This is a genomic window from Stenotrophomonas sp. SY1 (assembly GCF_021202945.1).
Lineage (GTDB): Bacteria > Pseudomonadota > Gammaproteobacteria > Xanthomonadales > Xanthomonadaceae > Stenotrophomonas.
Genome location: NZ_JAJOYR010000001.1, coordinates 1655543 through 1713213 on the forward strand (window position 1 = coordinate 1655543; position 57671 = coordinate 1713213).

Below are 57671 nucleotides of genomic sequence, written 5' to 3' on the forward strand. Positions count from 1 at the left end.
TTTGGCGCAGCCAAGGGGAGGGAGGCAAGAACGGGTTTCGCTGCAATCTGACCGGCCGTGCAATTCCACTCCCTCCCTTTGGCGCAGCCAAGGGGAGGGCCGGGGAGGGGTAGCTTCAACCAAACGGTTGATCGATCGACGGGCTCTGTGGCGTCATCAACGCCGCGCCATCCTCGGTGACGTACAGGATGTCTTCCAGCCGCACGCCGAACTTATCCGGAATGTAGATGCCCGGCTCGTCGCTGAAGGTCATGCCCGGTTCCAGGACGTGCTTGTTGCCACGGACCAGGTAATCCCATTCGTGCATGTCGATGCCGATGCCATGGCCCAGTCGATGACTGAAGTAGCGGTAGTCCGGACCGTAGCCGGCATCGCTGATCACCTTGCGCGCAGCAGCGTCCACCGACTCCATGGTCACTCCCGGACGCGCGGTCTTCAGCGCTGCGGTCTGCGCCTGCAGCACGATGTCGAAGATGCGGCGGATGTCGTCGCTGGGCTGGCCCAGCACCACGGTGCGGGTGATGTCGCTGGTGTAGCCACCGGCGCGGCAACCGCCGTCGAAGATGATCGGTGTGCCTTCGACCAGGTGCTGCGGCTGGTCCGAGCCATGCGGTGAAGCGGTGTACTTGCCGATGTTGACGCTGGCATCACCGGGCAGGCCGGTGCGTGCGTAGGCCATTGCGATCAGGCCGCTGATGTCCTGCTCGGTCATGCCGGGCTTGAGCGCCTTCCACACCGCTTCGTACACCGCCAGGGTGTTGGCGTTGGCCAGTTTCATCAACGCCAGTTCGGCGGCGCTCTTCACCCGACGGCAGCCGGCGGTGACCGGCCGGGCATCAACCACGCGCGCCTGAGGCAGTGCATCCATGATGCCCTTGGCTCGGAAGAACGGAACCGTTTCCTCCATGCCGATGGTGCCGGTGGCGTGGCCCATGTCGCGGATGACCTTGGCCACCAGCGCGTACGGGTCTTCATCCTCCTGCCAGCCGCGCACATCGTTGCCGAGCTTGATCTGCTCCAGCGTGCGGCCGCGCTCGAACTCGGGCGTGACGTAGACCGGGTCGCCGCTACGCGGCAGCAGTACGCCGGTAAGGCGTTCGCTGTTCCACCAGTGCATGCCGGTGAAGTAGGTAAGCGAGCTGCCGGCGCCGATGAACACCACGTCGATGCCGTGCGTGCCCATCAGCTGCTGCGCACGGGCGACACGACTGGCGCGCTCCTGGTTGCTGATCGGCACCACCTGCGAGGCCACCGGCTTCAATGCGCGGATGGATTCGGGCAGTGCGTCGTCGGCGCGTGCCGGCGTGGCAGCCTGGGTCAGCGACGACAGCGGCAGTGCGATGGCACCGACCGCCAGCGAGTTGCGCAGGAAATGGCGACGCGTGCCGCCGAGAACGGAATTGCTTCCCATGGAGTCCCCTCGAAATCCAGGATGGATGAAACGGTAGCCGGCGGCGTTACAGCCAGTCCGAACGCTTGAACAGCCGGTACAGCACCACGCATACCGTGCCGACGCCGAGCATCAGCAGCGGGTAGGCAAAGCGCCCGCCCAGCTCCGGCATATGCGCGAAGTTCATGCCGTACCAGCTGGTGATCAGGGTAGGCGCGGCCAGCAAGGCCGCCCACGCACCGAGCTGCTTGACCGTCTCGCCCTGCGCCAGCGTCACCAGTGACAGGTTCACGCTCAAGGCGGTTCCCAGCATTTCGCGCAGCGTGTCAATGGCATCGTTGACGCGCGCGGCGTGGTCCTGCACATCGCGCAGGTACAGCCGCACTTCTTCGTTGACGAATTGCGCCTGGCTGCGTTGCAGCTGTGCAAGTGCGTCCTGCAATGGCGCCACCGCAAGCCGCATCTTGTTGAGTTCGCGCTTGAGTTCGTACAGGCGGATGACGGTGCGGCGTTTGTAGCTGTCGGAGAAGATGTCCTTCTCCAGCGAGTCCAGCGTGTCACGGAAGCTGTCGGTGATCGGCAGGTAGTTGTCCACCACCGCATCGAGCACCGAGTACAGGCAGAACGAGGGGCCCATCGCCAGCAGCTCGGGCTCGCGCTCCAGGCGCGCACGTACCGGTGCATACGACAACGAGGCGCCGTGGCGCACGGTCACCAGAAAGCGCGGCCCGAGGAAGGCGTGGGTTTCACCGTAGCGGATGCGTTCGTCCACCACCTGCGCGGTGTGAACCACCGCGAACAGCGAGTTGCCGTAGGTCTCGATCTTGGGCCGCTGGTGTGCCTTGCGGGTGTCCTCGATGGCCAGCGGATGCAGGTTGAATTCTTCTTCCAGCTTGTCGAGCACCGCATCGCTGGGTTCGTAAAGTCCCACCCAGACGAAGCCCTTGGCTTCGCTCTGCAGTACGTCGCTGATGCTGTCCAGGTCGAGCGGACGCGAGCTGCCATCCTCGGCGTACCAGGTGCAGTTGATGACGCAGGCCGGGTTGGCGGGCGCTGCGGTTGAGATGGCCGGTTCCATGCCGGCCATCGTGCCTCAACGCAACACAGGCGCCAAGCTCCGCTTGCCCAGTGTCAGCGCCAGAGCAAGGTGGATCGGCAGCAGCAGCACGATCCACTGCGTGTTGAACTGTGCCTGCAAGGACAGCCACTGCACCGGCAGTGCCACCGCAGCGATGCCTGCCACCAGCCACAACAGCCAGCTGAACCAGCGTCCGGGCTGACGTCCGCGCAGCAGCGTCCAGGCGCCGGGAACGAGCAGTAGTGACAGTGGGCTGAGCAGGAGCAGGTTGCGGTTGGCCCATGCGGCGTGATGCGCGCTGAAGCCCCACAGGTAGGCCAGCAGGGCGCCGGCGACGCCGCACAGCAGCCAGAACGGCAGGGCGAAACCCGCGATCAGCCGCACGCGCCGGCGTCCGGCAATGATCAGGCCTGCAATCGCCAGACCGACCAGCAGCCACGGCCACCAGCGGCGGATCTTTTCCTTGGGTTCGGCTGCCAGGCGCTGCGGCAGCAGTTCCTGTTCGGCCTGGACCAGCGGGCGGCCTTCACTGTTGCGGGCTTCGCGCAGGCTGTCGGCCAGGCGCATCGGCACGAAGGCTTCTTCCCAGCGTGACAGTGGCTGGTCGGCGCTGGGACCCATGCCGATGTCGAAGCCCAGCCACATCCACAACGAAGGCGAGGCCAGTCGCACCGATTCGCTGCGGAAGGTGTTGCCACGCGAACGACCGGCCAGCTGCGACTGCAGCCCGCCGTCCATTGCCTGATTCAGTGCGTCGCGCACCATCGTCGAGCAGTTGGCCAGGAAGTAGTCGTAGTGGTAACGGGCGTTTTCGGGCTTGGCGCGTTCGGCCAGCCCATCGGCAAGGGCGCGTGCCTGTGCCGGCGGCAGGTCCAGCCACTGGATGCTGGCGCCGCGCCCGGCGTCGCTGTACTGGGCAAGGTCTTCTTCAAGCGGCAGCGCCACCAGGTAGTACATCATCCGGCCACGCACGAAGTTGCCGATGAAATCCGGCTCGGACGGATCGAAGTAGCCGAAGTTGTACGACGTGGCCTGGCCACTGACCGGATCGACCACGACCAGTGCGTCGTGGCCGAACCGCTCGAAGAAGATCTCACCGGGCTGCATCGTCACCACCCCGACGCGTGGTGCGGGGCGGGCATCGTCAGCGGCAGCCGTCTGCGCGGCGGCAATGCCGGTGCTCAGCAGCAGGAACAGCAAGGCGAATGCAGGCAGCAACAGCCGCGGCAGGCGGAACGTGATCAATCTTCGTCCTGGTCTTCGGGGGGCAGCACGGTGACGTGGAAGGCCTGCACGCGGCGCGCGTCGGCACGGGCCACGCGGAACACGAAGCGGCCCAGGGTCAGTTCGTCGCCGGTTTCGGGCAGGTGGCCGATGGCTTCGGTCGCCAGGCCGCCGATGGTGTCGTAATCGTCATCGGAGAAGTCGGCACCGAAGCGCTCGTTGAAATCACCGATGGTGGTCAGCGCGTCCACCACGTAGCGGCCATCGGCGAGGATGGCGATCTGCGCGGTGTGGTCTTCGGTCTCGTCATGCTCGTCATCGATGTCGCCGACGATCTGTTCCAGCACGTCCTCGATGGTGACCAGACCGGCAACGCCGCCGTACTCATCGACCACGATGGCCATGTGGTTGCGCGAGAGCCGGAACTCCTTGAGCAGTACATTGAGCTTCTTGGACTCGGGGATCAGCACCGCCGGGCGCAGCAGCTCGCGGATGGTGGAGTGGCTGTTGTCGGCGACCACGCCGCGCAGCAGGTCCTTGGCCAGCAGGATGCCGAGCACGTCGTCCTTGTTCTCACCATGCACCGGGAAGCGCGAATGGCCGGATTCGACCACCTGCTTCATCAGTTCAAGGAAGGGCGAATCGACCGCCAGGGACACCATGTGCGAGCGCGGGATCATCACGTCGCCGACGGTCAGCTCGGCCACCGAAATGGCGCCTTCCATCATCCGCAGGGTGTCTGCGGCGATCAGGCCGTCCTGCTGTGCGGTCTGCAGGATCGTCACCAGCTCGTCGCGGGTGTGGGGCTCGCTGGAGAAGGCCGAACTCAGGCGCTCCAGCCAGCTGCGTTTCTTTTCGGCCGGTTCGGGGCCGGTACTACTGTCGTCTTCAGACATCTCTTGGTTTGACTGCACCCGGCTTGCCGGGCGGTGCCGGCAAGTCTAACAGCATGCCTGCTGTCGTCCGATCAACCGGCGGGCTTGAGCGCATCGGCTGCGGGTGCGGCCGGGGCCTCGCCTTCGGCCGGTTGGTCCAGGCTGTAGGTACAGCCGGCCAGGGTCTTGCCGGGGTGCGACTTGACGTTGGAGACACTCAGGATCACCGACTCGATCAGCGCTTCGCCGCTCTTGGCGTCGATGACGTCGCGGCTGACCAGTTCGCGCCCGGCCATGAACTTGTCCGGTGCGTCGTAGCCGACCTCCAGGTCCAGCTCCTTGGCCAACGGCCGCGGGTCGGGCATGTCGAACAGGGCCACGATGGTTCCGCCGGCCATGGCGATGTGCTCGGCGCTGCGGCCGAACACGGTGATCGGCGTGTTCAGGATGTACTCGTTCATGAACAGGTTGCCCTGCGGCAACGGCCGCCAGCCCAGTGCGACGGCCTTGAGCGGATCGGCGGCGATGGGCGCCAGCGCGGCGAACTCGCTCACGCTCTGGCGGCATTCCATCAGGGCGGGCAGGTCGATGTTCTGGGCCTGGGCGGTGCCGGCAACGGTGAGCAGCAGCGGGAGTAGGCGGATCAGGCGCACGCGGCGCACTCCGTGGAATTCAACGGGAGCCGATGATAAGCCGATGTGGCGCGGAAAGAGGAGGGGGCAAACGCCACAGAGCCGAAGAACGTGACGCACTCCGGATGTAGCGGCGGTCTGAGCTCTTGTAGGAGCGGCGTAAGCCGCGAAGCCAGTGGTGTTGGCCGGCGCCCACGTTCCCGCAATCAGACCATCTGCAATTGCGTTGTTGCTGGCGGCGGATATGGCGGTGACTTCGCGGCGAACGCCGCTCCTACCGTGAAGCCGCTTTGTTCTTTAGGAGCGGCTTCAGCCGCGAAGCCGTTGGCGCTGGTCGGCGTCCACGTTCCCGCAATCAGGCTGTCTGCAACTGCGTGGTTTCCGACGGCGGATGCCGCAATCGCTTCGCGGCTGAAACCGCTCCTACGCGGCAGCTGAGGCAAGGCTCACTGCTCGCCGGCGTAGGGATCGGCGATGCCCAGGTCGGCCAGGATTTCGCGCTCAAGCTGCTCCATGGCGTCGGCTTCCTTGTCGTCCTCGTGGTCCCAGCCCAGCAGATGCAGCACGCCGTGGACGGTGAGGTGGGCGTAATGCGCGTTGAGCGCCTTGCCCTGTTCTTCGGCTTCGCGCTCCACCACCGGCGCACAGATCACCAGGTCGCCCAGCAGCGGGAACTTCACGCCCTTGGGCAGGCCTTCGGGGATTTCGGCCGGGAAGCTGAGCACGTTGGTGGCGTAATCCTTGCCACGGTAATGGCGGTTCAGCGACTGGCCTTCCTTGGCATCGACCACGCGGATTGCCAGGTCGGCTTCGCGGATGCGGCCGTTCAATGCGGCGGCAACCCACTTGCGGAAGCTCACGGCCGCCGGCAGTCCAGCGCGGGGGAGGGCGTAGCTGACAGCTACATCGAGGCGGATAGGGCCCTTGGTCATGGCAGGTTCCAGCAATTGAGGCAGTTCAGATGGGTGCAGTATCGCGCGCCGGGGGTTTCACTGCGACTTCCACTCGTCGGCCGTGAAGGAAATCTCAACGATCTCGTTGTCGGCGCGCCGGGCTGCAATGCCAGCCTTCTCGACGGAACCATGGCAGTTGTAGCCTTCGTGCACGCTGGCCTGGCTGACCAGCGCCAGCGCGTTCTGTTCCGGCGTTGCATCTGGCGAGAGATAGATGGTCGAGCTCGCGCAGTCGCCGACGTTGGCGACCAGCAATGCCGGGATCAGCGTGTGTGCGGCGAGGTCGGTCACGGCATTGAACTGCTCGGTGGTGATGCGCTCCTGCGCTGCCGAGGCGCGAAGCTTGAAGTAATACAACTGCTTGTAGAACAGGTAACCGTTGGAATACATCGGCCAGTTCCGGGGCATCAGATTCAGGCTCATCTGCAGCTTCTGACCGGTGATCTGTTCGGCATCGGCAATGGCCTTGATCACCTGCGCATCGACGTCGTTGGCCGGCGTCTTGCTGGCCGAATCGGGCGGAGCGAGCGGAAAGGGAGCCTGATGCAGCTCCCGCAACTGCGAGTAGGTGCCTTGTTCAACCGCCAGCGCCAGCCCATCGCGGAAGCCTTTCACCCCGCTCTCCATGGCCGCGTTCTGGCTCATGCGGCCTGCCGGATAGACATAAATGTCGATCCGGATTTCCTGATGGCCTTTCACCGCGTAGCGAAAGCCTGCACCGGAAAACTTCTGCTTGGGATCAAAGGAGCTGCCTTCAAGCTCGAACTCGCCGACTTGCCTGGGCGCAACCAGATAGCTGGTTTCAACGTAAGGACGCGCCGCCGCAGCGGCTTGCTTGTCCTTGTTCCCGGCGGTGGCCGGGACGTTCATTGCCGAGATCAACACGCAGACGGACAGCAGCAGATACGGGCGGGACATGGCACCTCCTGTGCAGGGCGGGTGCCGGGAGTGTAAGCCTTACTCGGCGCCGGGCTTTACCTGCTGCAGATCGCGCCGGTCGTAAGCGTTGACGATGCGTGCCACCAGCGGGTGACGCACCACGTCGCGCGATTCAAAGAAGGTGAAACTCACCCCGTCCACGTCGCGCAGCACTTCAATGGCGTCACGCAGGCCGGACTTCATGTGCTTGGGCAGATCAGTCTGGGTCAGGTCGCCAGTGACCACCGCAGTGGAGCCGAAACCCAGGCGGGTGAGGAACATCTTCATCTGTTCGATGGTGGTGTTCTGCGCTTCGTCCAGGATCACGAAGGCGTCGTTGAGCGTGCGTCCGCGCATGTAGGCCAGCGGTGCGATCTCGATGACGTTCTTCTCCAGCAGCTTGGCCACCTTCTCCACACCCAGCATTTCGTACAGCGCGTCGTACAGCGGGCGCAGGTAGGGATCGACCTTCTGGGTCAGGTCGCCGGGCAGGAAGCCCAGCTTCTCGCCGGCTTCCACCGCCGGGCGCACCAGGATCAGCCGCTGCACGCGCGATTCGTTCAGTGCTTCGACCGCCATCGCCACGGCCAGGAATGTCTTGCCGGTGCCGGCCGGGCCGATGCCGAAGTTGATGTCGTGGGTGGTGATCTGGTGCAGGTACTTGGACTGGTTGGCGCCACGGCCGCGCACGGTGCCGCGTTTGACCTTGATCGCCACTTCCTGGGCTTCGTAGGCCTGCTCGGTCACCTGCTGCACGTTGGCATGGTTCAGGCGCAGGTGGATCGCGTGGCTGTCGAACACGACATCAGCCGCCTCGGCATACAGCGCCTTGAGCAGCTTCTCGGCTTCGGCGGTGGTCTTGCCCGGGCCGCTGACCCGGAACACGTTGCCACGGTTGGCGATTTCCACGCCGAGTTTGAGTTCGACCTGGCGCAGGTGCTCGTCGAACGGGCCGGACAGGTTGGCCAGGCGCTCGGTGTCGGTGGGTTCGAGGGTGAAGTCGCGGTGGGTGGTAGCAGTCATGACTTGGAAGATGGTGTCGAAGGCCGCGACATCAAGGCCGCCTGGCGTGGTCCGGCAAGGGAGGCGCATTGTCGGGCCGGTGGCTGTCTCCAGGGCAGCGCGAGGTGGCTGCTGATGGGCGTCGCGGCAATGGTTGAAATTTAATTAACTGTTGAATTAAATGGCTCCATGAAGCGACAAGATCCGAATGGCTCCGAGCGCGACGGCAAGGCTGGCGACCTTCCCGGAGCACCGGCGCATCCAGCCCGCAAGGTCCGTAAACGGGCGCCGGGGCGACGCCCGACAGTTGATGCGGCGGATCTGCGCGCGCAGCTGCTGGATGCAGCCGTGGCCTGCTTCGTGGCCCAGGGCATCGCCGCCACGTCGCTGCGCGACATCGCGCGTCGCGCCGGCGTGACGCCAGCACTGGTTCACTACTACTTCGGCGACAAGCCGCGTCTGCAGCAGGCGGTGGTCGAAGAACGTCTGTGGCCGGTAATGGAGCAGGTGCATGGCGGTGTACGGGATGCGGGTGATGACTTGAATGCGTTGGTCGCCGCCTTCGTCAACGGCATTGTGCGGACGGTGGCGGCGCATCCGTGGCTGCCGACGCTGTGGGTGCGGGAGATCCTCTGTGAAGGAGGCGCGTTGCGTGAACTGATGATCGAGCGGGTTGGGCCGGTGCTGCCGCAGGTGCTGGCCGAGCGCTTCTCCGTCGCGCAACAGAAGGGACGGCTGAACCCGCAGCTCGATCCGCGGTTGATGGTGGTGTCGCTGGTGGGCCTGACGATGTTTCCGTTGGCCAGTGCGCCGATCTGGCAGCAACTGTTTGGCGCCGCCGAACTGGGGGCCGAGCAGGTGCAGGGGCATGCGCTGGCGCTGTTGATGCGTGGATTGGAGCTGAAAGCATGAGAGACCGACGCATTCCCCTTGCCGCTGTGCTGCTGTCATTGGCCGCATGCACGGGCCAGGCGCCACAAGCCCTGGGCACGCTGGAATGGGACAGGGTCACCCTGCCTGCACCAGCATCGGAAAAAATCGTGCAGATCGATGTGCGCGAAGGCCAGCAGGTTGCCGCCGGCGAGCCGCTCATGCAGCTGGAGCTGGCTTACAGCAAGTCACAGTTGGCCGCGCTGCAGGCGCAGGCGGCGCAAAGCAGCGCCGCCCTGTCGGAGCTGCATAACGGGCCGCGCAGTGAGGACATCGCGCAGGCGCGGGCCAGTGTGACCGCTGCGCAGGCGCAAGCCCGCGAATCGCAAGCGTATTACGCGCGTCTGCAGCCGCTGGGTACGCGACAGCTGGTAGCCGCCGCCGAGCTGGACCGCGCCCGTGCAGCAGCGCAGAGCGCGCAGGCCGAAGCCCGTCGCGCCGAAGCCGCGCTGGACGAACTACTGCATGGCAGTCGCTCCGAACAGGTGGCGCAGGGCGAAGCGGCGTTGGCATCGGCCCAGGCCAATGTGGGTTCGCAAACCGTTCTGCTGGAAAAGCTGGCGCTCACCGCACCGCGCGCCGGCCGGGTGGACAGCCTTCCCTACAAGCTTGGCGATCAACCGGCTGTGGGCGCGGCGTTGGTGGTGCTGCTGGTGGGAGAGGCACCGTATGCCCGCGTCTACCTGCCGCAGGCGCTGCGCAACCGGCTGAAGGTTGGCGATGCCGTGCAGGTGAAGCTGCATGGCGATGAGGTCGCGCAGGTCTACGGCGGACACGTGCGGATGATCCGCAGCGAGCCGGTGTTCACGCCGTACTTCGCATTGACCGGCCAGGACGCCGAGCGTTTGAGCTATCTGGCCGAGATCAGCCTGGGCAAGGACGCATCGGCCTTGCCGGTGGGGGCACCGTTGGAGGTGCTGGCTGATGGCGCGCGCTGAGCGGGCCCTGTCGGCGGATAGCGCCATGCCCGAGGAAGGCATCGCGATCCGCGCCCGTGGGGTCAGCCGGCTGTTTGGCACCCTCAAGGCCGTGGATGATCTTGACCTGGATGTGCCAGCTCGGCAGATCTACGGCTTCCTCGGCCCGAATGGTTCGGGCAAATCCACCACCATCCGCATGCTGTGCGGGCTGCTCACGCCCAGTGCCGGTGAAATCCGGGTGCTGGGGCTGTCGATTCCGGAACAGGCCGAAGCGCTGCGCAGCCGCATTGGCTACATGACGCAGAAGTTTTCGTTGTTCGAGGACCTGAGCGTGCGCGAGAACCTGGAGTTCCTCGCTTCGGTGTACGACATGCCGGGAAAGCAGGCGCGCCAGCGGATCGATGTGCTGCTGGAGCAGTACCGCTTCCAGGACCGCCAGAAGCAGTTGGCCGGCACCATGAGTGGCGGCCAGAAACAACGCCTGGCGTTGGCCGCAGCGGTGATCCACGAGCCGGAACTGCTGTTCCTGGACGAGCCCACCAGCGCGGTGGACCCGGAATCGCGGCGTGACTTCTGGGAGAAACTCTTCGAGCTGGCCGATGCGGGCACGACGCTGCTGGTGTCCACCCACTACATGGACGAGGCCGAACGCTGCCACCGCATTGCCATTCTCGATCACGGCGCGCTCGTCGCCGATGGCACGCCGGCAGAACTCACCGGCCGCCTGGCCGGGCGCACGCTGGTGGTCGATGCCGCGCAACCGCGCCAGGCCGCGCGCGTGTTGTCTGCCTGCCCGGGCGTGATCAGCGTTGCGCAGATCGGCAACAGCCTGCGCGTGTTGCGGGCCGATGATGCCGGTGGCGATGCGTTGGCCGAAGCGCTGCGCGCGGCCGGCATCGCCGCGCAGGTCCATCCGCAGGCGGCCAGCCTGGAAGATGTGTTCGTCGCTGCAACCCGCAGCCGGTCCGCAACGCAGGTGGAAGGCACATGAAACCGCGACGCCTGCTCGGAGTCATGGTCAAGGAACTGCGGCAGATGCGACGCGACCGCATCACCCTGGCGATGATCATCGGCATCCCGGTGATGCAGCTGCTGCTGTTCGGTTATGCGATCAACACCAATCTGCGCGACCTGTCGGCCGGCTTCGCCGATCAGGCCCGTACCTCCGCCTCGCGCATGCTGGCACGCGACATCGTCGCCACCGGTGTGGTCGAACCGGTGCTGGAGGCACAGACACCGCAGCAATTGGTGGAGGCCATGCGCAGGGGCAGGATCAGCATCGGCATCGTCATTCCCCCGGACTACGAACGGCGCCGCGCTGAAGGCCGCGAAGCCCTTCAGATCCTGGTCGATGGCAGTGACAACGCGGTACAGAGCGCGGCGGCGCAACTGGCGCGGATGCCGCTTGATGGTGGTTTCAAGCCGCTGGCACCGGGCGCTATCAGCGTGGTCAGCTTCTACAACCCGCAGCGCAGCTCCGCGCTCAACATCGTGCCAGGGCTGGTGGGGGTGATCCTGACCATGACGATGGTGCTGTTCACGGCGGTGGCCATCGTGCGCGAACGCGAGCGCGGCAACATGGAGTTGCTGATCGCCACGCCGGTCACCAGTGCCGAATTGATGATCGGGAAGGTCATCCCTTATGTGGTCATCGGCCTGGTGCAGACCGGCATGGTGCTGGCGCTGGGTACCTGGCTGTTCCATGTGCCGATAGGCGGCAGTTTGCTGGATGTGTTCTTCGCGGCCGGTCTGTTGATTATTGCCAACCTGGCACTGGGCCTGTTGATCTCCACGGGCGCGAAATCGCAGTTCCAGGCGATGCAGATGACCTTCTTCATCTTCCTGCCGTCGATTCTGCTGTCCGGCTTCATGTTCCCGTTTGCCGGCATGCCGCGCTCGGTGCAGTGGCTGGCCGAAGTGCTGCCGCTGACCCACTTCCTGCGCCTGATCCGGGGCGTGATGCTGCGCGGGGCCAGCCTCTGGGAGCTGTGGCCGGGAGTGCTGGCGCTGGTGGCGTTCAGTGCGGTGATGATGACCGGGGCGATCCTGCGCTTCCGCAAACGCCTGGACTGAGGTGCAGCCTGCGGAGCGGTCGCAGGGTTCTCCACAATCCATGTGGATGTGGACGCGACGAACCTGTGGATATCCTGTCCCGGCCATTGTGCCGCAAGGCTTCTGACTGGCTGGTCAAAAAACTGCCATCGGCAGGGCGGGTTGTCCACATCGGATGTGGATCGAATCTGCATGAAGGTGTGGATAACCGCGCGCAGCCCAGCAACGGCGGGCGTTTCAGTGGCATGGCGAAAAAATGACCGGCCCCGATACGTAGGGGCGCCCTTGGGCGCGAAGCCGGTGATCTGGAAGGCGGGGCGCGTTTCGGAAGGGCACGGTTGTCTCCGGCCTTCGGGGACAGGGCCAGCTTCGCGCCCAAGGGCGCTCCTGCGCGACGCTCCTGGCATGCAACCCCGGCAGGCAGGAGCGCAAGGTGTTTCCCGGGCAGGCACCGCTCACCCGGGATGGGGAGGCCTCACTCCTGCGTGAGGACCCGGCCACGCAGCGAGTTGCTCAGCGCCTCGGTGATGACCACGTCCACGAACTGGCCGATCAGGCGCGGGCTGCCTGCGAAGTTCACCGAACGCATGTTCTCGGTCTTGCCGGTCAGCTCGTTCGGGTCCTTGCGTGACGGGCCTTCGACCAGCACGGACTGCACGCTGCCCACCATCGACTGGGAAATGCCGGCGGCATGCTCGTTGATCTGCGCCTGCAAGCGCGACAAGCGGGCGTGCTTCTCGGCATCGCTGATCGTGTCCTCCAGATCGGCGGCCGGGGTGCCGGGGCGACGCGAATAGATGAAGGAGAAGCTCTGGTCGAAGCCCACGTCCTGGATCAGCTTCATGGTCTTCTCGAAATCGGCATCGGTCTCGCCGGGGAAGCCGACGATGAAGTCCGAGCTGATCGAGATGTCCGGGCGCACCGCGCGCAGCTTGCGGATCTTGGCCTTGAATTCCAGCGCGGTGTAGCCGCGCTTCATCGCACTGAGGATGCGGTCGCTGCCGGCCTGCACCGGCAGGTGCAGGTAGTTGGCCAGCTTGGGCACGTCGCGGTAGGCGTCGATCAGCGAGTCGCTGAACTCCAGCGGGTGCGAAGTGGTGAAGCGGATGCGGCCGATGCCGTCGATCTCGGCCAATGTGCGGATCAGCAGGCCCAGGTCGGCGATCTCGCCGTCGCCGTAGGGGCCACGGTAGGCATTGACGTTCTGGCCGAGCAGGTTGATCTCACGTACACCCTGCGCGGCGAGCTGCGCGCATTCGACCAGCACGTCCTCGAACGGGCGGCTGACCTCGGTGCCGCGGGTGTAGGGCACCACACAGAACGAGCAGTACTTGGAGCAGCCTTCCATGATCGACACGAACGCCGAAGCGCCTTCGGCGCGCGGTTCGGGCATGCGGTCGAACTTCTCGATCTCCGGGAAGCTGATGTCCACCTGCGGCTTGTTCTGCTCGCGGCGGGCGCGGATCAGCTCCGGCAGGCGGTGCAGGGTCTGCGGGCCGAACACCAGGTCCACGTAAGGGGCACGCTTGACGATGGCTTCGCCTTCCTGCGAGGCCACGCAGCCGCCGACGCCGATGATGACGTCACGGCCACCGGCCTTGAGGGCCTTCCAGCGGCCGAGCTGGCTGAACACCTTCTCCTGCGCCTTCTCACGGATGGAGCAGGTGTTGACCAGCACCACGTCGGCCTCTTCGGGATTGTCGGTCAGCTCCAGGCCTTCGGACTCGGCGAGCACGTCGGCCATCTTGGCCGAGTCGTACTCGTTCATCTGGCAACCGTGGGTCTTGATGTAGAGCTTGCCGCGCGCGCCGCCGGCAACCTTCGGCTTGGCGCCGGGCAGGGGAATCAGTTCAGGAGTGGTCATTTCAACAGGCGACACGGCAAGGCCGGCCGTATTCGGCAAGGGAGTAGCTGGCGTCCCGGGCATGGCGCTTATTCCAGACGGGGTGGGCGGGCAGGCGGCCCTGGGGCCGCGTCGAAGCGGGCCATTGTATCGGGCCGGCGCGCCCTGCGCCCGAATCGTGACCGGCATCGGCTTGGCAAGCCCCGAGGAAGCTGGGAGACTCCCCGCCCATGAAGGGGATCTTGGGGATCGTCACCTTGCTCGCTGCCGCATTGACCGCTTCGCCGGCCAGTGCCGGCACGCTGTACAAGTGTGTTGGCGGGGATGGCATCCCCAACTACGTCAACAAGCGGGTCAGCGGGGCAAGCTGCAGCGTAGTGAGCAGTTATCGCCCGTCGCGGGAGGCGCCGCGTCGCGCTGCTGTTACGCCCACTCCCGCCCCGATTCCCGCTCCGGCACCCGCGTCGCCGGCCAGCACTGCGGCGGTGGCGGCTGGCGAAAGCAATCCCACCAGGGTGGCCGCGCAGGCCGCGCCGACCACGGTTTCCGCCACGCCAGCCCCAGCTACGAGCAGCCGCGCCCAGCGCGTGGTCAGTGGGCAGGTGTACTCCTATATGAAGGATGGGGTTCGCCACTACACCAGTGCCCGCCCCACGCAGGTGGCCAGCATCGGCCAGGTGCGCACCATCAACTACAGCTACATCGAGCGTTGCTTCGCCTGTGGCGTGCAGTCGGGCGTGAACTTCGGCACGGTGCGCTTGAACATGCAGGCCTACAACACCGAGATCGCTGCCGCCGCCCGTGAGTTCGGGGTGGAAGAGGCCGTGGTGCGGGCCATCATCCATGCCGAGTCCGCGTTCAATCCGACCGCGCTCAGCCGCGCTGGTGCGCAGGGCCTGATGCAGTTGATGCCGGCCACCGCGCAGCGCTTCGGGGTGACCGACTCCTACGATGCCGCGCAGAACATCCGTGGCGGGGTGAAGTACCTGTCGTGGTTGCTGCGTCGCTTCAACGGTGATCTGACCCTGGCTGCTGCCGGGTACAACGCCGGCGAAGGTGCGGTCGACCGCCACGGTGGGGTGCCGCCCTACCGCGAAACCCAGTACTACGTGCGACGGGTCGCACAGTTGGCCGACCGTTATAGGGGCGAGCTGGCCACCCGGCAGTAAGGTGTCACCCTGTTGCGTCGGTCCGTGACAAATTGCGCGGACTGGTGTTTGATCGCGTTGTGCGGGCATTAAGCGTTCCGCTACACTCGCGAACGATTCGTTTCAGAGCAGGCTGGCCCCCACCAGACTGCTGGCAGCCTTATGCTACCTAATCAATATCGGAGTGCCGGATGGCAAACGATGGGGTAAACGATCCAGTCAACACCGGACGTCGGCGATTTTTGACAGCGACCACAGCCGTGGTCGGAGCAGTTGGCGTCGGCTTCGCAGCGGTACCTTTCATCAAATCGTGGAATCCCAGCGCACGGGCCAAGCTCGCCGGTGCGCCGGTGACCGCCGATATCAGCGCCTTGCAGGAAGGCCAACGCCTGGTCCTGGAATGGCGCGGTCAGCCGATCTGGATCGTCAAACGATCCAAGGCCATCCTCGATGCACTGCCCACGCTGGATGGTCGCCTGAAGGACCCTGAGTCAGGCAACAAGGACCAGCAGCCGGAGTACGTGCTCAAGGCCAATCCCGAATACCGTTCGATCAAGCCGCAGATATCGGTGCTGGTCGGGCTGTGTACGCATCTGGGTTGCGCGCCGGAAATGGTCGCCGAGATACGCCCCGAGCCCTACGACGCGCAGTGGAAGGGCGGCTACTTTTGCCCCTGCCACAAGTCGCGTTTCGATATGTCCGGGCGCGTGTTCCAGGACGTGCCGGCGCCGATCAACCTGCTCGTGCCGCCGCACCATTATCTGGATGACAGCACCATCGTCATCGGCGTTGATCCGCAGGGGGCAGCCTGAGCATGGCCAATATCCTCGTACGCACCGCCACCGGCGTGGCCAACTGGGTCAACGAGCGTGCCCCGGGCCTGGTGCCGGTGTACCGCAAGCACGTCAGCGAGTATTACGCGCCGAAGAACTTCAACTTCTGGTACTACTTCGGCTCGCTGGCACTGGTGATTCTGGTCAACCAGATCCTCACCGGCATCTTCCTCACCATGCACTACAAGACCAGTGCAGCCGAGGCGTTCGCATCGATCGAATACATCATGCGCGACGTGGAGTGGGGCTGGCTGATCCGCTACATGCACAGCACCGGTGCCTCGCTGTTCTTCATCGTGGTCTATCTGCACATGTTCCGCGGGCTGCTGTACGGCAGCTACAAGAAGCCGCGCGAGCTGGTGTGGATCCTGGGCATGCTGATCTACCTGGTGCTGATGGCCGAAGCCTTCATGGGCTACGTGCTGCCATGGGGCCAGATGTCGTTCTGGGGCGCGAAGGTCATCATCTCGCTGTTCGGTGCCATCCCGGTGATCGGCAATGGCCTGACCGAATGGATCATGGGCGATTACCTGCCTGGTGACGCCACGCTCAACCGCTTCTTCGCACTGCATGTCATCGCGTTGCCGCTGGTGCTGTTGCTGCTGGTGGTGCTGCACCTGGGCGCGCTGCACGAAGTGGGCTCCAACAATCCGGATGGCGTGGAGATCAAGAAGGGACCCAAGGGCAACCGCTGGTCGCCGACCGCGCCGACCGACGGCATTCCGTTCCACCCGTACTACACGGTCAAGGACATGGTGGGCGTCGGCTTCCTGCTGATGATTGCCGCCTTCATCATCTTCTTCGCCCCGGCCTTCGGTGGCCTGTTCCTGGAACACGACAACTTCACCGAGGCCAACCGGCTGGTGACTCCGGAGCACATCAAACCGGTGTGGTACTACACGCCGTACTACGCGATGTTGCGGGTGGTGCCGAACAAGCTGGGTGGCGTGCTGGTGATGTTCTCGGCCATCGCCATCCTGTTCCTGGTGCCGTGGCTGGACAAGGCCAAGGTCAAGTCGGTGCGCTACCGTGGCCCGATCACCAAGGTGATGCTGGGCGTGCTGGTGGTGTGCTTCGTGTGGCTGGGCATCATCGGCTCCGGCCCCGGCACCGCCATCTGGGAAACCTGGGTGGGCCGCGTGCTGACCTTCCTGTACTTCGCCTTCTTCATCACCATGCCGGTTTGGACCAAGCTCGACAGCGCCAAGCCGGTACCGGAACGGGTGACGACGCATGACTGACAAATGGATTGTGCGGCTGCTGATGGCTGCCGCGGTGCTGTTCTGCGCGTCGGCTTCGGCGGCCGGGGGCGGCAAGCTGCAACAGGCCGGCAACGACCTGGGTGACCAGGCCTCGCTGCAACGTGGTGCGCAGGCTTACATGAGCTATTGCTCGGCCTGTCATTCGCTCAAGTACCTGCGCTATTCGCGCATGGCCGAGGATCTGGGCCTGAGCGAAGAGCAGGTGATGAAAAACCTCAACTTCACCGGCGCTGCCTATGGCGAGCAGATCCAGGTGTCGATGCCGCATGACGCGGCGACCAAGTGGTTCGGCAAGATGCCGCCGGACCTGAGCCTGATCTCCCGCGTGCGCGGCAGCGACTGGATCTACAGCTACCTCAAATCGTTCTATCTGGACGAGTCGCGGCCGCTGGGCTGGAACAACACAGTGTTCCCGAACGCCTCCATGCCCAACCCGTTGTGGGAGCTGCAGGGCATCCAGCACCCCATCCACGGCAAGGCCGAACAGGCCGGCATTGATCCGCCGGTGGTGGGCTTCACGCTCGGTCAGCCGGGCAAGGTTGACCCGCGTCAGTACGACCAGACCGTTCGCGACATCACCAATTTCCTGGAATATGCCGGTGAGCCGGCTGCATTGAAGCGGCAGAGCCTGGGCGTGTGGGTGATACTTTTCCTGGCACTGCTGACCTTCCTGGCCTACCTGGTCAAGACCGAATACTGGAAAGACGTGCATTGATACAGGTGGGAGCCCGGGTGTGCAGGGGTCTTGGCAAGCGCGCCTGTCGATTGGCACACTCAGGTGACCGAGGCGACCGCTGGCACTGGGCTGGCGGGGCCGCAAGGCTGGCGGATTCCGGCCGTTGGAGAGCCTTTGATGGCGGCGAGTGTGCGTATGCGTAATACCTTGACTCTGTTCTCTGCGACCGATGACGTGCTGTGCCACCGGGTGCGGTTGGTGCTGGCGGCCAAAGGCGTGACTTACGACCTGGTGCCGGTTGATGCGCAGAACCCGCCGGAAGACCTGATCGACCTGAACCCTTATCACTCGGTGCCGACCCTGGTCGAGCGCGAGCTGGTGCTGTACGCGGCTTCGGTGGTCAGCGAGTACCTCGACGAACGTTACCCGCATCCGCCGCTGATGCCGGTGGACCCGCTCTCGCGCGCACGCCTGCGTCTGGCCATGCTGCGCATCGAGCACGACTGGGTGCCGCAGGTGCAGGCCATCCAGCTGGGCAACAAGACCCAGGCCGAAGCTGGCCGCAAGCGATTGAAGGAACTGGTGGCGCAATCGGTGCCGCTGTTCAAGGCGTCCAAGTTCTTCCTCAATCCGGAAATGAGCCTGGCTGACTGCGCCATGGCGCCGATCATCTGGCGTCTGGATGCCCTGGGCGTTCCGCTGCCCAAGGATGGCAAGGCAATCGAGGATTACGGCAGCCGGATCTTCCGTAACCCCGGCTTCATCCGCAGCCTGACCGACCAGGAAAAAAAGCTGCGCGAAATGCCGCCGCTTTGAGCCGCTGAAGGCTGTATGTCGACTTATCGATCACCGCCGGCTGGCGGTGATCGCATGGGCAATGGCGCGTACACTTGTCCACATGACAGAAGAAACTTTCCGGATGAGTAGCCACCGGCCGTACCTGTTGCGGGCGTTGGTGGAATGGATCAACGACAACGGCATGACACCGCACCTGATGGTGGATGCCGGTGTGCCGGGCGTGCAGGTGCCGGCCAGCGCGATAAAGGAAGAGCGCGTTGTGCTCAACATCGCCGAGCGTGCGGTGATGCGTCTGCATATCGACAACGAGACGGTCAGTTTCACGGCACGTTTTTCCGGCACCAGCTTCCCGGTGAGCGTGCCGATCTCGGCGGTGTTGGCGGTCTATGCGCGGGAGACCGGGCAGGGCATGGCGCTGCCGGACGATATCCCGGGTGCCGAGTCGGGACCGGATGACGATGCGCCGCCACCGTCCAGTCCGCCGGACGAGCCGCCACCGGCAGGCAAGCGCCCGCATCTGCGGGTGGTCAAGTAACCCAAGCTTCCACCGCCGCCGCAAGGCGGCGGTTTTCGTTGTGCGGAACGTTCCGGTGCGAGAACACCTTGCTTTGCCGGCTTCTGCGTAGGAGCGGCGTGAGCCGCGAAGCTGATGGACGATCGGCCGATGGGTTGCACGCAACCCAGGTTCGGCGTCAGTGCCAACCAGCCTGAGTTGAATCAACGCCGCGAATGTCTATCGGTCCTGGAGCGCGCTGGAGTTGGGCGGCGCTGCTTCCCCGTCGGCATGGCTGTGCGCTGTCCTGCCGTGCGGCTGGCTGATTTGCGCAGACACCACGTTGGGACTCCGGCCTTGCCGGCGAAATTTCTGCCGGACATGGCCCGGTATTACACGTCCTCGGCGTCTTCGGTGCTTTGCCGCAGCCGGCCAATCTGTGCGGCGGAAGGGCCGGTGAAGGAGACCAGCTGGCCACCGCGCAGCACCATGCGCCCGGAATGGCGGTCGACGCCGTCATGGGAATAGTCGAAGCGGAAGCTGCGCTCGAAGCCGACCCAGCCGTTGGGCAGTCGGCACAGGCGCAGGCCGGTGGCGTGGACGCTCTGGTCCAGCCACTGCACGTCGGCAGCGCGGCAGGCATTGCGGCCAAGTTCGGTGGCGCGGTCGGCGGCAGCGCGGGAACGGTCCCAGAACGCAAAGCCGATCGCACCGACGATCATCAAGATGAGCAGGGTAGGCATGGCGCCACTTTAGGGCATCTGCTGCCCTGGCGAGTAGCGTGATGACATGCGCGCCCGTGCCGGAGTCTGATGGCCGTCAGCGCGTGGGCGGAACGGCTGTGTTCTGTGTCGGCGGCAGCGTGGTGGGCGAAACGACGGGAACCTGCCGCACAGGAGCTGTGGCGGTCAATTTCAACAACGCCGCCCAGTCCTGTCGATTGAGGTTGCACTCGTCCTCCTGTCCCGGTGAGCAGCCCGGTTCCACCAGCGTTGCCGTGGTGCTGGAACTGGAAGCCTTGGGAAGTTCAAGCAGGCCGGTGCGATCGAGCGTGAGTTTGCGCATCGCCACCGTGTTGGCGACATTGCCGCCGATCAGATAAAGGGTGCGATCTCCGCCCATGTTGGCGCCGATGACCACTTCGCAATGCGACTTCCAGTGGCCAGCATTGCCGCTGCCCAGGGCCTGCACCAGGCCGCTGAAGTTCAGGGTGGTGCTGCGGTCGCGCAGATAGCACAGCATGTCGCCCGGTGCGGGCCTCTCGCTGGTCGGATCGGCCAGGCGATAGGGCAATGCGCCGCCGCCGCCCTGGTAGGCGGCGCGGATGTAATCGATGTGGCGCGGTGAGCGGTTGAAGTTCGGCACGCTGGCACGGGTCATCACCCATGAGATGAAGGCCGCTGACCAGGGGTTGTCGACGAGGAAGGCCCGGCAGTCGCTGTCCGTGTAACGGCTGCCTGTCGGCTGCATGCAACTGCTGGCGCCGGGGATGGCGCCCATCGCCGACAAGGTGCCGCTGTCGCGCCAGTAACCGACCACGCGCTGCCAGGCGTACAGGCCGTTGTCGGCCAGATGTACCGCTTCGGCTTCGGTGACGCCGAGGCTGGCGATGCGCCCATCGCGATCAATGAAGGGCCGATACCACAGCCGGTGCTCGTTGCAGGCGCTGCGAACGATGGCCTTGGCGGTATCGCTCAGGCCGTAACGGGGCGGGATGTCGCAGACCTCCGCCGCCGAGGCAGCAAAGGCCGGGAGCAACAGCACCAAGCAGCACGACAGGAATCGGTACGCCACATGAAACTCCACGAGCGGTGGGACAAGTGTCGCAGGCCAGGACGTGTGGATGCCGTGAGCAGGGTTCAGCCTGGCGGCGGGCCGAGTTTGAGCGACAGGTCGATGGCCTGCACGTGTTTGGTCAAGCCGCCGATCGAGATGCAGTCCACCCCGTCCTCGGCGATGGAGCGTAGAACAGTCAGGTCGACGCTGCCGGAGACTTCCAGCGGAATGCGCCCGGCGGCGATGCGGACCGCGTCGCGGCGCATGGCCGGGCTGAAGTCGTCGATGAGGATGCGCTCGCAGCCGGCCGCCAGGGCTTCTTCCAGCTGTTGCAGGTCTTCCACCTCGACCACCAGCGGCAGTTTGGGCTGCTGTGCGCGTGCTGCCTGGACCGCTGCGGTGAGCGAACCGGCCGCGCGGATGTGGTTTTCCTTGAGCATCACCGTGTCGAACAGGCCGATGCGGTGGTTGTCGCCGCCGCCGCAGCGCACCGCGTACTTCTGCGCCAGACGCAGGCCGGGCAGGGTTTTGCGGGTGTCGAGGATGCGCGCCTGGGTGCCGGCTACCGCGGCCACATACCGGGCGGTGACGGTGGCGGTGGCGGAAAGGGTCTGCAGGAAGTTGAGTGAAGTGCGCTCGGCGCTGACCAGGCTGCGGCTGCGGCCCTGCAGCGTTGCCAGCACGGTGCCGGCGGTGACGTGGTCGCCTTCCAGTACCCGCCAATCGATCTGCACCTGCGGGTCGAGCGCACGATGCGTGGCATCGAACCAGGGGCGGCCGGCGATCACCGCGTCCTGCTTGCACAGCAGGTAGGCGCTGTCGGCGCTGTCGGGCAACAGGGCGGCGGTGACGTCACCGCTGCCGATGTCCTCGGCCAGGGCGCGGGCGACGTCGGCGTCGATCTGTTCCTGCGGCGGGGCGGACGGCGGGTGCGGCAGCATCACTTGGCCGGGAAATCAGCGATCTGGGCTGTGGCGATGGCTTCTTCGGCCAGCAGCACCGGGATGCCGTCTTCGACGCGGAACACCTGCTTGCGGTCGCCGGTGACCAGGGCTTCGCGCAGTGCCTGGGACTGGATGCTGCCATCGGCGCGGGCGATGTTGCCGCCGGCAATGGCGCGGTTCAGCGCTTCCAGGCCGGCACTGTCCAGCAGGAAAAGCGGCTGGCGGGTGCCGGGAGAGACGAGCAGGTCGAGCAGTTTGCGGTCCATCAGGTCGTGGTCTTGCGGGGAAGATGGCTAGAATACGTCTTTGCAGCAGGTGACGGCCAATGACCCTCAACCCCTCCGTGCCGCTTGTCGGCATCGTCATGGGTTCCCGCTCCGACTGGGAAACCATGCAGCACGCTGCCCAGAAGCTTGATGCGCTGGGTGTTCCATACGAAGTGAAGGTGGTTTCGGCGCATCGCACGCCGGACGTGCTGTTCACATACGCCGAGCAGGCGGGCGCGCGCGGTCTGCGCGCGATCATCGCCGGTGCCGGCGGCGCGGCGCACCTGCCGGGCATGCTGGCGGCCAAGACTGCCGTGCCGGTGCTGGGCGTGCCGGTGCAGTCCAAGGCGCTCAACGGCATGGATTCACTGCTGTCGATCGTGCAGATGCCGGCCGGCATTCCGGTGGCCACGTTCGCCATCGGCAACGCGGGTGCGGCCAATGCAGCGCTGTTCGCTGCAGCGATGCTGGCCCCGGAGCAGCCGCAGATCGGCGTGGCGCTGGATGCTTTCCGTGAGCGGCAGACCACCGATGTGATGGCCGCGGACGACCCTCGCCTATGATCTTTGGCGGCATCGGCATGCAGGCGTCGCACGCGGGCATGTCTTCCGATCGCTCTCCCGCAGGTGGGGGAGCAGGCGGTTGGTGCCGCCGACAGCATGAACTTCTGGAGCAGTTGCGGGCATGAGTACGGTAGGTATTTTGGGCGGCGGACAGCTGGCCCGCATGATGGCCCTGGCAGGCGCGCCGCTGGGCGTTCGCTTTGTGGTGTTCGACCCGGCTGCTGATGCCTGTGCCGGCCAGGTGGCGCCGCTGCAGGTGGGCGCATTCGATGACACCGCCGCACTGGCCGAGTTCGCAGCCAAGGTGGATGTGATCACCTTCGATTTCGAAAACGTACCGGCCGCCAGCGCGCGCTGGTTGTCCGAGCGCAGGCCGGTGTTTCCGAACCCGGCCGCGCTGGCCGTGGCGCAGGATCGTCTGAGCGAGAAGACCCTGTTCCAGGAACTGGGCATCCCGCTGCCGCCGTTCGCCGATATCCGCAGCCGCGAGGAACTGGGCGCAAAGGTGGCCGAGTTCGGTACGCCCTGCATCCTCAAGACCCGCCGCCTGGGCTACGACGGCAAGGGCCAATTCCGCATCCGCAGTGACGCGGACATCGATGCCGCGTGGCAGGCGCTGGGTGTGCAGGTCGAGAAGACCGGGTTGATCCTGGAAGGCTTCGTTGCCTTTGATCGGGAGGTCAGTGTGGTGGCGGTGCGTGGCCGTGACGGCGAGTTCCGCGCCTGGCCGTTGACCGGCAACTGGCATGTCGATGGCGTGTTGTCGGCCAGTCTGGCGCCGGCGGCTGTTTCGACGGAGCAGTACGACATCGCCATCGGCTATGCGCGTCGCCTGGCCGAGCGCCTGGACTACGTGGGCGTGTTCGCGCTGGAACTGTTCTGCCGGGGCGAGGAGCTGCTGGTCAACGAGATGGCCCCGCGCGTTCACAACTCCGGGCACTGGACCAGCGACGGCGCCGAAACCTCGCAGTTCGAAAACCACCTGCGCGCGGTGCTGGGTCTGCCGCTGGGCGACACCCGCGTGCTGGGCCATGCGTGCATGCTCAACTGGCTGGGCCAGATGCCGGATGCGACGGCCGTGCTGGCCGAGCCAGCCGGTCACTGGCATGACTATGGCAAGCAGCCGCGTGAGGGTCGCAAGGTCGGCCACGCCAATCTGCGCGAGGATTCCCCCGCCGCCCTGGCCGACGCGCTGGAACGGGTGGGTGAATCCCTGGGCCGGCAGGCACAGGTGGCGCCGGTGCTGGACGTGCTGCGCCGCTGAAGCGCGGCACCGTTACATCGGCATAAGGTTGCAAGGCGTAGCGTCTCCGGCACTTCAACCGGAGACGGATCATGCTGGACTGGAACGAGTACCGCCGTGAGCTGAAAGGCCGGATCGGTGAACTGGGCAAGCTTTCACCCGATACGCTCAAGGGCTACCTGACGCTGAGCGGTGCTGGCGCACAGACCAAGCATCTGGACGGCAAGACCCGCGAGTTGATCGCGCTGGCGGTGGCTGTGACCACCCGCTGCGATGGCTGCATCACCACGCATGTCGATGCGGCCCTGAAGCAGGGCGCCAGCCGCGAAGAGATTTCCGAGGCGCTGGGTGTTGCGGTGGCCCTCAATGCTGGTGCGGCGATGGTGTACTCGGCGCGGGTGCTCGATGCGGTGGAAGCGCACGGATAGGTAGGGCGCCGAGCCATGCTCGGCAAGGCGTTTCCGGGCAAGCCCCAGCGCAGCTTGGCTGCGCTCTACAAGGGGCGGCCCTGGATATCAGCGTAACTGCGCGCCGACGAAGTCCCAGTTAACCAGCTTCCAGAATGCCTGCAGATAGCGTGCGCGTTCATTCTGGTAGTCGCTGTAATAGGCGTGCTCCCAGGCGTCGCAGGCCAGCAATGGCTTGCTGTCGCCGGTCAGCGGGGTGTTGGCATTGCGGGTGGTGACAACGGCCAGCGCGCCGTCGGGGTGCTGGACCAGCCAGGTCCAGCCCGAGCCGAACACGCTCATCGCGGCGCGGTTGAACTCCTCGCGCAGTTTCTGTACATCGCCGAACTGACGGCTGATGCGGTCTGCCAACGCGCCGTGCGGCTCCTCGCCGGTCCGCGGGTGCAGGCACTGCCAGAAGAAGGCGTGGTTCCAGGCCTGGGCTGCGGCTTCGAAGAGGCTGCCCTGGCTGCTGCGGACGATGTCCTCAAGCGGCAGCTGCGCCATGTCGGTGCCGACGATGCGCGCATTGACTGCGTCCACATAGCCGCGATGGTGCTGGCCGTGGTGAAGATCCAGGGCTTGCGCCGAAATATGTGGTTGCAGTGCGGTGCGAGCGTAGGGCAGTTCAGGCAGTTCGATGGGCATGGTGAACTCATTTCGGGGCAAAGGCGCCGGCGGTGGGCCTGCTCGGCTTACAATCGGCGGCCACGGGAAAGTCTATCCGACCAGGACGGGCCGTTCTTTCGCAGCAGCTGGGAGAGTCGTATGCCGGTGATGGAGCAAATCCAGGCAGAGGTGGAGCAGCATCCCCTTGTCCTGTTCATGAAGGGTACGCCGCAGTACCCGATGTGCGGCTATTCCAGCCGCGCGGTGCAGGCGTTGCTGGCCGCCGGTGCCGTCAACCTGCGCACGGTCAACGTGCTCGAGTTCCCCGAGGTGCGGGCCAACCTGGCGCGTTTCTCGAACCTGCCGACCTTCCCGCAGTTCTTCATGCACGGTGAGTTGATCGGCGGCTGCGACATCATCCTTGAGCTGCTGGAGTCCGGCGAGCTCAAGCGCATCGTGGCCGAGGCCGGGCAAGCGTGAGTGCGCAGCCGATGGCTGTGGGTGCCCCGGCATTGGCTGGCAAGGTGATTCTGGTGGCCGGTGCGGCCGGCGGCCTGGGAAGTGCTGCCGCCAGGGCCTGCGCCAGCGCAGGTGCGACGGTGGTGTTGCTGGGCCGCAAGGTGGCCAAGCTCAACCGGGTCTACGACAGCGTCGCCCAGCTCGGCCCGGAGCCGCTGCTTTATCCGCTGGACCTGGAAGGAGCGACCCCGGACGACTACGCGGCATTGGCTGAACGGCTGGAGTCGGAGCTGGGCCGGCTGGATGGCCTGCTGCACTGCGCTGCCGACTTTGTCGGGCTGACGCCGTTCGCTCTGGGCGACCCGGCCGCATTCGCGCGTGCCATCCATGTGAACCTGACCGCGCGCGCCTGGCTGACCCAGGCTTGCCTGCCGCTGCTGCGCAAGGCCGAGGACGCTGCGGTGGTGTTCGCACTGGATGACCCGCAGCGGGTAGGGCAGGCGTACTGGGGCGGCTACGGCGTGGCCCAGTACGGCCTGCGCGGCCTGCTCGACAGCCTGCACCATGAGCTGGGCAATGGCCCGGTACGGGTGAGTGGCATCCAACCCGGGCCGATGCGGACCGGCTTGCGGGCCCGTGCCTATACCCACGAAGAAGACACCACGCCGGTCGAACCGGCGCAGTACGCCGAAGCCTGCGTGCAGTTGCTGGCCGCAGATGGCGTCCGTTGGCGCGGCAAGGTACTGGACCTGGCGATGTGACCATCCTTTCGGCGGCGTTGCTGCTGTTCCTGATCCTGGATCCGCTGGGCAACATCCCGGTGTTCCTGAGTCTGCTCAAGCCGCTGACGCCCAAGCGCCAGCGGGTAGTGCTGGTGCGGGAACTGCTGATCGCGCTGCTGGTGCTGATGGCGTTCCTGTGGGGCGGTAAGTACGCCCTGGAACTGATGCACCTACGGCAGGAATCGGTGGCCATTGCCGGCGGCATCGTGCTGTTCCTGATCGGCATCCGCATGATCTTTCCCCGCCCGGAAGGGCTGATGGGGGCCGTGCCTGACGGCGAGCCATTCATCGTGCCCATGGCGATCCCGCTGGTGGCCGGCCCGTCGGGCATGGCGGCGGTGATGCTGATGGGCAGCAACGAGCCGGACCGGCTGGTGGACTGGAGCCTGGCGCTGCTGTTGGCCTGGGGAGCGACGGCGGCAATCCTGATGTCCGCGCCGCTGCTGTACAAGCTGCTGGGCGCACGCGCGCTGACCGCCCTTGAGCGGCTGATGGGCATGCTGCTCGTCGCGATTTCGGTGCAGATGCTGCTGGACGGGTTGGGAACCTATCTCGCGTCAATCAGATAAGTGTTTGATTGGACGTAGTTCCAATTGCTGCGGTGCAAGGCAACTGTCTTGTTCCAGTCATAAACAGTGACTACCGTGTTAACCTTATCTTAACCGTTGCGGCTGCAACCGCTTCGGAAGGGACCCCCAGATTCAAGCCGATCAGGCGCCCGGTTGACCCCGGGGCTGAAGGATCGCGTTTTTTCTCAATCGCCAACTCGTTTCGAGGCTACCCACCAATGAACCACCCTCGCATCCGGATGTCCAAGCTTGCTCTTGGTCTCGTTGCCGCCCTTGCGGCCGCCCCGGCTTTCGCACAAAGCACTTCCGCCGGCGTCGGCGGCCAGGTCACCTCGGCTGCTGGTCAGCCGGTTGCCGGTGCTGAAGTCACCATCACCCACGTCGAGTCGGGCACGGTCAGCCGTGCGACCACCGACGCTTCGGGTCGTTACAATGCGCGCGGTCTGCGCGTGGGTGGCCCGTACAGCATCACCATCACCAAGTCCGGCGATGGCACCAAGACCGAAGACGGCATCTACCTGAACCTGAATCAGGTCAATACCGTCAATGCCGCACTGACTGGCGACATGGCTGCTACCAACTTGGAGGCCGTGCAGGTCATGGCCATGGCTGGTGGTTCGGAAGTATTCAGTGCCAACAAGATGGGCACGGGTACCAACGTGACCCGCGAGACGCTGGAAGCATTGCCATCTGCCAACCGCAACATCCAGGACTACATCCGTCTTGATCCGCGCATCTCGCAGGTCAGCAAGGCAGACGGCGCGATTTCGGCTGGTGGCCAGAACACTCGCTTCAACGCCATCCGCATTGACGGCATTGGCGCTGGTGACCCGTTTGGTCTGGAGTCCAACAACCTGCCGACCGAGCGTCAGCCGGTGTCGATGGACGCCATCCAGGAAATCAACATCGACCTGGCCAACTACGACACCACCATCTACGGCGGTACCGGTGCGGTGATCAATGCTGTGACCAAGTCGGGTACCAATGAGTTCCACGGTACTGTCTACGGTTCGTACCGTGACAAGGATATGGTTCGCGCCCGCCTGGAAGGAGACAAGAGCGACTTCAACGGTTTCGAGGACGAGAAGACCTATGGCATGACCTTTGGCGGCCCGATCGTCAAGGACAAGCTGTTCTTCTTTGCCAACTATGAAAAGTATGAGCGCTCGGCTCCGGGTGTTGCGCTGAGCGACGGCCCGTACGGCAAGGGCACGATTACCGATGCGGACGTCAAGCAGGTCCAGGACTTCATGTCGGCCAAGGGCTACGACGTGGGTGGCCTGTCTGCGCCGAGCAGCAAGACCGAAATCGAAGAATACGCGGTCAAGCTGGACTGGAACATCAACGAGAACCATCGTGCAGCCCTGCGCTACAACAAGATGGAGCAGAACGTTATGCGCTTCCCGGGCTTGGCCTCGGGTACCGTCTCGCTGAGCAACTACTGGTACGGCCAGCCGAAGACCTATGAAACCTGGATGGGTGAACTGTTCTCCGATTGGAGCGAGAACTTCTCCACCGAGTTCAAGGTTTCGCACAAGGATTACAGTGCCAACCGCGAGGCCCTGGTCAACCTGCCGTCGATCCGTATCAACGGTTTCGGCGCCAACAACGATGCGATGCTGCTCGGTACCGAGCAGAACACGCACGTGAACCTGGTCGAGAGCAAGGAGCTGAGCGCCTTCGGTGCAGCGACCTGGTATGTGGGTGATCACACTGTCAAGTTCGGCTTTGATTACTCCGACAATGACCTGATGAACTTCTATGGCCGTAACCTCAACGGCGTTTACGAGTTCGCAGATCTCAATGCATTCCTGGCTGGTACTCCGAGCCGCTACCAGTTGCGCGCCCCGCGTGCCGGCGGCAGCCGCGACGATATCCCGGCAGCATTCACGCTGAAGAATACCGGTCTGTTCGTACAGGACACCTGGGCGATCAACTACAACCTGAACCTGATGTTCGGCGTCCGCGTCGACATGCCGGACTTCAGTGACCAGCGCCTGTACAACCCGCGTATCGAAGAACTGTACGGCTACAACAACACCAACCTTGTCGATGACAAGCTGGTGCAGCCGCGCTTTGGCTTCAACTACACCTTCGACAGCGAACGTCCGACCCAGCTGCGCGGTGGTATCGGTCTGTTTGGCGGCGCTGCCCCGAACGTGTGGTTGGCTGGCGCCTATCAGAACACCGGCCTGAACTACGTCGAGTACGACCTGCGTGGTGGTAATGCGCCGGCGTTCGATCCGACGGTTCCGCCGTCCACTGCTGGGCTGACGCCGGGTTCTGCACGTGCCAACGTGGACGTCATCGCTCCGGGCACCAAGCTGCCGTCGGTGTGGAAGACAAATCTGGCCTTCGATCATGAGCTGCCGTGGTACGGCATCGTGGCTTCGGCCGAATTGCTGTACACCAAGGTCAATGACGCGCTGTACTTCGAGCGTCTGGATCTGATGGATCCGACCTTCACCGGCACGATGGACAACCGCGACAACTACTGGAACGCGGCTGGCCGCGATCAGGCCAACTCCGGCAATTTCGGCATGGAGGCGGGCAAGATCAAGGGCAAGTCCTGCACGACTGCTCAGATCACCGCGGGTCTGTGCCCGGATGTGAAGGGCAACCGTCCGGGCGACATCGGCGACGTGATGCTGCTGCGCAACACCGACAAGGGCAGCAGCATGCAGGCGACCTTCGCGCTGAGCAAGCCGATGTCCGACAACTGGGGTTGGTCGCTGGGTTACACCTACACCAAGGCCAAGGAAGTCAGCTCGCTGACCAGCTCGCAGAACACCTCGAACTGGAACAACACGCTGATCTTCAATGCCAACGAGAACGTCGCCTACGACTCGCGCTATGCGATCAAGGACCGCGTGACCGGTACGGTGGAGTGGAAGCACGCCTTCTTCGGTGACTACAACACCCGCGTTGGCCTGTTCTATGAAGGCCGTTCGGGTCGCCCGTTCAGCTACATCTTCTACAACGACGCCAATGGTGACGGTGCCAACACCAACGACTTGTTCTACGTGCCGGCCGGTTACGGTGATGTGCTGTGGACCGGTGGCGCGAAGATGGAGGCGGACTTCTTCGCCTGGTTGGACAAGAACCCGGATCTGGCTGGCTACAAGGGTCAGGTCGTGCCGGCCAATTCGCATCGCGCTGGCTGGACCAACAGCTTCGACGTGCGCATCAGCCAGGAACTGCCGGGCTTCTTCAAGGGCCACAAGACCGAGATCGCGCTGGACATCATGAACGTCGGCAACCTGCTCAATAAGAAGTGGGGCCTGATCGACGACTATGGTTTCTATTCGACCCGTCGTATTGCCAACTACGCAGGCATTGATCCGGCCACCGGGAAGTACATCTACAACTTCAGCGGTACCACCGATAATGCTTCGATCCAGGAGAACAACAACGACAAGGGCAACACTGCCGTGTCGCGCTGGTCGATGATGCTGAGCCTGAAGTACAAGTTCTGATCGCTTGATTGATCGGATGTAAACCGAAAACGGCCGGGGCAACCCGGCCGTTTTCCTTTTCATGGGGGCAGCGCTAAAGTCGATCGCCAATGAGAAGGAGTGGAAGTGGAAATGACCAAGAGTGACGGAGCAGCGAGGGCGCTGCCGGTGCAGGATGCGCGGATCTACCCGCGGGGCGGGCTGGACGTGCTGTCACGCACGGAAGTGGCGCGCCTGCGCGACGCCTCCAGTGGCGGCATGCATGAACTGCTGCGCCGCTGTGCGCTGGCCGTGCTGACCAGCGGCAGTACCTCGGATGACCCGCGCGCCGCGCGCGACCTGTATCCGGATTTCGATATCCAGGTGACCCAGCAGGATCGTGGCGTCCGCATCGACCTGAGCAATGCGCCGGCGATGGCATTCGTCGATGGCGAAATCATCCGCGGCGTGGCCGAGCTGCTGTTCTCGGTGGTGCGCGATCTTGCGTACATGGCCATCGAGCTGGGGCCGGAGTATGCCTCGGACCTGGAGACCACCGATGGCATCACCAATGCCGTGTTCGGTGTGCTGCGCAATGCGCGCATCCTGCAGCCGAGCGACCCGAACCTGGTGGTGTGCTGGGGCGGCCATTCGATCTCGCGCGACGAGTACCTGTACACCAAGCAGGTGGGCTACGAGCTTGGCCTGCGTGGCCTGGATATCTGCACAGGCTGCGGGCCGGGTGCGATGAAGGGCCCGATGAAGGGCGCCACCATCGCCCATGCCAAGCAGCGCAAGCACAACACGCGCTACATCGGTATCACCGAGCCGGGCATCATCGCGGCCGAATCACCGAACCCGATCGTCAACCATCTGGTGATCATGCCGGACATCGAAAAACGCCTGGAGGCGTTCGTCCGGCTTGGCCACGGCATCATCGTGTTCCCGGGGGGTGTCGGTACGGCAGAGGAAATCCTGTACCTGCTCGGCATCCTGCTGCGCGAGGAGAACAAGGAAATTCCGTTCCCGTTGATTCTCAGCGGTCCGGCGATCGCTGCGCCGTACTTCGAGCAGATCGACCGTTTCATCCGCCTGACGCTGGGTGACCAGGCGGCTGAGCGCTACGAAATCGTGGTCGGCGATCCGGTGGGTGTGGCGCGCAAGATGGCGCAAGGCATCAAGCGCGTGCGCGAGTTCCGCCTGACCCATCGCGATTCGTTCTTCTACAACTGGCAAGTGGAGATCCCGCTGGATTACCAGCTGCCCTTCGTGCCGACGCACGAAGCGATGGCGGGCCTGGATCTGCACAAGGGGCGCTCGGCACCGGCATTGGCGGCCGATCTGCGGCGCGCGTTCTCCGGCATTGTTGCCGGCAACGTCAAGGAAGAAAGCATGCGTCGCATCGAGGAGTTCGGTCCGTTCCGGATCAATGGCGACACCGAGATGATGCAGGCACTGGATGCGTTGCTGCGAGCGTTTGTCGAGCAGCGCCGCATGAAGATTTCCGGCGAATACCACCCTTGCTATCAAGTGGTGGCGTGAGTCGGAACAGCTGATTCCCCGGCCCCGTTGGTGGGCCGGGTTTCGGCCTCTGTGGGAACGGCCTTGGCCGCGAAGCCGACCGCCCGCCGGCAACTGATGCGCATGTATTTGCCGAGGTTGCCGTGACGGAAGGCTTGCCGGCTTCGCGGCCAAGGCCGCTGCTACGGCGTGCTGGTGATGGGTAGCGTTATGCGGGCGATGTGGCGACCGTTTTCGCTGCGGGTGGTGACGTCACCTTCGCCGCCGGTCATGGCCTGGATGCGGGCCTTCGTCGACTCCAGGCCGACCTTGTGGCCACTGCGCAAGGGCATGCTGCCTGCTGGTGGCAGTGCATTGTCGATGACGATGCTGACCTGGTTTTCTTCCTGCTTTACCGAGATGCGGATGTCGCCGCCATCTGGCGAGGGTTCGATGCCGTGGTGGATGGCGTTCTCCACCAACGGTTGGATGGACAGTGTGGGGATGCGGATCTGCGGAAGCGGTGAAGGCAGCTCCCAGGTCAGGCGCATGCGCTGGCCAAAGCGGAGTTGTTCGATCTCCGCATACCGCCGGGACAGCGCGATCTCCTCGGCCAGCGGGATGTCCTGCGGACCGGCCAGCGCGGCGCGGAACAGGTCGGCGAGGTCGAGCAGCAGGCGTTCGGCGTCCTGCGGACGCAGGTGGACCAAGGCGGCGCCGGTGTTGAGGGTGTTGAACAGGAAGTGTGGGCGGATACGGGCCTGCAGCGCTTCCAGTTCAGCCTGCTTGGCGCGAACGGCCAGTTGTCGGGCGCGCCAGTGGTTCTGGTAGCTGAGCAGGGTAAGCAGTCCGGCGACAAAGGCCAGCGCCAGTGATCGGAGCAGGAGTGCTCGTCCGTCCGCATCGGATTGCTGGGGGGCACCGACCAGCTCCCAGCCGATCGTAATGACCAGTTGGGTCATCATGAGCAGCATTGCCAGCGCCAGCCAGGCCAGATGCTGTGCCGAAAGGGTATTGAGCCAACGGCGGAGTAGGTAGAGTAGGCCCAGCGTGCTCAGCAGCACCCATTGGGTTGCCAGCGAGGCCAGGCCGAACAGCATCAGCCGGTCCCGAATATGGATCGGGGACAGGGCAAGGATGGCGGCCAGTGCTTCGCCCGCCAGGATCATGGTGATCAGCGTGGTCGGCCGGAACAGGGCATCAAGGGGCTGTCTGAGGGGGGAGTTCAAGGCTCGGGGGTTCCATCAAAGGCCGCTTGTAACTGGTTTTGGACCGTCTGTCGTCCATCGCTGGTGGTGCTGGCTGGCGCTGGCTTAGATTAATTCATGTAAAGACGTGGAGGGGGTCGTATGCGCTCACGGGGAGTGGGAGGTGTCGGTCGCAAACCGGTGCTCGGATTCACGCTGGTCGAGTTGATGGTGACCATTGCCGTGTTGGCGATCATCGCCGCCATTGCCGTACCTTCGATGCAGGGCATCATCAAGTCCAACCGGCTCAGCGCGGCGTCCACCGAACTCGTCGCCGCGTTGCAGTTGGCGCGGGCCGAGGCGGTGCGGCGGAACGCGCGGGTCACGGTATGTGCCAGTGATGATGGTCTTGCATGCACCGCAACCGACGCGTGGACACGCTGGATCGTGCTGGGCCGTGACACGGTCTCCGGTTCCGATGAGGTAATCCGCGATTCCTCCGTCACGGGTGATCTGCAGGTATCTGGCCCGGCAGGCGGAATCCGGTTCCGGCCATCCGGGCTGCTCGACGCCGAGCAGGTCGTATCGGTGTGTATTCCGACCGACAATCCGGCCGAAAACACGAGAACGGTGACGTTGATGGCCGGTGGCAGTATCGCCACGACCAAAACCAACGGCGGTGGGGTATGCGGATGATGATTCTGAAGAAACGAGGCCGTGCACGCGAGCGTTCGCTGCCCGGCAGGATGCGCGGCGTGAGCCTGCTGGAGGTGCTGATCTCGGTGCTGATTCTTGGCATCGGCCTGCTCGGCATTGCCGCCATGCAGGCATTGGCATTGCGCGGTGGCCAAAGTTCACTTGAGAGTAGTCAAGCGGTGATGCAGACAAGTTCGATTGCCGAATCCATGCGTGCCAACCGGGCAAATGCCGCGGCTTATGCAATGGGCATGACGTGCGCCGCCAGCGGCGGTGGAAGCCTTGCGGAGAATGACCTGGCTGCCTGGCTGGATTCGTTAAAGGATACGATGGGCGTGGAGGATGACAGCACCACCTGCGGGCGCATAGAAGCGCTGGGCAATAGTCGTTATCGCATCACCGTGCAGTGGGACGACTCACGCTCCGGTGGCGGTGCGCAACGACAGGTCATCACCGAGGTGAGCATATGAACCGTCGCGTCCGCTCCGGGCTTTCAACCTTCGGCCGTAGCGCCGGTTTCAGCCTGATCGAGTTGATGATCGCGCTGGTGCTGGGCCTGATGGTGATAGGCGCTGCCTTTGTCATGTTCCAGTCGAACCGGAATTCGTTCCGTGCAGCCGAAGGTGTCAACCGCATCCAGGAAGGCGCGCGGGTTGCTTTTGAGTTGATGTCGGCAGACATACGCTCCACGGGTGGTGGCGGCTGTTCGAGCTCTTCTACCGTTGAAACCACTGGCGATCTGTCGCTGGCATATCGTGATGCGCCGATCAGCGGCAGCGGCAGTGAGCTCACCCTGGTGTCGGGTGAGGATGCCGCCTACAAGGTCACTGCATCGACAACGACGTCCGTTACGCTGGACGCGACCCAGATCGACGATGCCACCGAGGTTTTCGAAGCCGAGGATGTAATCCTGTTGTGCAATGCGCGCAAGAGTTACGTGGTGGAGGTGGTTTCCGTAGATGCCAGCACCATCACCTTCGCGGCTCTGCCCGAGTCGTACAACCTGACCGACGACGAGCGGGTGCCCCCGTCCTCGGTGGTGGTGGCGCGGCTGCGGAGTACGCGCTGGTATGTTGCGGACAACCCGCGGGGTGGCAGCTCGCTGTATGTCTCGCGATTCGGTCAGGCTGGTGAAGAGGTCGTCGAAGGCGTGCAGTCCGTTGCCTTCAGTTACCTCCCGCTGGGCAGCTCCAGCTATACCGCTACACCGGGTGTCTGGACCGACATCATCGGCGTTCGTGCCGACCTTGTGTTGGAAGGTGAAAATGTAGACGGCAAGGCGCTGACCCGACGCACCTCCAATGTCGTCAGCCTCAGGAGCCGCACCCTATGAATCGGAAGTCCTTTCGCGATGCCGCGTTTGCGCCTGACCGGCAGCAGGGCATGACGTTGATCGTCGTGCTGGTGCTGCTGATCATTCTGTCGATCCTGGGCGTGGCGATTCTGCGCAGCACTTCGATGCAGGAGCGGATGAGCGCCAACATGCGCGATCGCAGTCTTGCATTCCAGGGCGCTGAATCGGCAATGCGGTACGCGCAGGAGCAGGTGTTGGCCGCGGATGTCGTATGGGAAGGCAAGGTGCCGGTTGCTGCGGATTGTACCGGTTCCGGTATTTGCCCCACGGGAGCAACGGCGGTGTGGATGAGTCTGCCAACCGGAAGTTATGACACGCGTTTGGCAGAAGCACCTCAGTACTGGATTGAGTACCTGGGCATAGCGCCTGGCTACAAGGGGAGCTGCGATCTCATGCCGCCGTCACCGGATTGCGAGAGTCCCATGTTCCGTATCACCGCACGTAGCCAGTCGTTGGGGCGGGCCAATGTCGTGCTGCAGGCCAACGTGTCCAGTCGAACCCCGGCGGAGTGAATCATGAAGCGCACAAATATCAAGCAAAAGCAGGCTGGTGAACTTCACCGTCAATGGTGGATTGCTCCGTCGGCGTTTCTGGCGACCTTGTTGACGACGCCGGCGCATGCGGGAATCGTGATTCCAGACGATCCGTTGACCACGGCCGCGCGTGTTGCGCCGAATATCCTGTTCATTCTTGATGATTCGGGCTCGATGGCCTGGCGCAACATGAACAATCGGGACGTGTCAGCGATCACCGGGGCGAGCAGTTTCGAAAGCACACCCGACAGGGACGGCGTGACCAACGGCACCTCGTACACCAGCGAAAGTACCGAAAATGCAGCGATGTACATGCAGGGTTATGCGACCAATTCGCTGTACTACAACCCGGCGGTGGACTATTTGCCCTGGATGCAGGCCGATGGTACGCGTGTGACCGGAGGCCAGAGTTTCACGGCGGCATACAGCGATACGCTGGATATTCCGCATACAGGTGCTGGAACCAGCAGTGGAACCCGAAATCTGTCGCGCTATACCCAGACCTTCTATGTGCCGAAGGATACGGCGAACAGCAGCGGGACTTACCTGAGTAACGTCGCAAACTACTATCGTTACCAGATCCTGGCCGGTGGCTCGATCTATAGATCCGAGTATCTGGGCTATACCGCAGCCAACACCCCGTCAACGGCGGGTTCCCAGGGGTGCTCAACGTCGAAATCAGGCTCTGCCTGGCGCAACTGCCAGTCGCGCACGCCTACCGGGCGCACGGAAGACCAGGAAAAGGCGAACTTCGCTACCTGGTACTCCTATCATCGTACCCGCACCAAAGCTGCAAAGGCGGGTGCTGCCGAGGCCTTTGGCTCACTCGACAGCAAGGTCCGCGTGGGCTTTCGCACCATCTGGAATCGAAAGAACTTCGATATCCCGGTGGGTGACGGCAACGACGGCCGCTTCGTCAACAATGTCCGCGACCTGACCGTTCCTGGCAGCAAGGACACCACTTCGCGCAGCACCTGGTTCAACCGTCTGTACGCAGCAGGTGCCCAGGACGGAACGCCGCTACAGACGGCATTGGATAGCGCCGGCCAGTATTTCAGTCAAACCGGCGCCTCCGGGCCCTATGGTCCGGAATTGGGTGACGCACAGCTGTCCTGTCGACAGAACTTTGCCATCCTCACTACCGATGGCTACTGGAACACCAGCGTCGTTGATCATGGCAACGCCGACGGTAGTGCTGGTTCGGTGATCAAGGGCGCGCAGGGCAAGACATACACGTACTCGCCCGCCGCACCGTTCACGGATGGCTACTCCAAGACCCTGGCTGACGTGGCCATGAAGTACTGGAAGACCGATCTTCGTACTGAAGACTCCATGGGCAATGCGACCAAGCCGGAGAACAACAACGTGCCGACCTCGGACGCAAATCCTGCGTTCTGGCAGCACATGGTTACGTTCGGTATTTCGATTGGTCTGAAAACCACGAAGGGTTGGTCCAGCTTGGAAGACGTACCGGCCGATCCCGAATGGCCAGACCCCGGCACCAGCAGGCCGAATACCGACAAGGCTGAGCGCATCGACGACTTGTTGCACGCAGCGGTGAATGGCCATGGCCAGTTCGTTGCCGCTTCCAGTCCCGCCGAGTTCACCAAGGGGTTGGGCGCAGCGCTGGCGGCCATCGCCCAGCGCACGGGTTCGTTCTCCAACGTCGCCACCAACTCCACTTCGCTCAACACCGGCTCCCAGGCATTCAGTGCCAGCTACGTGTCCGGCGTCTGGACCGGCCAGGTGTTGGGCCAGACAGTTACCCGCGATGGCGTGAGTGGTGGTTGGACGTCCAGCGTGCCGGCGTTCGCCGATCGCAACGTGTTCACCTACAACTCCGACTTCCCGACACAGGAGCAGCAGACGGCGCTGGCACGCGATGGTGGTCCGGCGGACTACCCCGTGACAGGGGAGGAGAACGCCAATTACATCAAGGGTGATTCCAGCGGGGAAGAACGCAACGGCGGACTGTTGCGCAACCGGCCCAACACGGTGCTGGGAGATATTGTGGGGTCGTCGCCGGCTTATGTGAAAGAAACCGGCACCCTCTACGTTGGTGCCAATGACGGCATGCTGCATGCATTCGACGCCAGTAATGGCAGGGAGTTGTTTGCCTATGTTCCCGGCATTGTCAGCCTCAGTAAGCTTGCAACGCTGAGTCGCGGCGATTACGCCCACAAGTTTCTTGTCGATGGCCCGGTGGTGGCGACATCACGCAGTTTGACTCCCGGCAAGAACATTCTTGTCGGCAGCCTGGGCAGGGGGGGCAAGGGGCTGTACGCACTGGATGTCACCAGCCCAAGCACGGCCGATGCGGACGAAGTCTCCAAGTGGGAGCTCGCCGAGACGCCCGAGAACAACATGGGCTTGGTACTCGGCAGGCCGATTCTGAGCAAGGTGCAGGGCACAGCGGCGGCCGTGGTGCTGGGCAATGGCATCAACAGCGCTGGCGATAAGGCTGTGTTGCTTGTGATCAATGCGAACACCGGCGCGGTGATTCGCGAAATCGATACCGGTGTGGGTTCTGCAACCGCACCCAATGGCCTGTCCGCCCCCACTGGCATCTACGGGGCTGATGGCAAGACGCTGGCCTACGCCTATGCGGGCGACATGCTGGGCAACGTCTGGAAGTTCGACATGACCGACAGCAATCCGAACTCCTGGACTGCAAAGCTCCTGTTCAGCGCGAAGGATGGCAACGATGCGACCACAGCCAAGGCACAGCCGATCAGTGCGGGTGTGACGATTGCGATCCATCCACGCACCAACAAGCGTTGGGTGTTCTTTGGCACCGGCCGCTATCTCACCACCGGCGACGCTGATTCCACCAATACCGACGTGCAGAGCATGTACGGCTTCATCGACAGCGACGAGGCAATCGAGCGTTCGGAGCTGACCGAGCGTGTGGTCGAGATCACCAGTGCGACGGAAAGTGGCTTTACCGTACGTGCGTTCGAGGCCAAGGCCGCACTGCCTGCCGGTTCCAAGGGTTGGTATATCGATCTGCCGGACGGTGGCGAGCGGATTGTGCAGGATGCGCAGGTGGTTGCTTCATACCTGATCACTGCCAGCATGGTTCCCACGGGCAGTGCGTGTGATGCAAACGGCCGCGGGTATATCAATGCCCTGGATGCATTTACCGGTACCAGTGCAGGTGGTTCCTATTTTGACCTGGACAACGACCAGAGCACTTCCGACAAGACCGGCGGCTTGCCGATTGGCTCGGTGGATGCGGGCGTAGGCATGCCGACGCTGCCCAACCTGATGCGTGGCGTCACCCTGCTGGGTGGTAGCGGCGGGACCATTGGCACGCTGCGTACATTGACACCGCGTTGGGACCGTGTGTCCTGGCGCGAACTGAAGGTGAATTGATCGCATGAAGCACATCAAAGCGAGCCCTGAGTCAGGCTTCAGCCTGATCGAGTTGATGGTGGTGGTGGCGATCATCGCCATCATTGCCGGCATCGCACTGCCGAGCTACAACGAGCATGTGCGCAAGACACGAAGAGCGGCCGGCGCAGCTTGCGTCACCGCGGTGTCTCTGCGGCTGGAGAGGATCTATACGACTGATCTGAGTTATGCAGCGGCCCCGGACGATGCCGTGCTGGCCGCAGCGTGCGACCCGGATGCGCTGAAGTACTACTCAATCAGCAAGGTTGTCGATGCCAAGACGTACACGGTGACGGGTACGCCGATTGGTGCACACAGCGGCGATTCCTGTGGAGACCTGACTTTGAATCAGTTGGGGGTCAAGTCGCCGGCGACAGGTTGCTGGTAAGGGGCCTAAAAGGGGCTCGGGGGATCGCGCACAGCGCTCCTTGCCTTGCTCGTGGTTCTGATGCCACCACTGATCGGGTGGGGCAAGATCAGAGCGGATGAATGGAGACGCCTGCGGCATGCCGCAGGCGTTCTTGTTTTGACGGCGAGCCCGATGTGGTGGCTTCATGGAGGCAGACGGGGGCGGTTGATTGGCAGGGCTAGCGGCGCCGCTCGCAGGGCGCACCTTCGTACAGGCGTTCGATCACGCTGTTTCGGCGCAGTCGCCGACCAGGTGTGCCGGAGTCCTGGTTGCTATCGCGGTTTGCACGAACCTCACCATGCCGCTGCGTTGCGGCGGAATCACGGCGGCGCGCACGCCGCCGTGATGGTTGCGTTCAATTGAACGTGTACTTCGCACCCAGGGTGTAATAACGACCGACCGCGCCGCTGTAATGCAGCGGGTTGTAGTTGACCGCGCCGTAGGTGAGCGGGTCCAGCGGGGCGATGCGGTCGGTCACGTTCTGTACCGATCCGAACAGCTCGAATGCATCGGTGACGCGCCAGCGCCCGGACAGGTCGATGCTGTAGAACGAGCGCAACTCGCACCCGCGTGGTGCATCACTGCCATCCACATAGTGGTTGGCGCAGGTGTCGCCCTCGAACGCCACGTTGTCCATGCTGCCGATGTAGTTGGCGATGCCGCTGATGCTGAAGCGGTCCATGTCCCAGGTGATGCCCAGGTTGAAGCGGTCCTTCGGCGTGCCGATGCAGTTGGTCACATCGCAGTTGCCGTGGGTGCCGGCGTACTGGAACACCGAGCCGGTGCCGTCATCGCGTTCGTAGGAGTTGATGCGGGTCCATTGCAGGTCCATCAGCAACTTGCCGTAGTTGCCCAGCTCCACGCGCTGACGGATGTCGAAGTCGAAACCGCGCACCTTGGTGGAAGCGGAGTTGATGTAGTCCACGCTCACCGCCATCAACGTACCGCTGTTGGGAATGCCGGGCAGGTCGTTGTCCGAACGCACGCCGTTGCCCGCGGCCAAGGCCAGGTCGGTGTCGCCCTGGTTGATCTCGTTGGTGCGTTTGATCTGCCATGCATCGAAGGTGAGCGTGGTGGTGGAGGTCGGTTCCAGCACCAGGCCGACGGTGTAGCTCTTGGATTCCTCCGGTTCCAGGTCGGGATTGGCCGAGGTGATGACCGCGAGGTTCACGGCACAGTCGGCAGCGGTGGCGCCGGGCGCGGGCGTGCCGCCGGGGCAACGTACCGGGTCACGGGCGGTGCTGAATCCGGCTAGGCCGCCGTCGCCGGCTTCGGCCGGGCCGGGCGCGCGGAACCCTTCGGCGTAGGTGGCACGCAGTGCGATCCATTCGGCGGGCGTCCATTTCAGGCCGACCTTGGGTGTGGTTGCGGTATCGCCACCCTCGTACTTGTCCACACGGAACGCACCGGACAATTCAAGCGTGGGCAGCACCGGCGCGACCATCTCGGCGTAGGCCACCGCCACCTCCTGGGTGCCGTTGTAGGCCGAATAGCCCAGGCCGATGATGTCGCCGATATCGGTGTAGGACTGCGGGTCCAGGCGCGCTTTCTGGCGGCGGTACTCGGCGCCCAGCGCCAGGCCCAAGGGGCCGCCGGCCAGGTCGGCAAGGCTGCGCGAGGCCTTGAAGTCGATCATGTCCAGGCTGGTGGTTGCGTTGGCGTGGATGGTGGGCGAGATGTAGTCATACAACGCCTGCGAGTTGGCGCCGGCCTGGCTGCCGATGCGCCACCAGCCCACCGGGCTGTTGGGGTCGCTCAATGCGGTGCGCACGTGGCTGTAGCGGAGGAAGCCGGTGCGCTCGTTGACCAGTTGCGTGGCCGAGTGCAGATAGGCGGTGTCCACGTCCCATTCGTCCCAACGGCCTTTCACGCCCAGCAGGATGCGGGTGAACTCGTTGGTGTTGTCGGTGACCCGCGGGCCAACGTCGAACGCCGCATAGCGCAGCCGTGCATCCACGCCCAACGGGTTGTCCGGGTGGTCGGCGCCGAGCACGACCGCGCCCGGTCCACTGCTGGCGTTGACCGGGCCGCCGGGGTAGCCCCAGGTGCCGGATACGCCGGAAGGCGTGTTGTAGAAGGTGGTCTTCTTCTTGGAGTAACCGAACTCGCCGTACATCTCGAAGTTGTCGGTGAGCTTGAACGTGCCGCGCGCGAACAGGTTGGCGTACTCCTCGCTCGGGCTGAGGCTGCGGAAGTCCTGGGTCTGCCACAGGCAGCCGCCACCGACATCGGGCGGAGTGATGTTGGAGAACTGCGCGCAGCCGGGCAGGGACTGGAACAGGCCGGTGGCCGGGTCGCGGATGCTGCCCGCCGGCGAACTCCCGGCGACGGTGCCGTTGGAGGTGATGGAACCGGCGAGCGGGAAGAACTGCCCGCCGGCCACGCGCTCGTAGCCATAGGGGCTCAGGTCGCCGTTGCCGATCCACTTGCGGTTGCGACGGTCGGAGATGCGGATCTCATCGGTCTTGCTGACGTCCACGCTGACGAAAGCATTGAAGCCGTCCTCATCCATGCTGCCGGTACCGATGGTGAAGGAGGCCTTGCGCGCATCGCCATCGCTGTCGCCTGACAGTCCGTAGGAGCCCTTGAGAATGGCGCCGGTGAAGTCGCTGCGCAGGATGATGTTGACCACACCGGCGATGGCATCGGAACCGTAGATCGCCGATGCGCCATCCTTCAGCACTTCGACGCGCTCCACCGCGTCCATCGGGATCACGCTCAGGTCGGTGAAGACTTTCTGGCCGTCATCGGCCAGGCCGTAAGGTGCCATGCGTCGGCCGTTGAGCAGCACCAGCGTGGACGCCGCGCCGAGGCCGCGCATCGAGATGCCCGAGCCACCGCCGGCAAAGCCGGTGCCGAAGCTCTTGGGAATCGAACCGGCACCGTCGCTGGTCAGTGTCTGCAGATACTCGCCGAGCGTGGCCTTGCCGGTACGGTCGATGTCCTCGCGGCTTATCACCTGCACCGGCGAAGCGGTTTCGATGGAGGTGCGGGGAATGTTGGAACCGGTGACGGTGATCCGGTCCAAGGTGGTGGCTTGTTCCTGCTGCTGGGCCATCGCAAGCGGTGCGGCCAGGGCCAGCGCGATGGCGCCGGGAATGCGGAGAAGGGTATGGCGGGAACGGACGGGCCGGGGGCGACAGCTTGCCTGTTTTAGGGTCGGGTACTTCACGGTCATCTCTCCTGTACTGCGGAGTTGGTCCGCCCTGAGGCGGCCGGGGGGAGCGTTGACGGCCGCGAATCTAGGTTTTTTACAGGTGAGATAGAGGTGAAAAATCAATTAATAGGGGCGGTTTTCAGGTTGCCCGCAAGCCGAGGTTCAGATAGCCGGCATGTTGAAGTGATGCCCGAAGGACGATGCGCTTGACGCCATAGCGCCAAGCCACGCTCGGTAGAGGGGGGGGGGCGCCGGTACTACCCCAGCGCAGCACGGCTGCGTTCTGCAGGAGCCAAGTGGTTATGCCGGTAGTGCCGAGTCATGCTCGGTAGGTGTGCGGCTGATGCGGCCCCGTGTAGAGCGCAGCATGGCTGCGCTCTACACGGGGCCGTTGTTTGAGGGGACTCAACCCAGCTTGAAGTCCACCGGAATCAATCCGTACGCGCGTACCGGCCTGCCGCCATCGATGGCCGGCTGGAACTTCCAGCGACGCAACACCTGGTTACGTGCGGCGCTGTCCAGGCTGCGGTTGCCGCTGCTGCGTTCGATGCTCACTTCCAGTGGCGATCCATCTTCACCAACCAGTACACGCAGGATCACCGTGCCCTGTGCGTTGGCCAGCAACGCCTCGCGTGGATACGTCGGTGCGGGTGCGCTCCGGTAACGCAGCTGGACGCCTTCCAACGGTGTGCCGCTGCCGATGGCATCAGCCGGTGCGGCATTGTCGGCGGGCGGAGCGATGTCCGCCGGAGGTGCAATCACTGCTTCGGTCGCGAACACCGGCATTGGTGCTGTTTCCACAGGGATTGGCAGCGCCGGTTGGCGGGGTGGCGCGGGAGATTGGGTGACCTTGACCACTCTCTCTGGCGGCAACGGCGGGGGCGGGGGCTGCACCGGTTTGGTGTCGGGAACCTGCCAGCGGGACTTTTCCACCGCATCGCTGCGGATGGGGGCCTGGGACAGTGGAATCAGCAGCAACGCCAGCGCCAATGCATGCAATGCGATGGCGGTGCTGTAGGCGAAGATGCGGGACGGCTCGAAATGGACTGACGTGACGCGATGCTGCGTGCGGACCATGTTCCACCTCCATGCGTGGGCGTGTGACGAGTAACAACGCGCGGTGATGCAGGACGGGATTGCAGGTTCCCGGCCTGCAGGTGCAGTGCGCCTGCAAATGCGGACTTCGGCAAGCTGGGGAGGAATTGTTGGTTATCTACCGGACAGTTTTGGGTTGAGGTGATGGGCGTCATCGGGGTTCAAAGGCGTCCCTCTCCAGCCCAGTCGGCCCTCAGACACAGCAGTTGGGCGTTCCCCGGGGGCTACAGGCCAGTGGCGTTCAAACAGTCATCTTCAGCCCCCTGCTTGCGAAAAAGCGAGACAGGGGGCGCGGGGTGCCAATGTGGCCTGGCGGACGACGCAGCACGGCCGGCACTTTCACGAAGTGTAGGCGGGCCGCCCACTGCGTTGCGTGGATGATTGCTGCCTGCATATGACAACGGCGCCCATGGGCGCCGTTGTGGGGTGAGGACTGCGCCGGGGTCAGCGGCCCAGTTCGAACACCACGTCCAGGTTGACCGACAGGGTGGTTTCACCCGGCGACACGGCGGTGTCCATTTCGGCCTTGGCCGAGCGCATCATCATCATCGGCGCCGGGCGGAAGCCGCCCTGGCCGCCTTCGGAGATGCTGACAATACGACGCACGCGCAGGCCCAACGCCTTGGCGTAGGTCTCGGCGCGGGCCTGGGCCTTCTTCAGTGCGGCCAGGCGGGCCTCGTCATAGACCGGCTCGGGCTGGTCGATCTCGAAGCTGGGGCCGTTGATCTGGTTGGCGCCCTGCGCGGCCAGGCTGTCGAGCACCTTGCCCAGCTTGGTGATGTCACGCACCTTCAGGCTGACGGTGTTGCTGGCCTGGTAACCGGTTATCTTCGGCGCCTCGTTCTCGGCATAGCGGTACTGCGGGTTGAGGTTGATGCCGCTGGTCTGGATGTCGCGTTCGGCGATACCGGCGGCCTTGATGGCAGCCATCACCTTGTCCATCTGCACCGCGTTCTCGCGCATGGCGCTGTTGCCGTCCACCGCCTGGGTGACCACGCCGGCCGACAGGGTGGCCACGTCGGGCACGCGTCGCGCTTCAGCCTGTGCGGAAACGTTGAGCAGGGTGGCGTCGCTGGCCACGGCGGTGGGTACAGTTTGGGCGTGGGCGGTCATCGAAGCTCCCAGGGCGAGTGACAGGGACAGCAGCGGGGCGAGGGCGAGATGGCGCATGGTGGTCCTCCTTGAATGGATGTTGAGTTGATGTGCGGGGCGATGAACGGGTGGTGAGCCATCGCGGGGTTGGCTCGACTTTCACATCTTTGCCGATCATTCAGGTGGGCGCCGCAGGTTATCCTTCCGCGATGCTCTATCTTGCCTCCCGCTCGCCCCGGCGTAGTGAACTTCTGACGCGCCTTGGCGCGCCTTTCCGTATTTTGGACCTGGAAGTGCCCGAGGTACGTGGGGCAGGCGAGTCTGCTGAAGCCTACGTGCGGCGGGTCGCCCTGGACAAGGCGCAGGCCGGGCTGGCGCTGGTGGCCGACGATCCGCAGGCGGTGGTGCTGGGCTCGGATACCGAGGTGGTGCTGGACGACCGGGTGTATGGCAAGCCCGCCGATGCGGACGACGCGGCGGCCATGTTGCGCTCGCTGGCCGGGCGCACCCATCAGGTGATCACCGTGGTCGCAGTTGCCGGCCACGGCCGTCACGCACTTGAGACGGTGATCTCGGAAGTGAGCTTCGCGCCGATGAGCCAGGCGCAGATTGCCGCCTATGTCGCCACCGGCGAGCCGATGGGCAAGGCCGGGGGCTACGCCATCCAGGGCGGGGCGGAACGATACATCCGCCATCTGGCGGGCAGTTATTCAGGGGTGATGGGGCTGCCGTTGCAGCAGACGGCCGCGTTGTTGGCGGAGTTTGCGGCCGGGGTGGCAGGCGGTTCCATGGACAAGGGGGAGTGAGGGACGTGTCCGAAGAAATTCTGGTGAATGTCACCCCGCGCGAAACCCGCGTGGCGGTGATCGAGAACGGCATGCTGCAGGAGCTGCACATCGAGCGCGGTTGGCGCCGGGGTGTGGTCGGCAACATCTACAAGGGCAAGGTGCAGCGGGTGATGCCTGGCATGCAGGCCGCGTTCGTCGAAGTGGGGCTGGAGCGCGCCGCGTTCCTGCATGCCAACGACGTGGTGCGGCCGGCGCCGGTGGCCGCCGATACCGAGGAAACCGCGCCGAGCCTGCCGCTGCCCTCCTCAGTGCCGATCGTGGAACTGCTGCGCGACGGCCAGGACGTGGTGGTGCAGGTGGTCAAGGACCCGATCGGCACCAAGGGCGCGCGCCTGACCACGCAGATCAGCATCCCCTCGCGCTACCTGGTGCTGCTGCCGCAGTCGAAGATGGTGGGCGTCTCGGCACGCATCGAGGACGAGGCCGAGCGTGCCCGGCTCAAGGCACTGGTCACCGAGATCTCCGCCCAGCACGGCGGCTACGGCTACATCGTGCGTACCAATGCCGAGGGCCAGCCGGCCGAAGCACTGGCCGAGGACATCTCCTATCTGTCGCGGGTCTGGAACGTGGTCGAGCGCCGTGGCCGTGAGGCGCCGCCGTGCAGCATCATCTATGAAGACCTGAGCCTGCCGCTGCGTTCGGTGCGCGACCTGATCCGCAAGGACGTGGACAAGGTGAAGGTGGACTCCAAGGAAACCTTCGTCCAGCTCAAGGCCTTTGTCGCCAAGTACATGCCGGTGCTGGACGAGAAGCTGGAGCTGTACACCGGTGACCGCCCGATCTTCGACATGTTCGGGGTGGAGGACGAGATCGTCCGTGCCCTGAACAAGCAGGTGCCGCTCAAGTCCGGGGGGTACCTGGTCATCGACCAGACCGAGGCGATGACCACCATCGACGTCAACACCGGTTCGTTCGTCGGCCAGCGCAATCTGGAAGAAACCGTGTTCCGCACCAATCTGGAGGCAGCGCAAACCGTTGCCCGCCAGCTGCGGCTGCGCAACCTGGGCGGCATCATCATCATCGACTTCATCGACATGGATGATCCCGAGCATCGTCGCCAGGTGCTGCGCACACTGGAAAAGGCGTTGGCTCGCGATCACGCCAAGACCACCGTTTACGACTTCTCGCCGCTGGGTCTGGTGGAGATGACCCGCAAGCGCACGGTCGAGAGCCTGGAGCGGCAGCTGTCGGAAACCTGCCCGCAGTGCAGTGGCCGCGGCAGCATCAAGACCGCCGAGACGGTGACCTACGAAATCTTCCGCGAGATCACCCGCGCCGTACGCCAGTTCGATGCCGCGCGCTTGCTGGTGATTGCTTCGAGCAAGGTGGTGGCGCGTATCACCGACGAGGAGTCGGCGGCGGTGGCCGAGCTTGAGGAATTCCTTGGCAAGAGCATCCGCTTCCAGGCCGATGACCAGTACCTGCAGGAACAGTTCGATGTCGTGTTGCTTTGATCGTGCCAGCGTGGTTTGAGTGACCACGCTGCTGCGCCACCGCCTGCGTCGCTTCCGACGGTACGTGCTGCTTGCACTGGCCCTGTTGCTGGTGGGCGTGGCGTTGCTGGTGGGCACGATCAGCCAGTTGTTGCCGATGGTCGAAGCGCACCCGGACAAGGTGGCGGCGTGGTTGAGCGCACGCGCCGGCCTGCCGGTTGCCTTCGACAAGCTGGATACCCGCTGGACCCGGCGCGGCCCGCTGTTGCAGCTCGACGGGCTGCGCGTGGGCCAGGGCGATGGCGTGCGCGTGGGCCAGGCCGAAGTGCTGGTGGCGCTGTATTCGGGCCTGCTGCCCGGCGCTCCGCTGACCGAACTGCGGCTGCGTGGCCTGACGCTGACCCTGCAACGCGCCGAGGACGGCCGCTGGTCGGTGCGCGGCCTGCCGCCCACGCAAAGTGGCGGCGATCCGCTGGACACGCTGCGGCGGCTGGGCGAGTTGCAGGTGATCGGCGGGCAGTTGCAGGTGCAGGCGCCCTCGATCGGTATGCAGACGCGCATCCCGCGTGTGGACCTGCGCCTGCGCGTGGACGGGCAACGTCTGCGGGTGGGCGCCAAGGGCTGGATCGATACCGCCGCGCCGCCGCTGGTGGCGGTGCTGGATTTCGAACGTGCGCGTGGCGATGGCCAGGCGTGGCTGGCGGCCGAGCCGGCCGACCTGGCCGCGTGGTCACCGTTGTTGCGCGTGGCCGGCGTACAGGCACGCCAGGGCAAGGGCGAAATCAGTGGCTGGGTGCAGCTGCGCGATCATCGCGTGGTCGCGATTACCGCTGATGGTGAACTGGAAAACGTCCAGTTGGCCGGTGCAGCACTGGCCGGGGACACCGACGTGCCGACGGCCAGCTTCAACAGTCTGCAGCTGCGCGCGCGCTGGAAGGCCACCGATGACGGCTGGCGCCTGGATGCACCGCGTCTGCGCATCAGTGACGGCAGTGGCACGCAGACCCTCGACGGCCTGCTGCTGGCCGGCGGCAAACACTTCGCGTTGCAGGGCAAGCAGCTCGATGGCGGATTGCTGTTGCAGGTGGCCGCATTGAGCGACCGGTTGGAGCCGGGGCTGCGGCGCTGGCTGCACCAGTCGCGGCCGACGCTGCGCCTGGCTGACGTGACCATCGCCGGCACGCCGGATGGCCCGCTGCGGGCGCGGGGCGAGCTGCTTGATGCCAGCTTCGCACCGGTTGGCCGCAGTCCTGGGCTGAGTGGTTTGCACGGGCATTTCGAAGGCGACGCTCAGGCAGTGTCGCTGGGCCTGCGCCCGGATCAACCCGTGCGCTTCGACTGGCCCACCGGTTTTGGCGTGCTGCACGAGTTGCGTCTGTCCGGGCAACTGGTTGGCTGGCGCGAAGGCGCTGGCTGGCAGTTCGGCACGCCGGCGCTGCGTGTGCAGGGCATCGACTATGCCGCCGACGTGCGTGGCGGCCTGTGGTTCCAGGGCGACGGCACGCGGCCGTGGATCAACCTGGCAGCCAAGATCGACGATGTTCCGCTGACCGCCGCCAAGGGCTTCTGGGTGCGCTCCAGCATGAGCCAGGCCGCCGTGGACTGGCTGGATGCGGCGCTGGTGGGCGGTACCCTGCGCGGCGGTACCGGGCTGGCGGTGGGCGACCTGGATGACTGGCCGTTCAAGGGCAACAACGGCCGCTTCGAAGCGGGCGGGCGCATCAGCGACGGCAGCATCCATTTCCATCACGACTGGCCGGTGATGCGTCACGTTGATGCGGACATCAACTTCATCGCCAACGGCTTCGACCTGCACGGCAAGGGGGAGCTGGCCGCGGTGAAGGTGGACAAGCTGCAGGCCGGCATCGCTGATTTCGGCGAGTCGCGCCTGCGCGTGCAGGCAACTACCCAGGATGATGCAGGCCGCCTGCTGGCGATGCTGCGGCAAAGCCCGTTGCAGGCCAGCTACGGCGACACATTGAACAATCTGGTGGTCACCGGGCCAGTGGCGGTCAACTTCGACCTGCTGCTGCCGCTGCGCCGCGGGGAAGGCGCTGGCCATCTCAAGGGCGATGTGGACCTGCGTGGCGCGCGCCTGGCCGACAAGCGCTGGGACATCCAGTTCGACAACGTATTCGGCAAGGCCCAGTACAGCGGCGGCGGCTTCGACGCTCCGGCGTTGCAGGTGCGCCACCAGGAACGCGACGGCGTGCTGGCCCTGCGTGCCGGTGAACAGGCCAGGGACCCGGCCAATGCCTTTGAAGCGGAACTGACCGCCGCGCTGGAGGCGGGCAAGCTCTTGGATCGGGCGCCGGAACTGGCCTGGCTCAAACCTTATGTGCACGGCACGTCTGCCTGGACGGTCGGTGTGACCCTGCCCAAGGCGGCGACCGGCAGTCGGGCCGTGCCGCCGACGTTGCTGACCCTGCGCTCGGACCTGCAAGGCACGCGCCTGCAGCTGCCGGCCCCGCTGGACAAACCCGCCGCCGACCCGCTGCCGACGCGGGTGCAGGCGGCATTGCCGATGGGCGCCGGTCGCATCGATGTGGCGTTCGGCAAGTTGATGGCCTTGGCCGCGCGCAGCCAGAACGGCAAGACCGGCGTGCAGGTCACGATGGGCAGCGACCAGGTCGATCACGAGCCGCCCGCCGATGGCCTGATGGTCAACGGTCGTACGCCCACGCTGGACGCGCTGGAGTGGATTGGCCTGGCCAGAGGCGGCGATACGAAAGGTGAAGGCGGCGTTTCGCTGAAGCAGATGGACGTGCTGGCCGACCAGCTGCTGCTGATCGGCGGGCGCTTCGCCCAGACCCGCCTGCAATTGCGCCCCGGCGCCGAAGCCACGGCCGTGCAGCTCAGTGGCCCGGCGTTGTCCGGCAGCCTGCATGTGCCCAGCGCCGACGGCGGCACCGTCAGCGGGCAACTGGATCGCGTGCATTGGCAGCCGGCCAAGGCGGCCACGGTCGAGTCCAGCGATACCCCGCTTGAACCGATGAACCCGGCCAGGATCCCGCCGCTGGCGCTGGATATCGAGGACCTGGCCTTTGGTGCGGTCAAGCTGGGCCAGACCCGCCTGCGCACCCGGCCGCTGGCCGATGGCCTGCAGGTGCAGGAATTGCAGATCCGTGCGCCCAAACAGCACATCGAGGTGCAGGGGCAATGGCGCGGCATCGGTGCCCAGGCCACGACCCAGGCCAGCACCAACGTGCAGACCGAGGACCTGGGCGATCTGCTGGAGCGCCTGGGCTATGGCGGCCAGCTGCGCGGCGGCCAGGGCCAGATGCAGTTGCAGGCAGGCTGGAGCGGCACGCCAATGGCCTTCAGCCTGGCCAACCTGGAAGGCGGCCTGAGCATGAATGTGCGCAACGGCCAGCTGCTGGAAGTGGAGCCGGGCGCCGGCCGCGTGCTCGGCCTGCTGAGCGTGGCGCAGCTGCCGCGCCGCCTGCTGTTCGACTTCCGCGACCTGTTCTCCAAGGGCCTGGCCTTCAACCAGGTCGAAGGCCAGGTGCGCTTTGGCGGCGGCCAGGCCAGCACCGACAAGATCCTCATCGAATCCTCGGCGGCGGATATCACCATCCGCGGCCAGGCCGATCTGCGTGCCCAGCAGTTCAACCAGACCATCGACGTCAACCCGCGTTCAGGCAACCTGCTCACCGTGGTGGGCGCCGTGGCCGGTGGCCCGGTGGGCGCGGCGGTCGGTGCAGCGGCCAATGCCGTGCTGGGCAAGCCGTTGGGAGAGATCGGTGCCAAGACCTACAAGGTCACCGGGCCGTGGAAGGACCCCAAGGTCGAGGTGATCGACCGTGACACGGTGCGAACGCCTCCTCCGGTAGTGGTTCCCGATACCACCAACCCCTGATTCCTGCCGGCTTGCTTCGCTGCGGGCCTGCCCCCATCTGGAATGTCATGACCGACAACACCCTCACCCTTGCCGAAACCCGCCTGTTGCTGCCCGCAGGGCTGGACGCCAACCGTCTTGAACGCACCTTCGGCACCCTGCTGGGGCCGGGTATCGACTTTGGCGACCTGTACTTCCAGCATTCGCGGCGCGAAAGCTGGAGCGTGGAGGACGGCATCGTCAAGGACGGTGCCCACTCCATCGAGCAGGGCGTGGGCGTGCGCGCCATTGCCGGCGAGAAGACCGGCTTCGCCTATTCCGACGACATCCAGCCGGCGGCATTGCTGGCTGCCGCGCAATCGGCGCGTGCCATTTCCCGTGAGGGCGGCGAACAGAACGTGCGCTCGCTGGTGCGTGGCGGTGGCCGCGCACTGTACCCGGCGCTGGACCCGGTGGACAGCATCGGCAACGAAGCCAAGGTCGAGGTGCTCAAGCGCCTGGACCGCTACCTGCGCGCGGCCGACCCGCGCGTGCAGCAAGTGATGGTGAGCCTGTCCGGCGGCGTGGATACGGTGCTGATCGCGCGCAGCGATGGCGTGCTGGCGGCCGATGTGCGCCCGCTGGTGCGGCTGAACGTGCAGGTGATTGTCGAACACAATGGCCGTCGCGAATCCGGCTATGCCGGTGGCGGTGGCCGTTACAGCTACGAAGAACTGTTTGCCGGTGACCGCCCGGAGGGCTTTGCCCGTGAGGCGCTGCGCCAGGCACTGGTCAATCTTGAAGCGATTCCAGCCCCGGCCGGCGTGATGTCGGTGGTGCTGGGCCCGGGCTGGCCGGGCGTGCTGCTGCACGAGGCGGTGGGCCACGGCCTGGAAGGCGACTTCAACCGCAAAGGCACCAGCGTCTACGCCGGCCGCATCGGCGAGCGCGTGGCCGCACCGGGCGTGACCATCGTCGATGACGGCACGCTGGATGGCCGCCGTGGTTCGCTCAACATCGACGACGAAGGCACTCCGACCCAGTGCACCACGCTGATCGAGGACGGCATTCTGGTCGGTTACATGCAGGACACGCTCAATGCGCGCCTGATGGGCGTTGCACCGACCGGCAACGGCCGCCGCGAATCATTCGCGCACATGACCATGCCGCGCATGACCAATACCTACATGCGCGCCGGCAACCATGATCCGGAAGAAATGATCCGTTCGGTGAAGAAGGGCCTGTACGCGGTCAACTTCGGCGGTGGCCAGGTTGATATCACCAGCGGCAAGTATGTGTTCTCGGCGACCGAGGCCTACCTGATCGAGGACGGCAAGATCACCGCGCCGGTGAAGGGCGCTACCTTGATCGGCAACGGCCCGGAAACGATGCAGAAGGTGCGCATGATCGGCAACGACCTGGCGCTGGACGAAGGCGTGGGCATCTGCGGCAAGGACGGCCAGAGCGTGCCGGTGGGCGTCGGCCAGCCGTCGCTGCTGATCGATGGTTTGACCGTGGGTGGTACGCAGGCCTGAGGCTGAGATGGATGCCCTCATCCGCGCCTTCGGGGTGCCTTGCTCCACGCCCCAGCCACGCACAGCGTGCGTGGCGTTCAACCATGCACGAGCCGGTGGCTCGTAAGCCGCATGCCATCACCCCGCAGGGCGGGAGAAGGTGGGCTACGCGCGAGCTTCCGGCTTACAAAGTGACGGCCAGATTGCCGCAACCCCATTCTTTCTCCCGTTCACGGGAGAAGGTGCCCCGAAGGGGCGGATGAGGGCAGGGTTCTGATCTTCGGCAAAGTTGCAGAACAGCCGGGATTACATCCCGGCTTACGGACCCCAGGCATCAATCCTGGTCTTGCTCGTCCTGATCTTCGTCGGCGTCGTCATCTTCGGCATCGACGTTGAGCCCGGCACCCATCTGCGGCAACAGCATCAATGCACGCAGCACCTGGTAGATCTCGCGATAGGCGCGCGGCGGCTTGTTCTTGGCTTTCTCGGCCAGAGCATTGCGCACCAGCGTGCGCAGCTGCTGGCGGTCGGCCTCCGGGTATTCGTCGAGCAGTTCGGCCAGCGCCGCGTCGCCTTCGACCATCAGGCGCTCACGCCAACGCTCCATGCGGTGCATGATCGCCACTTCGCGTCGCGAGGTTTCGCTGTTGGCATCCAGTGCATCGCGGATGGCCTCCAGAGTTTCATCGTCCTCGCGGCGCATCTGCTTGGCCAGGAAGGCCAGCTGGCGCTTGCGCGCACCGTGCGAGGTGATGCGCTTGCTGTATTCGATGTGTTCCAGCAGACCTTCCGGGATCGGCAGGCGCGCCAGCTGGGCTGGGGTCAGGTCCACCAGCGTTTCGCCCAGGGCCAGCACTTCCAGCGCCTCGCGCCGGTTCTGGCTGCGGCTTTCGCCCAAATATTCACCGGTGTCTTCGTCGCGTCCGCGCATCGTGCTGCTACCTACTAAACTTCGTCTGACTGTAAGGCCGGGCATGTGACCGGGCCTGGCGAGAGATTCGCATCACATCACGCCGGGCCAGGAAGGCCGGGCATCGGTGAATGGATTCGGCCAACAAGGATAAAGCATTGAACGTGATAACCACTGATCACCCCGCCGTTGACGACAGCCTGCCGCGGCTGGAACAGCTGGCCGAAATCTCCCAGCGCCTGCTGGAAAAGGCCCGCGCCATGGGCGCCAGCCAGGCGGAAGTGAGCTGCAGCGAGGAGCGCGGGCTGGATGTGAACGTGCGCCTGGGCGAAGTGGAGACGGTGGAATCCACCCACGACCGCGGTATCGCGGTGACCGTCTACTTCGGCCAGCGCAAGGGCAGTGCCAGCACCGCCGACCTTCAGGAAGGCAGCCTGGACGCCACCGTGGCCCAGGCCTGCGCCATCGCCCGGCACACCGAGGATGACCCGGCCGCCGGCCTTGCCGATGCCGAGCTGATGGCGACCGAGTTCCCGGACCTGGACGGCTGGCACCCGTGGGCGCTCGGCGCCGAAGAGGCGCTGGACCTGGCGCTGGCCTGCGAAGCGGCCGGGCGCGGTGCCGATGGCCGGATCAGCAATTCCGATGGCGCCTCGGCGGCCACCGCGCAGAGCCTGTCGGTCTACGCGAACTCGCACGGTTTCATCGGTCGGGAACGCAGCAGCCACCATTCCATCGGCTGCGCGTTGATTGCCGGCCAGGGCGATGGCATGCAGCGCGATGGCTGGTACACCAGCGCGATCGCGCGCGAAGACCTGGACGACCCGGCGGCGGTAGGCCGCCGTGCCGCAGAGCGCACTGTGGCGCGCCTGCAGCCACGCTCGCTGCCCACCGGGCAGGTGCAGGTGCTGTTTGCCGCGGAGATGGCCCGCTCGCTGATCGGCCACCTGCTCGGGGCGGTGTCCGGCGGCGCGCTGTACCGACGTGCCAGCTTCCTGCTCGACAGCGCCGGCACGCAGTTGTTTCCGGACTGGTTTGCCATCGACGAGCGGCCGCTGCTCATGCGCGGCCTGCGCTCCAGTGCCTTCGATGGCGAAGGCGTGGCCACGCGCGATTCGGCGCTGATCAGCGGCGGCGTGTTGCAGCGCTACATCCTGGGCAGCTATTCGGCGCGCCGCTTGGGTTTGAAGACCACCGCCAATGCCGGTGGCGTGCACAACCTGAAGGTGGCCGCCAATGCCGGCGACCGCGCGTCGCTGCTGGCAGGCATGGACACCGGTCTGCTGGTGACCGAACTGATGGGGCAGGGCGTCAATGGCGTGACCGGCGATTACTCGCGCGGCGCGGCCGGTTTCTGGGTGGAAAACGGCGAGCTTGCCTATCCCGTGGATGGCATCACCATTGCCGGAAACCTCAAGCAGATGTTCGCTGGCATCGAAGCGGTTGGCACGGATGTTGATCCGCGATCACATGTTTCGGTGGGTTCGATCCTGGTCGGCAGGATGACGGTTGCTGGAAACGATTGACGGGGCCTTACGAAAGGCCGGACTATGCTGCCCGCTACGGCGCATTCATCTTCCACCCGGAATAAAGGACATAAAGGGAAAGCAATGAACGACTATCAGACAACGCCACCGCCGGCACCGACGGACGGCAATCCGGGCTCCGAAGACCGCCAGTGGGCGATGTTCGGCCACCTGTCTGCGTTGGCGGGCATCTTCACTGGCGGCGTCGGCAACATCGTTGGCCCGCTGATCGTATGGCTGGTCAAGAAGGACACGCTGCCCTTCGCCGCTGACCAGGCCAAGGAAGCGTTGAACTTCAACATCACCCTGCTGATCGTTGCAGTGGCGCTGGCACTGCTGTCGATCGTGACGTTTGGTCTCGGTCTGATCCTGGTGATTCCGCTGGGCGTGCTTATCGGCATCGCCTGGCTGGTGCTGACCATCATGGCCGGCATCAAGGCCAATGACGGCGTGACCTACCGCTATCCGCTGACCATCCGCCTGATCAAGTAATCGTTGCGGCATGGAAGGCAAAAGGCCCGGGATTCCCGGGCCTTTTTCGTTCTGTGGGAGCGATCTTGGCCGCGAAGCCGGTCATGTTTCCGCGCCGGCTATATCCGCAATTGCAGGGGCAATCGCAGCGGCGGCTCTGCTGGCTTCGCGGCCAAGGCCGCTCCTGCAAAAGCCGGGATCGCCGCTGATCCCCAGTCCCCGCTCCCGATCAATGCGAGCGTTTGACGGTCAGTTCGCCCAATGCCGACAGCGCCGCGGCGCGTTCGCCGAACGGTGCCAGCGCGGCCTGCATGGCCGCCGCCAGTTCGGCCAGCGTGGCCTTGGCACCGTCCATGCCGAGCAGTGACGGGAAGGTGGACTTGTCCTGCGCCTGGTCCTTGCCGGCGGTCTTGCCCAACTGCTCGGAGCTGGCTTCGACATCGAGGATGTCATCGCGCACCTGGAAGGCCAGGCCGAGGGTGTCGGCGAACGCATCCAGACGCGCCAGTTCGTCATCGCTGGCTTCACCGCACAGCGCGCCCATGCGCACCGCCGCGCGGATCAGCGCGCCGGTCTTGAGCGCATGCATGCGTTTGAGGTCGGCAAGGGGCTGCTGATGACCGGTGGCATCGATATCCAGCGCCTGGCCGCCACACATGCCGGCCGCGCCTGAAGCCGCAGCCAAGGTGCGCACGCAGGCCAGTGCCAGCGTCGGCGGCAGCGGTGCTTCGGCGAGTATTTCGAAGGCACGGGTCTGCAGGGCATCGCCGGCAAGGATGGCGGTGGCCTCGTCGAAGGCGATGTGGGTGGTGGGGCGGCCACGGCGCAGGTCGTCATCGTCCATCGCCGGCAGGTCGTCGTGCACCAGCGAATAGGCGTGGATCAGTTCGACCGCGGCGGCGGCGGCATCCAGCCGGGCCTCGTCGGCGCCGAACAGGTGGCCGGCGGCATAGGCCAGCAGCGGACGCATCCGCTTGCCACCGCCCAGCGCCGCGTAGCGCATGGCCCGGTGCAGGCCTTGTGGGGCAGTGTCGGGATCGGGCAGGGACTGCTGGAGGTGCTGCTCGGTGCGTTGCAACCAATGCGCGAACAGGGCCTCAGTTGTCATCGCCACTGCTTTCAAACGGCTCTGACTTGTCCGGCTGGGCCGGGTCGGTGAGCAGGCGCACGCGCAGCTCGGCCTGTTCCAGCGCCTGCTGGCACTGGCGGTACAGGCCGACACCGCGTTCATAGGCGGTCAGCGACTGCTCCAGGCTCAGGTCGCCGGCTTCCATCTTCTCGACCAGTTGCTCCAGCTCATCGAGCGACTGCTCGAAGTGGGCCACCGGCGAGGCTTCATTGGGGGACTTCTTTGGCATGGGGGGAGTGTGAGCGGCCAATCAGAAAGGGTCAATCAAACGTGTCGGGCAGTTGCCAATGCAGGCCTGCGCCATGTGCCTGCAACCACTGCTGCAACGACGCGGAAACAATGCGATCGCCGGCCGCCAGCAGGGTGTCGCCATCGCACAGCAGCGGCAGGTGCGGGCGCAGCCATGGCGCGATGTCCGATGCCTGCAGGCGATGCTTGAGCAGGTGCGAGTGCGTGCGGCCGGGTAGCTGGATGCGCTCGCCACCGCGTCGCTGACGCAGGGTCAGCGGCCGGTCGAAGCGGTCGGCGCCGTCGAGGCTGAGCCTGGCTCCGTCCGGTAGGGCGACGGGTGCCTGGCCATCCCATTGCTGCGCCCAGCCCGATGGCCACGGCGGCAGGTCGGCAACGGCATGCAACCGGTCGCGCCAGCGCACGATGCGCGCGCGTTGCCAGCGGAATTCGGCCTGCTGGTCATCGTCTGCCGTCAGTAGTTGCCGCTCGATGATGTGCACGCCTTGCGCGGGGAGGGCAGGCAGCCCCTGCTGCCGCGCCCATCGCCGCAGCACGCGGGCGCGCTGGGTAGCGGGGAGTTGCTGCAGGGCGGTGATCGACAGCGCATCGCCATCGGCCTCGCAGCCCTGCAGTTGCCGCGCGTCGTGCAGTTCCAGCAGTTCGGAGGCATCGGCGGCCAGGGCCGCACTACGCGCCATCGCAGCGGCGGCATGCGGCCAGCGCTCGCGCAGCAGCGGCATCACCTGACGGCGCAGGAAGTTGCGGTCGAAGCCCTCGCTGTCGTTGCTGGGGTCTTCGATCCAGCGCAGTTGGTGCTGCCGCGCATAGGCTTCCAGCGCGCTGCGCGGGATGTGCAGCAATGGCCGCCACAACTGCCCCGGGCCGAAGTCGCGACGTTCGCGCATCGCCGCCAGGCCATCCACGCCGGAGCCGCGCAGGGCGCGCATCAGGAAGGTTTCGGCCTGATCGTCCTGGTGGTGGGCCAGGGCCAGCCATTCGCCCGGCTGCATCGCGTCCATGAAAGCGTCGTGGCGGGCCTTGCGCGCGGCTGCTTCCAGGCCGTCGCCGGCATCGCGCGGAACATCGACGCGGATGACACGCAGCGGGATCTTCCATTGCTGGCAGACCTGGCGGCAGTGGGTGTCCCAGTCATCGGCGACGGCCTGCAGGCCGTGGTGTACGTGGACCGCGCGCAGGGTGTCTGGCGCACGCCCAGGTGCGTGGGCGAGCAGATGCAGCAGCACCGTGGAGTCCAGAC

The 57671-nt window shown here is 64.9% G+C and carries 52 protein-coding genes (1 of these 52 cut by a window edge); 30 read left to right on the forward strand and 22 right to left on the reverse strand.

Features of this window, described 5'->3' with window-relative positions:
• Positions 1-115: 115 nt before the first annotated feature.
• The 8 genes from LR961_RS06825 to LR961_RS06860 form a co-directional block, all read right to left on the reverse strand.
• On the reverse strand, positions 116-1411 hold the full coding sequence (locus LR961_RS06825; RefSeq protein WP_232147657.1) for a Xaa-Pro peptidase family protein: 1296 nt from the start codon (positions 1409-1411) through the stop codon (positions 116-118).
• Between the two features lie 46 nt (positions 1412-1457).
• Positions 1458-2477 (reverse strand): magnesium and cobalt transport protein CorA, encoded by a 1020-nt coding sequence (locus tag LR961_RS06830; protein ID WP_232147658.1) that lies wholly within the window; start codon positions 2475-2477, stop codon positions 1458-1460.
• 6 nt (positions 2478-2483) lie between these two features.
• Positions 2484-3659 carry a DUF4105 domain-containing protein gene (locus LR961_RS06835; protein WP_232149248.1) on the reverse strand — a complete coding sequence of 392 codons (1176 nt, stop codon included), beginning with the start codon at positions 3657-3659 and terminating at the stop codon, positions 2484-2486.
• Between the two features lie 50 nt (positions 3660-3709).
• A complete protein-coding gene (locus tag LR961_RS06840) occupies positions 3710-4588 on the reverse strand; it encodes a transporter associated domain-containing protein (RefSeq protein WP_232147659.1) in 879 nt (292 codons plus the stop codon).
• Positions 4589-4659: 71 nt separating this feature from the next.
• On the reverse strand, positions 4660-5214 hold the full coding sequence (locus LR961_RS06845) for a hypothetical protein (RefSeq protein ID WP_232149250.1): 555 nt from the start codon (positions 5212-5214) through the stop codon (positions 4660-4662).
• A 431-nt stretch (positions 5215-5645) separates the two neighbouring features.
• Complete coding sequence (gene ybeY / locus LR961_RS06850) at positions 5646-6131, reverse strand: rRNA maturation RNase YbeY (RefSeq protein ID WP_232147660.1); 486 nt, start codon at positions 6129-6131, stop codon at positions 5646-5648.
• A gap of 57 nt (positions 6132-6188) precedes the next feature.
• A complete protein-coding gene (locus tag LR961_RS06855) occupies positions 6189-7070 on the reverse strand; it encodes a hypothetical protein (RefSeq protein WP_232147661.1) in 882 nt (293 codons plus the stop codon).
• Between the two features lie 39 nt (positions 7071-7109).
• The gene (locus tag LR961_RS06860) at positions 7110-8093 is read right to left on the reverse strand and encodes a PhoH family protein (protein WP_232147662.1); all 984 of its coding nucleotides are present in this window, start codon (positions 8091-8093) and stop codon (positions 7110-7112) included.
• 168 nt (positions 8094-8261) lie between these two features.
• Between LR961_RS06860 and LR961_RS06865 the strand changes: the two genes are divergently transcribed.
• Genes LR961_RS06865 through LR961_RS06880 form a run of 4 tightly spaced genes read left to right on the forward strand, consistent with a single transcriptional unit; the run spans position 8262 to position 11995 of the window.
• Positions 8262-8984: a TetR/AcrR family transcriptional regulator gene (locus tag LR961_RS06865; RefSeq protein WP_232147663.1), complete on the forward strand. Its 723-nt coding sequence runs from the start codon at positions 8262-8264 to the stop codon at positions 8982-8984.
• Positions 8981-9940, forward strand: a complete 960-nt coding sequence (locus LR961_RS06870) for an HlyD family secretion protein (RefSeq protein WP_232147664.1) — start codon at positions 8981-8983, stop codon at positions 9938-9940. The genes LR961_RS06865 and LR961_RS06870 overlap by 4 nt, the downstream gene beginning before the upstream one ends.
• Before the next feature lie 46 nt (positions 9941-9986).
• Entirely contained in the window at positions 9987-10913 is a 927-nt protein-coding gene (locus tag LR961_RS06875; RefSeq protein ID WP_232149252.1) for an ABC transporter ATP-binding protein, read from the forward strand.
• Positions 10910-11995 (forward strand): ABC transporter permease, encoded by a 1086-nt coding sequence (locus tag LR961_RS06880; RefSeq protein ID WP_232147665.1) that lies wholly within the window; start codon positions 10910-10912, stop codon positions 11993-11995. The genes LR961_RS06875 and LR961_RS06880 overlap by 4 nt, the downstream gene beginning before the upstream one ends.
• A 454-nt stretch (positions 11996-12449) precedes the next feature.
• Here the strand turns inward: LR961_RS06880 and miaB are convergent, their stop codons facing one another.
• On the reverse strand, positions 12450-13901 hold the full coding sequence (gene miaB / locus LR961_RS06885; RefSeq protein ID WP_232147666.1) for a tRNA (N6-isopentenyl adenosine(37)-C2)-methylthiotransferase MiaB: 1452 nt from the start codon (positions 13899-13901) through the stop codon (positions 12450-12452).
• 146 nt (positions 13902-14047) lie between these two features.
• Here miaB and LR961_RS06890 point away from each other — a divergent pair, with 146 nt between their 5' ends.
• From LR961_RS06890 to LR961_RS06915, 6 genes are all read left to right on the forward strand, one after another.
• On the forward strand, positions 14048-14986 hold the full coding sequence (locus tag LR961_RS06890; protein ID WP_232147667.1) for a lytic transglycosylase domain-containing protein: 939 nt from the start codon (positions 14048-14050) through the stop codon (positions 14984-14986).
• A gap of 170 nt (positions 14987-15156) precedes the next feature.
• Entirely contained in the window at positions 15157-15777 is a 621-nt protein-coding gene (petA, locus tag LR961_RS06895) for a ubiquinol-cytochrome c reductase iron-sulfur subunit (RefSeq protein ID WP_232147668.1), read from the forward strand.
• 2 nt (positions 15778-15779) lie between these two features.
• A complete protein-coding gene (locus LR961_RS06900; RefSeq protein ID WP_232147669.1) occupies positions 15780-17039 on the forward strand; it encodes a cytochrome bc complex cytochrome b subunit in 1260 nt (419 codons plus the stop codon).
• On the forward strand, positions 17032-17775 hold the full coding sequence (locus tag LR961_RS06905; RefSeq protein WP_232147670.1) for a cytochrome c1: 744 nt from the start codon (positions 17032-17034) through the stop codon (positions 17773-17775). The genes LR961_RS06900 and LR961_RS06905 overlap by 8 nt, the downstream gene beginning before the upstream one ends.
• Positions 17776-17913: 138 nt before the next feature.
• A complete protein-coding gene (locus tag LR961_RS06910) occupies positions 17914-18552 on the forward strand; it encodes a glutathione S-transferase N-terminal domain-containing protein (RefSeq protein ID WP_232147671.1) in 639 nt (212 codons plus the stop codon).
• Between the two features lie 82 nt (positions 18553-18634).
• Positions 18635-19069 carry a ClpXP protease specificity-enhancing factor gene (locus tag LR961_RS06915; protein WP_232147672.1) on the forward strand — a complete coding sequence of 145 codons (435 nt, stop codon included), beginning with the start codon at positions 18635-18637 and terminating at the stop codon, positions 19067-19069.
• Between the two features lie 350 nt (positions 19070-19419).
• Here the strand turns inward: LR961_RS06915 and LR961_RS06920 are convergent, their stop codons facing one another.
• The 4 genes from LR961_RS06920 to LR961_RS06935 form a co-directional block, all read right to left on the reverse strand.
• The gene (locus tag LR961_RS06920) at positions 19420-19770 is read right to left on the reverse strand and encodes a DUF3301 domain-containing protein (protein ID WP_232147673.1); all 351 of its coding nucleotides are present in this window, start codon (positions 19768-19770) and stop codon (positions 19420-19422) included.
• 76 nt (positions 19771-19846) lie between these two features.
• Positions 19847-20821, reverse strand: a complete 975-nt coding sequence (locus LR961_RS06925; RefSeq protein ID WP_232147674.1) for a DUF2272 domain-containing protein — start codon at positions 20819-20821, stop codon at positions 19847-19849.
• Between the two features lie 65 nt (positions 20822-20886).
• Positions 20887-21744, reverse strand: coding sequence for a carboxylating nicotinate-nucleotide diphosphorylase (gene nadC / locus LR961_RS06930; RefSeq protein ID WP_232147675.1), 858 nt, complete (start codon positions 21742-21744; stop codon positions 20887-20889).
• Complete coding sequence (locus LR961_RS06935; RefSeq protein WP_232147676.1) at positions 21744-22013, reverse strand: Trm112 family protein; 270 nt, start codon at positions 22011-22013, stop codon at positions 21744-21746. The genes nadC and LR961_RS06935 overlap by 1 nt, the downstream gene beginning before the upstream one ends.
• A 59-nt stretch (positions 22014-22072) precedes the next feature.
• On the opposite strand from LR961_RS06935, the gene purE reads away from it, so the two are divergent.
• The 3 genes from purE (at position 22073) to LR961_RS06950 (ending at position 24247) form a co-directional block, all read left to right on the forward strand.
• Entirely contained in the window at positions 22073-22576 is a 504-nt protein-coding gene (gene purE / locus LR961_RS06940; RefSeq protein ID WP_232147677.1) for a 5-(carboxyamino)imidazole ribonucleotide mutase, read from the forward strand.
• Positions 22577-22697: 121 nt separating this feature from the next.
• Positions 22698-23840 (forward strand): 5-(carboxyamino)imidazole ribonucleotide synthase, encoded by a 1143-nt coding sequence (locus tag LR961_RS06945; protein WP_232147678.1) that lies wholly within the window; start codon positions 22698-22700, stop codon positions 23838-23840.
• A 71-nt stretch (positions 23841-23911) separates the two neighbouring features.
• On the forward strand, positions 23912-24247 hold the full coding sequence (locus LR961_RS06950) for a carboxymuconolactone decarboxylase family protein (protein ID WP_232147679.1): 336 nt from the start codon (positions 23912-23914) through the stop codon (positions 24245-24247).
• An 87-nt stretch (positions 24248-24334) separates the two neighbouring features.
• Here the strand turns inward: LR961_RS06950 and LR961_RS06955 are convergent, their stop codons facing one another.
• On the reverse strand, positions 24335-24913 hold the full coding sequence (locus LR961_RS06955; RefSeq protein ID WP_232147680.1) for a superoxide dismutase: 579 nt from the start codon (positions 24911-24913) through the stop codon (positions 24335-24337).
• 120 nt (positions 24914-25033) lie between these two features.
• On the opposite strand from LR961_RS06955, the gene grxD reads away from it, so the two are divergent.
• The 5 genes from grxD (at position 25034) to ppnN (ending at position 31660) form a co-directional block, all read left to right on the forward strand.
• On the forward strand, positions 25034-25354 hold the full coding sequence (gene grxD / locus LR961_RS06960) for a Grx4 family monothiol glutaredoxin (protein ID WP_232147681.1): 321 nt from the start codon (positions 25034-25036) through the stop codon (positions 25352-25354).
• An 11-nt stretch (positions 25355-25365) separates the two neighbouring features.
• Positions 25366-26094 carry an SDR family NAD(P)-dependent oxidoreductase gene (locus LR961_RS06965; protein WP_232147682.1) on the forward strand — a complete coding sequence of 243 codons (729 nt, stop codon included), beginning with the start codon at positions 25366-25368 and terminating at the stop codon, positions 26092-26094.
• Positions 26091-26684 (forward strand): YhgN family NAAT transporter, encoded by a 594-nt coding sequence (locus LR961_RS06970; RefSeq protein WP_232147683.1) that lies wholly within the window; start codon positions 26091-26093, stop codon positions 26682-26684. The genes LR961_RS06965 and LR961_RS06970 overlap by 4 nt, the downstream gene beginning before the upstream one ends.
• A gap of 218 nt (positions 26685-26902) precedes the next feature.
• Entirely contained in the window at positions 26903-30160 is a 3258-nt protein-coding gene (locus tag LR961_RS06975) for a TonB-dependent receptor (RefSeq protein WP_232147684.1), read from the forward strand.
• Between the two features lie 111 nt (positions 30161-30271).
• Entirely contained in the window at positions 30272-31660 is a 1389-nt protein-coding gene (gene ppnN / locus LR961_RS06980; protein WP_232147685.1) for a nucleotide 5'-monophosphate nucleosidase PpnN, read from the forward strand.
• Between the two features lie 161 nt (positions 31661-31821).
• On the opposite strand, the gene LR961_RS06985 is transcribed toward ppnN, so the two are convergent.
• Entirely contained in the window at positions 31822-32847 is a 1026-nt protein-coding gene (locus tag LR961_RS06985) for a histidine kinase (RefSeq protein ID WP_232147686.1), read from the reverse strand.
• Between the two features lie 120 nt (positions 32848-32967).
• On the opposite strand from LR961_RS06985, the gene LR961_RS06990 reads away from it, so the two are divergent.
• Genes LR961_RS06990 through LR961_RS07020 form a run of 6 tightly spaced genes read left to right on the forward strand, consistent with a single transcriptional unit; the run spans position 32968 to position 39169 of the window.
• Positions 32968-33501 (forward strand): GspH/FimT family pseudopilin, encoded by a 534-nt coding sequence (locus tag LR961_RS06990; RefSeq protein WP_269670557.1) that lies wholly within the window; start codon positions 32968-32970, stop codon positions 33499-33501.
• Entirely contained in the window at positions 33498-33971 is a 474-nt protein-coding gene (gene pilV / locus LR961_RS06995; protein WP_232147688.1) for a type IV pilus modification protein PilV, read from the forward strand. Before LR961_RS06990 ends, pilV begins: the two co-directional genes overlap by 4 nt.
• A complete protein-coding gene (locus tag LR961_RS07000; protein WP_232147689.1) occupies positions 33968-34834 on the forward strand; it encodes a prepilin-type N-terminal cleavage/methylation domain-containing protein in 867 nt (288 codons plus the stop codon). Before pilV ends, LR961_RS07000 begins: the two co-directional genes overlap by 4 nt.
• Positions 34831-35367: a PilX N-terminal domain-containing pilus assembly protein gene (locus LR961_RS07005; RefSeq protein ID WP_232147690.1), complete on the forward strand. Its 537-nt coding sequence runs from the start codon at positions 34831-34833 to the stop codon at positions 35365-35367. The genes LR961_RS07000 and LR961_RS07005 overlap by 4 nt, the downstream gene beginning before the upstream one ends.
• Before the next feature lie 3 nt (positions 35368-35370).
• Positions 35371-38763 (forward strand): PilC/PilY family type IV pilus protein, encoded by a 3393-nt coding sequence (locus LR961_RS07010; RefSeq protein WP_232147691.1) that lies wholly within the window; start codon positions 35371-35373, stop codon positions 38761-38763.
• Positions 38764-38767: 4 nt separating this feature from the next.
• Positions 38768-39169, forward strand: coding sequence for a type IV pilin protein (locus LR961_RS07020; protein ID WP_269670558.1), 402 nt, complete (start codon positions 38768-38770; stop codon positions 39167-39169).
• Between the two features lie 376 nt (positions 39170-39545).
• On the opposite strand, the gene LR961_RS07025 is transcribed toward LR961_RS07020, so the two are convergent.
• The 3 genes from LR961_RS07025 to LR961_RS07035 form a co-directional block, all read right to left on the reverse strand.
• Positions 39546-42248, reverse strand: a complete 2703-nt coding sequence (locus LR961_RS07025; RefSeq protein ID WP_232147692.1) for a TonB-dependent receptor — start codon at positions 42246-42248, stop codon at positions 39546-39548.
• Between the two features lie 504 nt (positions 42249-42752).
• On the reverse strand, positions 42753-43424 hold the full coding sequence (locus tag LR961_RS07030; RefSeq protein ID WP_232147693.1) for an energy transducer TonB: 672 nt from the start codon (positions 43422-43424) through the stop codon (positions 42753-42755).
• Between the two features lie 462 nt (positions 43425-43886).
• Positions 43887-44612 (reverse strand): SIMPL domain-containing protein, encoded by a 726-nt coding sequence (locus LR961_RS07035; protein WP_232147694.1) that lies wholly within the window; start codon positions 44610-44612, stop codon positions 43887-43889.
• Between the two features lie 131 nt (positions 44613-44743).
• On the opposite strand from LR961_RS07035, the gene LR961_RS07040 reads away from it, so the two are divergent.
• Genes LR961_RS07040 through tldD form a run of 4 tightly spaced genes read left to right on the forward strand, consistent with a single transcriptional unit; the run spans position 44744 to position 52167 of the window.
• On the forward strand, positions 44744-45340 hold the full coding sequence (locus LR961_RS07040; protein ID WP_232147695.1) for a Maf family nucleotide pyrophosphatase: 597 nt from the start codon (positions 44744-44746) through the stop codon (positions 45338-45340).
• Positions 45341-45345: 5 nt separating this feature from the next.
• The gene (rng, locus tag LR961_RS07045; protein WP_232147696.1) at positions 45346-46836 is read left to right on the forward strand and encodes a ribonuclease G; all 1491 of its coding nucleotides are present in this window, start codon (positions 45346-45348) and stop codon (positions 46834-46836) included.
• Between the two features lie 19 nt (positions 46837-46855).
• On the forward strand, positions 46856-50674 hold the full coding sequence (locus LR961_RS07050; RefSeq protein WP_232147697.1) for a YhdP family protein: 3819 nt from the start codon (positions 46856-46858) through the stop codon (positions 50672-50674).
• Positions 50675-50721: 47 nt separating this feature from the next.
• A complete protein-coding gene (gene tldD, locus LR961_RS07055; RefSeq protein WP_232147698.1) occupies positions 50722-52167 on the forward strand; it encodes a metalloprotease TldD in 1446 nt (481 codons plus the stop codon).
• Positions 52168-52480: 313 nt separating this feature from the next.
• On the opposite strand, the gene yjgA is transcribed toward tldD, so the two are convergent.
• Positions 52481-53077, reverse strand: a complete 597-nt coding sequence (gene yjgA / locus LR961_RS07060) for a ribosome biogenesis factor YjgA (protein WP_232147699.1) — start codon at positions 53075-53077, stop codon at positions 52481-52483.
• 137 nt (positions 53078-53214) lie between these two features.
• Between yjgA and pmbA the strand changes: the two genes are divergently transcribed.
• Both pmbA and LR961_RS07070 read left to right on the forward strand, forming a co-directional pair.
• Positions 53215-54582: a metalloprotease PmbA gene (gene pmbA, locus LR961_RS07065; protein WP_232147700.1), complete on the forward strand. Its 1368-nt coding sequence runs from the start codon at positions 53215-53217 to the stop codon at positions 54580-54582.
• An 84-nt stretch (positions 54583-54666) separates the two neighbouring features.
• The gene (locus tag LR961_RS07070; protein WP_232147701.1) at positions 54667-55074 is read left to right on the forward strand and encodes a DUF4870 domain-containing protein; all 408 of its coding nucleotides are present in this window, start codon (positions 54667-54669) and stop codon (positions 55072-55074) included.
• Positions 55075-55282: 208 nt separating this feature from the next.
• On the opposite strand, the gene LR961_RS07075 is transcribed toward LR961_RS07070, so the two are convergent.
• The 3 genes in view from LR961_RS07075 to tilS are tightly spaced (at most 31 nt apart) and all read right to left on the reverse strand, a layout consistent with a single transcriptional unit that may run on beyond the window.
• Positions 55283-56161: a farnesyl diphosphate synthase gene (locus LR961_RS07075; protein WP_232147702.1), complete on the reverse strand. Its 879-nt coding sequence runs from the start codon at positions 56159-56161 to the stop codon at positions 55283-55285.
• Positions 56151-56411: an exodeoxyribonuclease VII small subunit gene (locus LR961_RS07080; RefSeq protein WP_232147703.1), complete on the reverse strand. Its 261-nt coding sequence runs from the start codon at positions 56409-56411 to the stop codon at positions 56151-56153. Before LR961_RS07080 ends, LR961_RS07075 begins: the two co-directional genes overlap by 11 nt.
• A gap of 31 nt (positions 56412-56442) precedes the next feature.
• Positions 56443-57671: the 3' portion of a tRNA lysidine(34) synthetase TilS gene (tilS, locus tag LR961_RS07085; RefSeq protein WP_232147704.1), read on the reverse strand. 70 nt of this gene lie beyond the right edge of the window; 1229 of the gene's 1299 nt are visible here — the last part of the coding sequence; its start codon lies off the right edge, out of view; the stop codon is at positions 56443-56445.

Bases quoted from the DNA above. Each gene is read 5' to 3' on its own strand.
- LR961_RS06825 (WP_232147657.1), bottom strand. From the start codon at position 1,411: ATGGGAAGCAATTCCGTTCTCGGCGGCACGCGTCGCCATTTCCTGCGC.
- LR961_RS06830 (WP_232147658.1), bottom strand. From the start codon at position 2,477: ATGGCCGGCATGGAACCGGCCATCTCAACCGCAGCGCCCGCCAACCCG.
- LR961_RS06840 (WP_232147659.1), bottom strand. From the start codon at position 4,588: ATGTCTGAAGACGACAGTAGTACCGGCCCCGAACCGGCCGAAAAGAAA.
- ybeY (WP_232147660.1), bottom strand. From the start codon at position 6,131: ATGACCAAGGGCCCTATCCGCCTCGATGTAGCTGTCAGCTACGCCCTC.
- LR961_RS06855 (WP_232147661.1), bottom strand. From the start codon at position 7,070: ATGTCCCGCCCGTATCTGCTGCTGTCCGTCTGCGTGTTGATCTCGGCA.
- LR961_RS06860 (WP_232147662.1), bottom strand. From the start codon at position 8,093: ATGACTGCTACCACCCACCGCGACTTCACCCTCGAACCCACCGACACC.
- LR961_RS06865 (WP_232147663.1), top strand. From the start codon at position 8,262: ATGAAGCGACAAGATCCGAATGGCTCCGAGCGCGACGGCAAGGCTGGC.
- LR961_RS06870 (WP_232147664.1), top strand. From the start codon at position 8,981: ATGAGAGACCGACGCATTCCCCTTGCCGCTGTGCTGCTGTCATTGGCC.
- LR961_RS06880 (WP_232147665.1), top strand. From the start codon at position 10,910: ATGAAACCGCGACGCCTGCTCGGAGTCATGGTCAAGGAACTGCGGCAG.
- miaB (WP_232147666.1), bottom strand. From the start codon at position 13,901: ATGCCCGGGACGCCAGCTACTCCCTTGCCGAATACGGCCGGCCTTGCC.
- LR961_RS06890 (WP_232147667.1), top strand. From the start codon at position 14,048: ATGAAGGGGATCTTGGGGATCGTCACCTTGCTCGCTGCCGCATTGACC.
- petA (WP_232147668.1), top strand. From the start codon at position 15,157: ATGGCAAACGATGGGGTAAACGATCCAGTCAACACCGGACGTCGGCGA.
- LR961_RS06900 (WP_232147669.1), top strand. From the start codon at position 15,780: ATGGCCAATATCCTCGTACGCACCGCCACCGGCGTGGCCAACTGGGTC.
- LR961_RS06905 (WP_232147670.1), top strand. From the start codon at position 17,032: ATGACTGACAAATGGATTGTGCGGCTGCTGATGGCTGCCGCGGTGCTG.
- LR961_RS06910 (WP_232147671.1), top strand. From the start codon at position 17,914: ATGGCGGCGAGTGTGCGTATGCGTAATACCTTGACTCTGTTCTCTGCG.
- LR961_RS06915 (WP_232147672.1), top strand. From the start codon at position 18,635: ATGACAGAAGAAACTTTCCGGATGAGTAGCCACCGGCCGTACCTGTTG.
- LR961_RS06920 (WP_232147673.1), bottom strand. From the start codon at position 19,770: ATGCCTACCCTGCTCATCTTGATGATCGTCGGTGCGATCGGCTTTGCG.
- nadC (WP_232147675.1), bottom strand. From the start codon at position 21,744: ATGCTGCCGCACCCGCCGTCCGCCCCGCCGCAGGAACAGATCGACGCC.
- LR961_RS06935 (WP_232147676.1), bottom strand. From the start codon at position 22,013: ATGGACCGCAAACTGCTCGACCTGCTCGTCTCTCCCGGCACCCGCCAG.
- purE (WP_232147677.1), top strand. From the start codon at position 22,073: ATGACCCTCAACCCCTCCGTGCCGCTTGTCGGCATCGTCATGGGTTCC.
- LR961_RS06945 (WP_232147678.1), top strand. From the start codon at position 22,698: ATGAGTACGGTAGGTATTTTGGGCGGCGGACAGCTGGCCCGCATGATG.
- LR961_RS06950 (WP_232147679.1), top strand. From the start codon at position 23,912: ATGCTGGACTGGAACGAGTACCGCCGTGAGCTGAAAGGCCGGATCGGT.
- LR961_RS06955 (WP_232147680.1), bottom strand. From the start codon at position 24,913: ATGCCCATCGAACTGCCTGAACTGCCCTACGCTCGCACCGCACTGCAA.
- grxD (WP_232147681.1), top strand. From the start codon at position 25,034: ATGCCGGTGATGGAGCAAATCCAGGCAGAGGTGGAGCAGCATCCCCTT.
- LR961_RS06965 (WP_232147682.1), top strand. From the start codon at position 25,366: ATGGCTGTGGGTGCCCCGGCATTGGCTGGCAAGGTGATTCTGGTGGCC.
- LR961_RS06975 (WP_232147684.1), top strand. From the start codon at position 26,903: ATGAACCACCCTCGCATCCGGATGTCCAAGCTTGCTCTTGGTCTCGTT.
- ppnN (WP_232147685.1), top strand. From the start codon at position 30,272: ATGACCAAGAGTGACGGAGCAGCGAGGGCGCTGCCGGTGCAGGATGCG.
- LR961_RS06990 (WP_269670557.1), top strand. From the start codon at position 32,968: ATGCGCTCACGGGGAGTGGGAGGTGTCGGTCGCAAACCGGTGCTCGGA.
- pilV (WP_232147688.1), top strand. From the start codon at position 33,498: ATGATGATTCTGAAGAAACGAGGCCGTGCACGCGAGCGTTCGCTGCCC.
- LR961_RS07000 (WP_232147689.1), top strand. From the start codon at position 33,968: ATGAACCGTCGCGTCCGCTCCGGGCTTTCAACCTTCGGCCGTAGCGCC.
- LR961_RS07005 (WP_232147690.1), top strand. From the start codon at position 34,831: ATGAATCGGAAGTCCTTTCGCGATGCCGCGTTTGCGCCTGACCGGCAG.
- LR961_RS07010 (WP_232147691.1), top strand. From the start codon at position 35,371: ATGAAGCGCACAAATATCAAGCAAAAGCAGGCTGGTGAACTTCACCGT.
- LR961_RS07020 (WP_269670558.1), top strand. From the start codon at position 38,768: ATGAAGCACATCAAAGCGAGCCCTGAGTCAGGCTTCAGCCTGATCGAG.
- LR961_RS07025 (WP_232147692.1), bottom strand. From the start codon at position 42,248: ATGGCCCAGCAGCAGGAACAAGCCACCACCTTGGACCGGATCACCGTC.
- LR961_RS07030 (WP_232147693.1), bottom strand. From the start codon at position 43,424: ATGGTCCGCACGCAGCATCGCGTCACGTCAGTCCATTTCGAGCCGTCC.
- LR961_RS07035 (WP_232147694.1), bottom strand. From the start codon at position 44,612: ATGCGCCATCTCGCCCTCGCCCCGCTGCTGTCCCTGTCACTCGCCCTG.
- LR961_RS07040 (WP_232147695.1), top strand. From the start codon at position 44,744: ATGCTCTATCTTGCCTCCCGCTCGCCCCGGCGTAGTGAACTTCTGACG.
- tldD (WP_232147698.1), top strand. From the start codon at position 50,722: ATGACCGACAACACCCTCACCCTTGCCGAAACCCGCCTGTTGCTGCCC.
- yjgA (WP_232147699.1), bottom strand. From the start codon at position 53,077: ATGCGCGGACGCGACGAAGACACCGGTGAATATTTGGGCGAAAGCCGC.
- LR961_RS07070 (WP_232147701.1), top strand. From the start codon at position 54,667: ATGAACGACTATCAGACAACGCCACCGCCGGCACCGACGGACGGCAAT.
- LR961_RS07075 (WP_232147702.1), bottom strand. From the start codon at position 56,161: ATGACAACTGAGGCCCTGTTCGCGCATTGGTTGCAACGCACCGAGCAG.
- LR961_RS07080 (WP_232147703.1), bottom strand. From the start codon at position 56,411: ATGCCAAAGAAGTCCCCCAATGAAGCCTCGCCGGTGGCCCACTTCGAG.